This is a genomic window from Micromonospora sp. NPDC004704, from assembly GCF_053601675.1.
Genome location: NZ_JBSGCD010000004.1, coordinates 57,672 through 114,086, shown reverse-complemented (window position 1 = coordinate 114,086; position 56,415 = coordinate 57,672). Strand labels below are relative to the sequence as shown.

Sequence of the window (56,415 nt, the reverse complement as noted above, 5' to 3'; positions counted from 1 at the left end):
CCGGGGCCGGGAAACTCGCCGTGACCGGACTGCCGGCGGAGCGGATCGGCGCGCTCGCCCTGGACAACCGGATCCTGCTGCACGAACTGACCACCCGTACCGCCTCGCTGGAGGAAGCATTCATGGAACTCACCGCCGGAAGCGTCGAGTACCTGGCCGGGCAGGCCCGATGAGCGCGTACGCCGTCACGCCGGCCCCGGTCGTCGAACCGCCGGCCCGTTTCCGGGACCTGCTCGGCGCCGAGTGGATCAAAATGTGGTCGCTGCGGTCCACCGGATGGATGCTCGCCCTGGCCACGCTGTTCACCCTCGGGTCGGCGGCGCTGGCGGCACTTGGGGACTACCACAACTTCCCCCGCTATCCCCCGGAGGTGCAGCGGGAGCACATGTTCTCGCTGGGTGACGCCTACCCGCTGGACGGGTACCTGACCCTGATGCTGGTCGCCGCGAGCGTCGGCGCGATCACCATGGTCAGCGAGTACGGCAGCGGCCTGATCCGTACCACCACCGTGGCCGTACCCGCCCGTGGCTCGGTGGTCCTGGCCAAGGCGGTTGTCCTGACCGCCGTCTGGACCGTGGCCGGCGCGTTCATCGCCACCGGTACGTTCGTCGTCTCCCAGTCCATCCTCGACCTGCGCGGCGCCGCGATCTCGGTCACCGACCCGTCGGTGTTCCGGGCCATGGTGGTCTCGGCGCTGCTCGCGCCGGTCTGTACGCTGATCGGCCTGGGCTTCGGCGTCCTGATCCGGCACGGCGCCGCCACGATGATCACCAGCATCTTCGTCCTGTTGATGCTGCCGCTGTTCTTCGCCTCGACCAGCCGCTGGTCGGCCACCCTCGACCAGGCGATGCTGCTCACCGCCTGGCAGCGGCTGACCGTCGCCTGGGTCCCGACCGGGCCCGACGTACGGATCGCCACGATCACCGAGTCCTGGATCGTGTACGCGGTCTGGCCCCTGGTCGCGATCGTCCTGGCCCTGGTTGTCGTACGACGCCGCGACGTGTGAGCGGGGACTCCGGGGGCGCGTCGCAGCCCCCGGAGTCGGCGTCGCCGATCAGGCGCTGACCCGGCGAACCAGGGTCGAGGGGAAGACGGCGTCCGGGGCCATCCGTGATCCGGCGAGGACCGCGCTCGCCGCGGCGGCGACGATCTGGCCGACCGGGTGGCTCGCCGTGGTCAGGGGCGGGGCGCTCAGCTCGGCGAACGGGATGTCGTCGAATCCGGCCACCGCCACGTCGTCCGGCACCCGGCGGCCGGCCTCGCGCAGCGCGGCGATGGCGCCGAGGGCGGTGGCGTCGTTGATCGCGAAGACCGCGTCCGTGTCCGGCCAGCGCCGCAGCACCGTACGCATCCCCTGCTGGCCGGCGGCGGCGGAGAAGTCCCCGGCGACGAGGCGGACCGGGAGCCCGGTGGAGCGCATCAGGTTCTGGTAGGACCTGACCGAGCGCCAGGCGCAGGGCAGCCACGGCGGGCCGGTGACCATGGCGATGCGGCGCCGCCCGCTCGCGTACAGATGGTGCACGATCGCGCTGGCACCGCCGCCGTTGTCGACGTCGAAGGACGGAACCCGGCGGGAGCCGATGCCGATCGAGGCGACCCGTCGGTGCAGTGACGCCGGCACCGCCGCGAGGGCGGCCTCGGTCGTGTTGATCAGCACCACGCCCCGTACGCTGCGGTCCTCGGCCAGCCGGTCCAGCCGGGGAGCACCGCGCGGCACCCACTGCAGGGACACCCCGACGCCGTACGGGGCCGCGGTCTCGGCCGCCGCGGCGACCGCCCGGTCGACGTACGGGTCGTCGAGCACCCGGGATGTCGTACCGACAACCGCGATGACCAGCCGGAATCCCGTGCCGCTCACCAGTGATCTGGCCACCTGGTCGGGTTGGTAGCCGAGGTGGCGCGCCGCGGTCCGGACCCGGTCCCACACGGCCGGCGACGCCGGGCCGGTTCCGGAGATGACCCGGGAGGCGGTGGCGCGGGAGACACCGGCGGCCTTCGCCACGTCCTCGAGCGTCATCCGCCGGGTTGGCGGCATCGTCATGTCAACCTCCGCTCTGAGCCTTTCGGCCCGCCTCCACCTGCACCGGGGCCGACGCCGGGTGGCCCCGGTCCGGGTAACGGTGCAAGGTTACTCTTGCGGTGAGAGCGCTCTCAGGGGTGCGATCTTCTAGTGCGTCGGCCACCCCGACGCGGAAGGAGCCCACCCGTGAGTTCGACCCAGGCCGGTCCGGCCGCACCGATGCCCCCGGCTGCGGTACCGCCGGCACCGCAGGTCCTCGCCGCCCGTACCGCCGTCGCCTTTGTCTTCGCGCTCAACGGCCTGGCCGTCGCCTCGTGGTTCTCCCGGGTGCCCGCCGCCCGCGAGGGACTCGGGCTCACCGCCGGGCAACTGGGGCTGCTGCTGCTCGCGATGTCGCTGGGCGCGATCCTGGCGATGGTGACGGCCGGTGCGGTGGTGCACCGGGCCGGCTCCCCCCGTACCGCCGCCGGCGCCACCACCCTCCTCGCGGTCGGGCTCGTGGTCGTCGGCCTCGGCATCGGGGGGTGGGCCTCGGTTCCGGTGGTCGCCGTCGGTCTCGCCGCGATCGGGTACGGCTCCGGGCTGACCGACGTGGCGATGAACGTCGAGGCCGCGCTGGTCGAACGGCGGCTGCGGCGCACGATCATGCCCCGCTTCCACGCGGCCTGGAGCCTGGGCACCGTAACCGGAGCCGGGCTCGGTGCCGCCAGTGCCCACGCCGGCTTCCCGGTCCTCGCGCACCTGGCCCTGACCGCCGCCCTCGTCCTGTTCGGCACGCTGGTCGCGGTCCGCTCCTTCCTGACCGCCCGCCCGGACGGGTACGCCGACCAGGCCGACGACGCGTCGGCCACCGCCGGCCGCAGCCGCGACAGCGGCGTCCTACGCGCCTGGCGCGAACCCCGCACGCTGCTCGTCGGCCTGCTGGTGCTGGTCATGGCCTTCACCGAGGGAACCGCGAACGACTGGGTCGCGGTGGCCTTCATCGACGGTCACGGGGTCAGCGAGGCAGCCGGCGCCGCCGTGTTCGGGATCTTCGTCGCCGCGATGACGGTGGGCCGGACCACCGGCACCATCGCCCTCGACAGGTGGGGCCGGGTGCCGGTGCTCTTCGCCACGATCGGGCTGGCCGTCCTCGGCGTGGCGATCGCGGTCTTCGCCAACTCGACCCCGGTGGCACTCGCCGGGGTCGCGCTCTGGGGACTGGGCGCCTCCCTCGGCTTCCCGGTCGGGATGAGCGCCGCCGCCGACGACGAGAGCCGGGCCCCGGCGCGGGTCAGCGTCGTCGCCACCATCGGCTACACCGCGTTCCTGGCCGGGCCGCCGGTGGTCGGACTGCTCGGCGACCACGTCGGTACGTTGCAGGCGTTGCTGGTGGTGCCCATCCTGCTGGTGCCGGCGCTCGCCCTCGTACCGACGACGCGCAAGTCACCCGAGCCCACCGCACCCACCGACTCCTGACCGCCACGGGTGCGCCGGCCGATCCGGGGCGATCTTCTGTCGGACCCGGGGGCTACAGTCCGATCATGGTGTCCCAGCAGGAGATACGGCTGCGCGACGGCCGCCGGGTGCAGGCCTACGACAGCGGCGTCGAGAACGGCGCCGACGCGTTCACGGTGCTCTGGCACCACGGATCACCACAGACCGGCGCCCCGCTCGAACCGCTTCTGGCGGCGGCCCGTACGAGGGGAATTCGCCTGCTGTCGTACGGGCGGCCGGCATACGGCGGGTCGGATCCCAGTCCCGGCCGGGACGTGTCGTCCGCGGCGGCCGACGTCGCGCAGATCGCCGACGCGCTGGGCGTCGACCGGTTCGCGGTGATGGGCGCGTCCGGCGGCGGCCCGCACGCCCTCGCCTGTGCCGCCCTGCTGCCCGAGCGGGTGACCGGGGTGGTCTGCCTGGCCGGGATCGCGCCGTTCACCGAGACCTTCGACTGGTACGCCGGCATGGTCTCCCCCGGAGGTCTGCGTGCCGCCGCAGCCGGGCGCGAGGCGCGCGAGCGTTACGCGGCCACCGAAAAGTTCGACGAGAACAGCTTCACCCCGGCCGACTGGGCGGCGTTGGCCGGTACCTGGTCGTCGCTGGGTGCGGACGCCCAGCGGGCGGGCGGCGAAGGGCCGGACGGGTTGATCGCCGACGACCTGGCCTTCGCCGCGCCCTGGGGCTTCGACGTGACGCGGATCGACGCGCCCGCCCTCTTCGTCCAGGGCGGGCAGGACCGGGTCATCCCGCCCTCCCACGCCGACTGGCTGGTACGCAACTGCCCGTCGTCCGAACTCTGGCTGCGCCCCCGCGACGGCCACGTGTCGGTCCTCGACGCCGCCCCGGTGGCCATGGACTGGCTGCGCGCAGCGAGCTGACGGCGGCAGAGGCTCGCCGTCAGCCGCGGAGGAGGTCGGCGTGTGCGCCGCGCAGCCGGGCGAGCGCCGGGTCGCTGCCCGGGGTGGCCCGCCGGTCCAGCTCGGCCCAGGCTTCGGCGAGGGCGTCGGTGACCGCGCGCAGCTCGGCCGCGTGCCGGCGGACGCTCTGCTGGTGGAGTTCGTCGAGCCGGCGGGCCCAACCGGCCGAGACCGTGGCGACCCGTTCGGCGTCGGCGCGTGCCTGGGCCACGGACCGGGCCGCGGATGCCGGCACGATCGCGGCGACCGGGCGGGGGTCGCCGTCGCGGGTGACGACGGTGACGGTGTCGGTCAGCTCGGCCAGGGCGACGAGCTGGGTCAGTCGGGTGCGGACCTCGCGCAACGGCAGAACGCGCGACTGGTCGATGCTGTGAGCCAGGGCGGGGGCAGCCATGCGCACATGCTGCCCCCGGGGTACGACACTCCCGCTCGACCGACCACACCGACCGGCCACAGTGGCCTCTCCGGCCACCCGTCACGTGACCGGCGACGGATCACGGCACCAGATGGATGCGGATCTTCCTGGCGGTCACCACCGCGTCCTCGGGTACGGCCAGTCGCGGTTCGGGGGACTCGATCAGTCGCGGATGGCGCAACGGCACCAGCGGTGACAGCCGCCGGTCCGCCAGCACGGTGTCGATCATCGACCGGTCCCCGCCGCAGACCAGTGCCCGTACGGCGTCGTCGGGGTCGGCGGGCACGCCCGGCGCGTGGGGCAGCAGGACCCGGGCGGTGATGTCGGCGGCCCGCTGGGCGGCGGCCTGGGCCTGGTTCTCGCGGCGACGAGCGTAGCGGTGCTGTGACGTACCGCCGGCCGCGGTGCGACCCTGTACGTAGAAGCGCTCGACCTTGGACACGGTCACGCTCGTACCGTCCGCGACACCGGTGGCGACCGCTCCCTTGCGTACCAGCAGCAGGGCGATCCGGGGTGGTCGGACGACCTCGGCGAGCAGGGCGTCGACGTCCCCCACGGTGGCGAGCCCCGGTGGTGGATACAGGGTGGCGGTGTCGCCGTTGTTCACCCCGGTCAGCACGAGACCCTGCTCGGTGGCGCCGTCGTGCCGGCCGTAGAAGCCGTCGAGCCACCCCCGGATCCGCTCCGGCGAGATCTCCACCCAACGCCCGCCACCGGCGGCGGGCCGTGCCTGGTGCACCTGACCTCCACCCGTCCGGGACGGCAGACCCGCAGGCACAGCGTCGCTTGCCGCCCTGCCCTACCTTCCGGAACTGAAGTCTCGCAGACCACGGGGTAGGCAGGCATGCAGATCATCGAGCACAGTGTCATCGGTACCCGGTCGGCCGTACTGCGCCTTCGGCGCCACGACGCACAGTTGCAGTTCGTGCTGTTCCCGATGCTCCATGTGGCGAACCCGCAGTTCTACGTTGCGGTGGCCGACCGGCTGCGCGCCTGTGACCTGCTCGTCGTCGAGGGGGTCAGCGGCGGCCCGTCCGTGCTCACCTCCGCGATCACGCTCACCTACCGGGTGATGCCGGCCAACAAACGGTCCGGGCTGGTGGTCGACAACATCCCGTACGGGTCGCTCGGGGTGGAACTGATCAACCCGGACGTCACGACGAAGGAGTTCGCCCGGAGCTGGCGAGCCATGCCACTGCACTACCGGCTGATGGTGTGGTGCCTGATCCCGTTCATGACCGTGGCACATTTCTTCGGCGGCACCCGGCGGCTGCTCTCGCCCGAGATCGAGTTGAGCGACCTGCCCAGCGGCAAGGCGGAGCTCTACTCGGACCACGAGGGCACCGATCATCTCGAACGTACGCTCGGCGGTGAACGGGACGAGCGGTTGCTGGCCGCGCTCGCCGAACTCGTCCGTACCCGCTCGGCCGAGCGGATCGACGTGGCGGTCGTCTACGGCGCCGCTCACATGCCGGCGATCGTACGCGGACTCTCGGAACGGCACGGCTACCGTCCGCGTACGGGCGAGTGGCTGACGGTCATCGAGGCGTGATGACCGACGACGGTGGCCTGACGGGGCTGGACGTGGTGCCGTGGCGGGCACTGCACCACGCCTACGGCAGCGCGATCGACGTACCCGACCAGCTTCGGGGGCTTCGCTCACCCGAGCGGGACATTCGGCACGCCGCGCTGAACCAACTGTTCGGCAGCGTCTACCACCAGGGGACCCGCTGGCAGGCGAGCTGTCACACCGTACGGTTCCTGGTGGCGCTGGTCGACGACCCCGCCACTCCCGACCGGGCCTCGGTGCTCGGACTGCTGCGTGCGGTCGGAGTCGGTGACCGGCGCGACGATCATCTTCCGTTCCGCCCTGATCGGACCTTCGCCGATGCCGACGCGGTGGGCGACGAACAGCTCGCCGAGCTGTGCGGTGGCTCTACCACGGCGACGACCCGTACGCCGACGGCACGATGACGGACCTCGGCGACGCCGCCGCGCTGCGGTGGGACGCCGACTCCTTCCGGGCAGCCGCCGAACACACCGACCGTTATGTGCGTTGGCTGGACGACACCGACCCGGAGGTGGCGGCGAGGGCCGCCGAACTGCTGGCCTGGTTCACCCCCGAAAGAGGCCATGTCCGCCAACGGGGACATGACCTCTTCCGTGCCGGTGGGCGCCGTGCCACTTCGCCCCGAACGCCCGCCCCACCCCGGACGACTACGCGGCGTCGGTGGGCTTCGCCTCGGCCGGCTTGACCTCCGTCGGTTCGGCGTCCGCGGACTCAGCCTCTGCGGACTCAGTCACGGCAGGCTCGGTCGCGGCCGGCTCAGGTTCGGCGGGCTCGGTCGCGGCCGGCTCGGTTTCGCTGTCCGCCGTACCGTCCGCTTCGGTGGTGGCGCTCTCCTCGCTCCCCTCCTCGTCGTCCTCGCCGTCGGTCTCCGCCTCGTCCGAATCGTCCGCCGATCCGGCCACCTCGGGACCGGTCCAGGAGAACTCGATCTCGACCGAGATCTCCGTACCGCTCTCGCGCTCGATCTCCAGCTCGCACCGGACCTGGTCGGCGACCGTTACCGCGCCGGCGGCACCGTAGAAGATCTGTCCACCGGACTCCAACTGGCTGGCCAACTGGCGCAGCCACGCGGCCAGATCGGCCCGCGACACCGTACGGGCGTCCTCGTAGATTTGCATGCCCGACATGCTCGCATTCCACGATGGACCGTCAGCGGACGGGTCCGGTGCCCGGAAAGGCGTTCCGAGGTCGATGATCGTCGGCGAACACCCAGCTCGGCCTGGTCCGGAGCGGGTTACCGGGCCAGCAGGGAGCGCAGGGTCTTGACCACCTCGGCGGGGGCTTCCTCGGCCATGAAATGACCGCTGGAGACGGTGGCGTGGTCCAGGTCCGCCGCCCACGGCCGCCACAGGGCCGCCGCGTCGAAACCGAGCGCGTCGCCCCAGTCCTGCTGGCGGACGGCCACCGGCATGCGGAGCCGGTTCCCGGCCGCCCGGTCGGCCCGGTCGTGCTCGACGTCGATGCCGGCCGATGCCCGGTAGTCGGCGACGATCGACGGTACGGCTTCACGGGACGCCCTCAGGTACGCCTCCCGCACGTCGCCCGGGATGGCGTCGGGGTTGCGGGTCCAGATGTCGAGGAAGTAGCCGAAGAAGGCGTCGGCACTGGCGCTGATCATCTGCTCGGGCAGACCCGGCGGCTGGGCCATCAGGTAGAGATGGAAGCCGACCGCGGCGCTGGCCCCGTGCAGAACCTCCCACATGTCCAGGGTCGGCAGCACGTCGAGCGAGGCGAGTCGGGTGACCGCGTCGGGGTGGTCGAGACCGGCGCGAATGGCGACCAGGGCACCCCGGTCGTGCCCGGCCAGGGCGAAACGGTCATGGCCGAGGGCGCGGGCCAGCGCGACCATGTCGGCGGCCATGGTCCGCTTGGAGTACGTGCTCCCGTCGGTTTCGGCGGGTTTGTCGCTGGCGCCGTAGCCGCGCAGGTCGGGGCAGATCACGGTGTGGTCGGCGGCGAGGTCGGCCGCGACGTGCCGCCACATGAGGTGGGTCTGCGGGAAGCCGTGCAGCAGCACGATCGGGGTGCCCGCGCCGCCGACGGCGACGTTGAGTGCCACGTTCTCGGCAACGGTGACGCGCTGGTAGTCGAATCCGACGATCCTGGGTTCCACGGTGGGCCCTTTCCGGGGGACAGTGGTTGCTGTGTGCTCTTTCGTGCGGTATCGGCGTTTTTGCCGCCGTACCGCTTCCTGCCCGTCGAGCCTGCCGGGCGGTGATGAGCGGCGGGTCAGCAACGAATGAGTAGGCGGCCCGCACGGCCGGCGGATCCGGGGCAGCCGCATAGATTGGTGCCATGACCAGGCAGGCGACGGCACCGGAGGTGACCTTCGGCGTACTGGGTCCGGTCGGGGCCGGCAACGACCGTGGCCCGGTTCCGTTGAAGGGTGCCCGCCAGCGTGCGGTGCTCGCCCGACTGCTGATCGCCCGGGGCCGGGTCGTACCGGTCGACCGGCTCGTCGGGGACCTGTGGCAGGAGCCGGCGCCGGGCGCGGTGGCGGCGATCCGTACGTTCGTGTCCGATCTGCGGCGGGCCCTGGAACCGGACCGGCCACCCCGCCAGCCGGCCCGGCTGCTGGTCACCGCACCACCGGGGTACGCGCTGCGGGCCGCACCGGACGCGGTCGACGCCTGGCGGTTCGAGTCCCTGGTCGGCGAGTCGGCCACACTGCTCGCCGCCGGACGGGCCGCCGAGGCGCTGGCCGGTCTGGACGACGCGCTCGGCCTGTGGCGGGGACCCGCGTACGCCGAGTACGCCGAGCAGACCTGGGCACGGGCGGAGATCAACCGGCTGGACGAGGTCCGGATGCTGGCCGTGGAACGGCGGGCCGAAGCGCTGCTGGCGCTGGGCCGAGCCGCCGAGGCCGCCTTCGACCTGCGGGCAACCGCCGACGGTCATCCGCTGCGCGAGGACACCTGGCAGTTGCTGGCCACCGCGCTGTACCGGTCGGGTCGCCAGGGGGAGGCACTCGCCACCCTGCGCCGGGCGCGGCAGACCCTGGCCAGGGAACTCGGCGTCGACCCGGGCCCCCGGCTCCGGCAGTTGCAGGCCGACATCCTCGCCCACGCCCCGCACCTCGACCCGCCGATCACCCGGTCCGCGGCCGAGGTTGCCGTACCGCCGGGCAGCGCAGTGGCGGCACCGGGCGCGCGGGTCGGGGCGGTGGGCGTACCGGATGGGGGGCCCGCGCCGGACGGACCGCGCCCGTTCGTCGGCCGGGACGAGGAACTGGCCCGGCTGGAGCAGACGGCCGACGCGGTGACCCGGCACGGCCGGGCGACACTCGCCCTGGTCTCCGGGGACGCCGGCGCGGGCAAGACGGCCCTGGCCGAGGCGCTCACCGAACGGCTGGCGGCGCGCGGGTGGACCACGGCGTGGGGGCGGGTGCCGGAGTACGAGGGTGCGCCGGTCGACTGGCCGTGGGTGCAGATCACCGACGCGCTCACCGGGTCGAGGTCCGAACCGGACCGGCCGGTTCCGGGGTCGGGTGAGGACCCGGCGGTGGCCCGGTTCCGTCTGCGCCGGGCGGCGGTGGCCCGCCTCGCGGCGGTGACGAGCCGGGGACCGACCCTGATGGTCGTCGACGACCTGCACCGGGCCGACGAAGGCACCCTGGACCTGCTGGCCGCGCTGCTGGTCGAGCCGGAACCGGTCACCGGACCCGTGCTGGTCGTCGGCACCTACCGCGCCACCGAGATCACCCCGGAGCTGACCGGGGCCCTGGCCCGACTGGCCCGCACCGAGCCGGTACGGATCTACCTGGGCGGGCTGTCCGAGACCGCGTCCGGGCAGCTCGCCCGCACCGTCGCCGGGCAGGACCTGGATCACCCGACCGCGCTCCTGATCCACCGTCGCAGCGGCGGCAACCCGTTCTTCGTACGGGAACTCGCGCGACTGCTGGCCGCCGGGGGCGGTGCCGCGCTGCAGACCGTCCCGGCGGGCGTACGGGACGTCATCCGGCACCGGTTGGCGCGGCTGCCGGAACCGGCGCAGACCCTGTTGCGGCAGGCGGCGGTGATCGGCCGGGACATCGACCCGGAGGTGCTGACCGCCCTGGCCGGGGATGACGCGCCGATCCTCGACGCCCTGGACAGCGCCCTGGCGGCCGGGTTCCTCACCGAACGGGGCACCGACGGGCGGCCGGGTTTCACCCACATCCTGGTACGCGACACCCTCTACGGCGACCTGTCCGCGCTGCGCCGGGCCCGGTGGCACGCCGTGGTCGCCGAGGCGATCGAACGGTTGCACCCGGACGACGTGACGACACTCGCCCACCACTTCGACCGGGCCGGGAGCACCACCACCGCACACCGTGCCGCTCACTACTCCCGTGCCGCCGCCGAGCAGGCCGAACGGCGGTTCAACCCGCACGAGGCGGCCCGGTTGTGGCGGCAGGCGCTCGCCGCCCACGACCGCGCGGGCGGCGGTGACGTACGGGAGCGGCTGGCGGCGGTGATGGGGCTGGGCCGGACGGTCGCGGTGACCGGGCACCTGGACCGGGCCCGCCGGTACCGGGCCGAGGCGGTCACCACGGCGGTGCGCCTGGGTGATCCGGAGCTGACCGCGATGGTTGTCACCGCGTTCGACGTACCGGCGATCTGGACCCGCAACGACGACGAGGAACTGTCCCGGCTGATCGTCGATGCCGCCGAACAGACCCTGGCCGCGCTCGGCGCGGATCGGGCGGAGCAGCGCAGCCGGCTGCTGAGCACGATCGCCCTGGAGACGCGGGGCGACACCACGGACCGTGGTCGGCGGGCGGCGTACGAGGCGGAGGCCATCGCCCGGACGACGGGCGACCCGGCGCTGCTGGCGTTCGCCCTCAACGCCCGCTTCATGCACAGCTTCCACCGGGCGGGGATGGCCGGCGAGCGTGCCCGGATCGGCGCCGAACTGGTCGACCTCGGTGCCCGGCACGAGTTGGTGACCTTCGAGGTGCTCGGTCACCTGATCCTGCTCCAGTCCCGGTGCGCGGTCGCCGACCTGGTCGACGCCGACACGCACGCGCAGGCCGCCGACCGTCTCGCGCACCGGTACGACCTGCCGCTGGTCGGCGTCTTCACCCAGTGGTACGCCGCCCTGCGCCTGGCCCTCACCGGGCACCCGGCCGAAGCGGAGGCGGCGTACCGGGCCGCGTCCACCCGCCTGCGCGGCGGGAGCATGCCGGGTATGGAACCGGGGCTGCTCTCGCTCGCCCTGCTCTCGCTGGACCTCCGGGAGCCCTTGCCGGACGGGACCGGATGGCCCGACCGTGACTGGGGCCCGTACGAGCCGTGGATCCTGCCCGTGACCCTGCTCGCCGCCGGTCGCCGGGAGGAGGCCGCCGACGCGTTGTCGAGGGTCCCGGAGTCGCCGCACGACCTGTTGCGGGAGGCCCGGCTGGGCCTCGTCGCCCGTGCGGCCCTCGCCCTCGGTGACCGGACCGCGATGGAAACCGTCTACAGGGGACTGTTGCCGGCCGCGCACGAGCTGGCCGGGGCGAGCAGCGGCGTACTCGGCTTCGGGTCCGTGGCGGGGTATCTCGGTGACCTCGCCACCGCGCTGGGACTTCCCGCCGAGGCCGCCGGCCACTACGAGGCGGCCCGGGAAAGGCCCTGATGTCCCGACTGCTTCCGCGCCGTACCGCGATCGCCGTTTTCGCCCGTGCCTCCCGGGACCGGAGCCCGCCCACGGTCGCGCCCTGATTCCGACGTCCGGGACCGTGCGGAACGCGATGGGGAACAACGTCCGAATTCGCTATTCCGGACTGCCCGGCCGCGCTGTCGGGTGGGCATTAGGCTGGCCCTGAGCCTATGAATGTCGCCGTTTCTCTCGGCTGGAGGCGCACGTGACAGACGCTGTGCGTAGGCCGACTCCGGCCGACCCGATGCCGGGATTGGAGTCGGAATCCGGGCTGCCGAGCGCGGTCGTCCGCAACCTACCCCCCGAACTGGGCCCGGACGCGGTCGCGGTGGTCGAGGGTCGGACGTTCATGATCTCGGACGCGACCGGTGACATTCCCGAGGGCACCATCGGCGGGCTGGTCCACGACGACACCCGGTTCCTGAGCCGCTGGGTACTGCGCATCGGTGGCGCACCACTCCTGCTGCTGAGTTCCGGCACGGTCGAGGACTACTCGGCCGCCTTCTTTCTCACCAACGCCGGTATCGACGGCATCCAGGCGAACAGCATCGGCGTACGCCGGCAGCGCTTCATCGGCGACGGAATGCACGAACGCGTCACGCTGGAGTGTTTCGCCAACAAGGCCATCTCGTTCGATCTGCGACTGTCGGCGAGTGTCGACTTCGCCGATCTCTTCGAAATCAAGGACTCGATTCCGGACCGGTCGCAGACGATCGTCCGGTCGCACGGCTCGCACGGCACCCACCTCGACTTCTCCTACCGGAACGGAACCTTCCGGGCCAGCACCCGGGTCGAGGCGGAGCCGCCGGCCAGCCGTACCGAGGGAGACGACCTGGTCTGGCAGGTGACCCTCGAACCGGGCCAGCAATGGCAGTGCGAGCTGACCGTTCCGCTCCAGTTCGGCGCACTCCAGGTCACCCCGAAACACCGACACTTCGGTGAGGTTTTCGACGGCGTACGCGAGGACGCCGTGAGCGTCTGGAGCAACGAGTGCGCCGAGTTGCGGTTCGACTCCGAACTGCTGCGCGGTGTGCTCGACAAGACGAAGGCGGATCTGGCCGCGCTGCGGATCGAGAAGTCCGCCGGTGGGGTGCCGATCGTCCTGCCGGCCGCCGGGCTGCCCTGGTTCCTCACCATCTTCGGGCGGGACTCGCTGATCAGCGCCTACCAGACGATTGTCGCCGGACCGAGCCTGGCCAGGGGCACGCTGCTCGCGCTCGCGTCCGCCCAGGGGACCCAGTTCGACGACTTCCGGGACGAGGAGCCCGGCAAGATCCTGCACGAGATCCGCAGCGGCGAGCTGACCCAGTTGAACCAGAAGCCGCACAACCCGTACTACGGGACCGCCGACGCCACCCAGCTCTGGCTCATCCTGCTCTCCGAGTACTGGCGGTGGAGCGGCGACGACGACCTGGTCCACGGCCTGCGGGACAACATCGACGCCGCCGTACGCTGGATCGACGAGTACGGCGACCTGGACGGTGACGGCTACATCGAGTACGCCACCCGCTCGGCGCAGGGGCTGGGCAACCAGTGCTGGCGGGACTCCTGGGACGGGATCAAGTTCGCCGACGGGACGATCCCGGTGCTACCGATCGCCACCTGTGAGATCCAGGGCTACACCTACGACGCGCGGATCCGGCTGGCGGAGTTGGCCGACGGCCCGCTGGGTGACCCGGCCCTGGCGCACCGGCAACGCGCCCTGGCCGGGGAGCTGTACGACCGGTTCAACCGGGACTTCTGGATCGAGGCGCGGGGCGGGTACTACGCGGTCGGGCTGGACGGCGAGAAGCGCTGCATCGACTCGATGACGTCGAACATGGGACATCTGCTCTGGAGCGGGATCGTCCCGCCCGAGCGGGCTCGTATCGTGGCGAACCAGTTGATGTCGGAGGCGATGTTCTCCGGCTGGGGCGTACGGACCACGTCCACCGAGGACGAGGGGTACAACCCGATCGGCTACCACGCCGGTACGGTCTGGCCGCACGACAATTCGCTGATCGCGCACGGATTGGCCCGGTACGGCTTCCGCCAGGAGGCGAACCGCATCATCACCGCGATGTTGGACGCGGCCACGTACTCCAACTATCGGCTACCCGAGGCATTCTCCGGTTATGACCGTCCGTACGGGCGGTTGCCGGTGCCGTACCCGACCGCGTGCAGCCCGCAGGCGTGGTCGGCGGGTGCGCCGATGCTGTTCATCCGTACCCTGCTCGGTCTTGAGATCCGTGACGGCCGACTCGTCGCCGACCCACTCGTGCCGGTCGAGTTCGGGCGGGTGGCGATGGACGGTGTGCCCGCCCTGGGCACGCTGTGGAACGTCGAGGCCACCGGGGACACGGCGTCCGTACGCCTCGCGGACTGAACGCACCTCCGCGCACCGCACCGCCGGCAGGTCCAGTATGGAAACTCACTCCTTACCGGACCTGGCGACAATCGACGACAATTGCTAATGGCGAATCCTTTCAAAGGGTCTCGTCAGATCAGCTATATACACGTTAATGAATGCCGCTGTAGGATCTCCGCAATCATTCAGGTCCACCTTCCACGGCGTCACAACGCCCGTGGGAGCGGCCCGATCGAGGGAGGTTCGGACGTTGACGCTTCCACGCACGCTCCAGCGCAGAATGGCCGCCATCGGCACCGTGCTCGCCACCACCGTGGCCACGGTCCTGGTCGCCGGGCCGGTAACTGCGGCCCCCGCCACCGGTGACATCAGGTACCACGCCGGCACCACCGCCGTACCGGGCAGCTACATCGTGGTGCTCAAGGACAGCGCGGTCGGCGGCCGGGCCGGCACCCGCCAGGCCGAGGTCAAGAGCAGCGCGGGCAGCCTCGCCGCCCGCTACGGCGGCAGCACCGGCCACGTGTACGGCGACGCCCTCAACGGCTTCGAGGCCCGGCTGACCGAATCGGGCGCCAAGCGGCTGGCCGCCGACCCGGCGGTCGCGTACGTCGAGCAGAACTACACCGTCACCACCTCGGTGACCCAGACCAACCCGCCGTGGGGGCTGGACCGGATCGACCAACCGAACCTCCCGCTGAGTGCCACCTACAGTTACGTCCGCAGTGGCAGCGGCGTGATCGCGTACGTCATCGACACCGGTATCCGGATCACGCACAGCGAGTTCGGCGGCCGGGCGATCTACGGGTACGACGCGGTCGACGGCGCACTTCCCGCCGACGACTGCAACGGCCACGGCACCCACGTCGCCGGTACGGTCGGCGGTCGCACGTACGGCGTCGCCAAGAGCGTCCGACTGGTCGCCGTACGCGTCCTCAACTGCGCCGGCAGCGGCACCCTCGCCGGGGTGATCGCCGGGGTGAACTGGGTGACCAGCAACCACCAGACGGGTCAGCCCGCGGTGGCGAACATGAGCCTCGGTGGCGCCCTCAACGGCTCGATCAACACAGCCGTTCAGGGCTCCATCGTGGACGGTGTGACCTACGCGGTGGCGGCGGGCAACAACAACCTGCCCGCCTGCGGCTACTCCCCCGCGTCGGTCACCACCGCGCTCACCGTCGGCGCGACCCAGAGCAACGACGTCCGGGCGACCTTCTCCAACTACGGCACCTGCCTGGACCTCTTCGCACCCGGTGTCGGCATCCTCTCCGCCTGGTACACCAGTGACACCGCCACCGCCAGCCTCCAGGGCACCTCGATGGCCTCGCCGCACGTGGCGGGGGCGGCGGCCAGGGTGCTCCAGGCCAATCCGGGCTGGCTACCGGCCACCGTGTCGTCCTTCATCAACTCCACCGCCACGCCCGGCGTGGTGATCAACCCCGGTCCCGGCTCACCGAACCGGCTGCTCTACCTGCCTCCGTCGTACTGACCCGAAACGAACGACCGGCCCCGGGGCGACACTCGCCCCGGGGCCGCCTGCCCGGAGGGACCACACGATGAACACATCAGGTATCCGAGGCCGGCGCCTGCTCGCAGCCGGTCTGCTCGCGGTGCTCACCGTCGGCACCGCCACCCCGGCGTCCGCCGCACCGGGCGCCGGCCCGCCCGACGGGCGGATCCTGCACGCCGGCGGGGCCACCGCCGTACCCGACAGCTACCTGGTCGTCCTGCGCGACGCGGCCACCGCCGCCGGACCGGCCGCGGTCGCCGCCACCGCCGACCGGCTCGCCGTCGACCACGGCGGTACGGTCGTACGCGTCTACCACGCGGCCATCAACGGCTTCGAGGTACGCCTGCCGGAGCGGGCCGCCAAACGGCTGGCCGCCGACCCCTCGGTGGCGTACGTGGAACAGAACCATCTCGTCCCGCTGGCCGCCGGGGTGCAACCGAACCCGCCGTCCTGGGGACTGGACCGGATCGACCAGCACCAACTCCCACTCGACCAGCAGTACATCTACCCGAACACCGCGCCGAACGTCACCGCGTACGTGATCGACACCGGGATCCGCAAGACGCACGTCGACTTCACCGGTCAGGCGGTCGACGGGTTCGACGCGGTCGACGGGGTGCTCCCGGCGGACGACTGCAACGGACACGGCACCCACCTGGCCGGCATCATCGGCGGCCAACTGCACGGGGTGGCCAAGGACGTCCGGCTGGTCTCCGTACGCGTGCTCAACTGCACCGGGAGCGGCAGCTTCGCGCAGGTCATCGCCGGGATCGACTGGACCGTGCAGAACGCGGTCCGCCCGGCGGTGGTGAACATGGGCATCGGTGGCGGCGCCAGCACCGCACTCGACGCCGCGGTGATCAACACGATCAACCGGGGCATTCCGGTTGTCGTACCGGCCGGCAGCTCGGCGAGCAACGCCTGCAACTACTCGCCGGGCCGGGTCCCGCAGGCGCTCACCGTGGCCGGCACCACGATCACCGACGCCCGGATGGGTTCGGCGAGCTTCGGTAGCTGCGTGGACATCTTCGCGCCGGGCCAGGGCATCACGTCGACCTGGCACACCAGCAACACCGCGACCAACACGATCAGCAGCAGCTCGGTGGCGTCCGCGCACGTCGCCGGCTGCGTCGCCCTGCTGCTCCAGGACCACCCGACGTGGACTCCGGCGCAGGTGGCGAGCCACCTCGCTGCGGTGTCGACCGGCGGGGTGGTGTCGAACCCGGGTGCGGGCTCACCCAACCGCCTGCTCTACTGCGGTCCCTGACCGGTGGCCCCGGTCCCCCGCCCTCGGGCGCGGGACCGGGGCGGCCCGCAACGGCGCCGCACGGCACAGGGTCAGCCGAGGGTGTCGAGGAAGGCGAGCACCCGCGTGGTGAGCAGGGTGGCGGCAGACTCGTCGTACGAGGGCAGGCTGCTGTCGGCGAACAGGTGCCGGTTGCCGGGGTAGAGGAAGAGCTCGGCGTCCGGGGTGCTGTCGACCAGCGCGCGGGCGGCGTCGAGGTCGCCCTCTCCGGCGAAGAACGGGTCGGCGTCCATCCCGTGGATCTGCACCGGTACGCCCCGGGGCCACGCCCCGCCGAACTCGGCGGTCGGGACGCAGCCCTCCAGCAGCAGCGCACCGGCGGCACCGGCCCTGGTCTGGGCCAGCAGCTGCGCCGGCAGGACACCGAGGGAGAACCCGGCGTAGACGAGGTGGGCGGGCAGCGCCTCGGCGGCGGCCCGACCACGGTCGAGGATCGTGTCGAACCCGATCTTCTGGGCGTGGCCGACACCCTGTTCGAGGTTGTCGAAGACCTCCCCCTCGTAGAGGTCCGGCACGTGCACCGTGTGACCGGCCCGCCGGAGCCCCTCGGCGAACCCGCGCACCCCCGCCGTCAGTCCGTTCGCGTGGTGGAACAGCAACACCTCGGCCATACCGCGCCCCCTCACCTTCGCGGTGCCGGGCGGCTCCGCCGCGACGAGTATCGCCCCGCCCCCCGACACTTCCCGGACGGCGGCTCGGTCAGGACCCGGTACGGGCCTCGCGGCGGGCCTGCTCCCACCGCTCCACGAGCACCCCCATCTCGCCCTGGACGTAATGGAAGAAGTCCCGCATGTCGGCCAGCCGGCCACCGGGCAGCGAGGATTCGTCGCCGACCGCCAGCACGCCCTCCTGGACCACGTCGGCGACCCGCTGGTACACCCCGCCCCGGACGGTGGACGAGTACCAGGACGAACTCGGCGCCTTGTAGAGGTCCCGCCGCGAGCCCGGCGCCGGTTCGCGCACCGCCATGCCGACCTGCATGAGGTAACGGACCGCACCGGAGACCGCCGCCGGACTGACCCCGAGCCGCTCGCTGATCTCGCTCGCGGTGAGCCCGGGTTCCTCGGCGGCCATCAGCGCCGCGAACACCCGCGCCGCCATCCGGGGCATACCCATGTCGCTGAGCGTGAGAGCGAAGTGCTCGATGAAGCGACGGACCGCTTCCTCGTCGCGCCGGCCGTCAGGTTGCATCTTCCTATCTTTCACTATTCTGTGAAGATCACGGTGAGGTGGCCCGGTACGGCGTCACGGGGTGAGGTCGCGGCGCCGGAACAGGACCAGGCCGACCACGCCGAACGCCAACGCCACCGCGGAGAGCACCACCAGCGGCATCGCGGTGATCTCGGCCGAGGGCAGCGCCGGCACGTGACTGAACGGGGAGAGGTCCCGCACCGACGCCGGCAGGTTCAGCAGGCCGCCGAACTGCCCGAGGACAAGGCAGAGGGTGAACCCGAGCCAGGCCAGCCCGACGGCCATCCGGGGCACCAGCCCGAACACCGCGACGGCGAACCCGGCCAGGATCAACGCCGACGGCAACTGCACGTACGCCGCCCCGGTCAGCTCGGCCAGCTCGCCGCCGACGTCGCCCACGCTCAGCCCGTACGACAGGCCCATCGAGACCCCGGCGAGCCCGAGCAGGACCGCGGCACCGACCATCGCGACCACCAGGTGCCCACCCAGCCAGCGCAACCGGCCGGTGGCGGTGGCGAGCACGGCCTCGGCCCTCCCCGTGGACTCCTCGGCCCGCAGCCGCAGCAGCGCCTGGACCAGGTAGCCGGCCACCAGCGCCCCGACGAGCGCCATCATCGCCGCGAAGAAGGCGTCGACCAGTGCTCCCCCGCCACCACCACCGGCGAGGTTGTTGATGGTCCGGGCGGCGCCCTCGTTCCCGCCCAACCCCTCCTCGACCGCGCCACCGATCGAACCGATGCCCACCCCGGTCACCGCGAGGGCGACGGCCCAGCCCAGCAGCGTGCCGCGCTGCAACCTCCAGGCCAGGCCGAGCGGGCCGAGCAGCCCCGGAGCACCGCGAGCCGGACCAGGGCGGGCCGCGAGCAGACCCATCCCGACATCCCGGCGTACGGTCAGCGCGAACGCCAGCCCGACCGCGCCGACGAACAGGGCCAGCGGCAGTCCGAACACCCACCACCGCTCGTCGGCGAACGGACGCACCCGCAGCGCCCAGCCGATCGGGGAGAGCCAGGACGCCCACCCGCTGGTCATCGTGTAGCCGTTGGGCAGGACCTCGCCGAACGCGTCGCCGAGCCCACGGACCAGGTACGCCGCGCCGATCACGGCGGCGGAGATCCCGTTCGCCCCGCGCGAACTCCCCGCCACCTGGGCGGCGACGGCCGCGACCGCGGCGAAGGCGACACCGGCGGCGGCGACCGCCAGCCCCGCCGCGACCGAACCCACCGTCGGCTCGCCGCTGCCGGTCAGCACGAGCGTGACCAGCGCGCCCAGTACGGCGTTGGCGACGACCGTGACGATCAGTGCGGCGGTCAGGCTGGCGTGCCGGCCGACCACCGTCGCGCCGATCATCTCGGTCCGACCGGTCTCCTCGTTCTGCCGGGTGTGCCGTACGACGGCGAGGGTGCTCATGAACCCGGCGAGCACGGCGAGGAAGGCCAGGACCTGGAACATCGCCATCTCACCGGTGCTCGCCCCGGTGGGGGCGGCCCGGAGCATGAGCAGGGCCGGAGTCTGCACGGCCGTACGCAGCACGGTGATCCGGTCCGCCTCCGTCGGGTACTGCGCCTGGATCGCGGAGACCGAGACGGCGGCCATCAGCGCGGTGCTCAGGATCCAGATCGGCAACTGCACCCTGTCCCGGCGCAGGGCGAGCCGGGTGAGTCGGGCGGTGCCGGTGAACGCGCTCATCGCGTACCGGCCAGTTGGTTGTTCGTGGCGGCCAGTTCGCTGCTGTAGTGCCGCAGGAACAGCTCCTCCAGCGAGGGCGGGGCGCTGGCCAGCGAGCGGACCTCGAACCGGGTCAGGTGCCGCAGGACCTGGTCCAGTTGCGCGGTGTCGACGTCGAACCTGGCGCGGGTGGTGTCCGCGTCGAGGTCGTGCACCCCGGGCAGGTCCACTAGGCCGGTGATCGGACGCGCGGTCTCCACCGAGATCGAGGTACGGGTCAGGTGCCGCAACTGGGCCAGGGTCCCGGACTCCACCGTCTGCCCGTGCCGGATGATGCTCACCCGGTCGCACAGCGCCTCCACCTCGGAGAAGATGTGGCTGGAGAGCAGGACGGTACGACCCCGCGCCTTGACCTCCCGTACGCACTCCTGGAAGACCGCCTCCATCAGCGGGTCGAGCCCCGAGGTCGGCTCGTCGAGGATGTAGAGCTCGACGTCGGAGGCGAACGCGGCGATGACCGCGACCTTCTGCCGGTTGCCCTTGGAGTACGTCCTGGCCCGTTTGGACGGGTCGAGCTGGAAACGTTCGACCAGTTCGTCCCGGCGTCGCCGGTCCAGGCCCCCGCGCAGTGCCCCGAACAGGTCGATCGCCTCCCCGCCGGTCAGGTTCGGCCACAGGTTCACGTCGCCCGGCACGTACGCCAGGCGCCGGTGCAGTGCCACCGCGTCCCGCCAAGGATGCCCGCCCAGCAGGCTCACCTGGCCGGCGTCGGCGCGGAGGAGCCCCAGCAGGACCCGAATGGTGGTCGACTTGCCGGCGCCGTTCGGGCCCAGGAAGCCATGCACCTCACCGGTGTCGACGGACAGGTCGAGCCCGTCCAGTGCGCGGCTCCGGCCGAACAACTTCACCAGGCCGGAGACCGAGATAGCTGTTGTCATGCCATCCACGCTACACAGATTTCACGAAATCATGAAAGCTCAGAAATGTATGAAACACGTCAAGTTTTTTCGAACGCCACTTGAGATGTGTGGCCGCGCCCGGTAGAGACAACGGCATGCGGCCGGAACCCGGACAGGTCCTGCACTTCTCGTAGGATCCGACGATCAGGTGGTTCATCCCGCACGTCGCCGCCACCGCCCAACAGCCCGACGCGTACGTGTGGGGCGTCGACCATGGCCGGGCCCCCGACTACTGGTTCCGGGCAGAGGTTGGGCCACCGTGGCGGCGGTGAAACCCAGAGGTGGCGGGCGTGATGCCATCGCTGGCACCACGCCCGCCAAGTGCGGCAACTCGGTGTCGCTCATGGCGGGCACCGAGAAGTGAACGTGTGGGCGCTGGGGGTGTCGTAGATCCGGCAGACGGTCTCCGCGATTTCAGAGAGCACGACGTCGGTGATCGGGGTCCCATAGATCATCGCGCCATGCGCGACGCATCGGACGAGCAGGTCGTAGAGGTCGGAACCGAAGTCATGGCTGCCGGGGTCGAGAACTTCGGCTTTGTTCAGCAGCCGTTGCATCCGGTCCGGGGTCTTGCCCCAAGGGCTTCCGCCGTTCTTGTAGGTCAGGGGCGACAACAGTCCGAGCAGGTAACCATGGGCATGCCGTCGAGGCTCGGCCCACCCGAGCCGGTACGCGAACGGTCCCAGCAGGTCATCCAAACCCGACGACCAACCAGCGATCTCGTCGATCAACAGAAGCACAGAGCTTGACTGGTCCTCGACGAGAGGCGGCTACACCCGCCGCGCGGCAGTGCCACTCTTCGCAGGGAACATCGACGTGCATCCGGTGACCTTCTCGCCGGCCGGCGGGCTAAAACCGGTACTGAGCTGCGAGGATGCGCAATCGCCAGGCCAGACTGGAGTATTTGCCCAACCCACCGATGAGCCGCAACAACATGGCAACGGCATCCCTGCCCAGCCACCCAGAGCGTCGCCCCCGAACACACGCGGCACCGAAAAGCCTATCTGCCTGGAAGCGCCGTCGCCGACGCATCATTGCAAGCGATGGCACCAACTCGGCCTATAGCGTGCTGGCGTTGCTATCGACTAAGGTCGCAATCCTAGCCTAGTCTCGCGAGGGAATCTCTGGTCGTAGCAGCGGCACGCAAGGAGGAACTCAATGGTCCATACCTTATCCGCCGCAACCACCGACGACCTCATGCGTCGAGCGATCAAGCGCATCCTAAAGCATGGCACAGTAACGAGACCTTCGCGCGGCCAAATCACCGAGCTTTGCGGTGTTGCGCTAGAACTGACCAACCCGCGGTCGCGTGTTAGCCGTAGCGAAGGGCGCGGCCGGATCTTCAGCTGCCTGGGCGAGACGTGCTGGTATCTCTCAGGCTCAAACGCAGTCGAACCGATCAGCTACTACGTCCCCGCGTACCAGGAAGAAGCAGAAAACGGTCTGGTGTATGGCGGTTACGGTCCCCGCCTGCTCGGCTGGGACGGCAGGAGCCAAATTGAGGCTATTATCGAGACCTTGCGGGCCAAGCCTTCTTCACGCCGGGCCGTAATCCAACTCTTCGATCACGAGGACCTCCATCGGGAACACAAGGATGTTCCCTGTACCTGCACGCTGCAATTCCTCGTAAGGGGAGGCTCACTCCACGTAGTAACCTACATGCGATCTAACGACGTCTACTTGGGATTGCCGCACGATATTTTTGCCTTCACCATGCTGCAGGAACTGGTAGCTCGCGCAATTGGTGTGGATATTGGGATTTATACACACTTTGTGGGAAGTCTCCACTTGTATCAGCATAACGAGCAGAAAGCGCGACAATTTCTGAAGGAAGGCTGGCTGAGTTCAAAGACTACTATGCCGTCGATGCCAAAAGGCGACCAATGGGGCAATGTCAGGCGGGTTATTGAGCTAGAGGAAGCTATCCGCAACGGAACAAGTGTCGATCCGACGCGCCTGCCCACGGAGCCATATTGGGCTGATATTGTTCGACTCCTGCAAGTTTACGCTGTGAGCAGAGTGAGGGACCTTGATCGAATTGACGACTTGCGACGATCCATGTCGAGCACTGTTTACGACATCTACATACAAAGTCGGCTCGACCGGCAGTAGAGACGCGTTGCTGCGAACGATGGGGGCCTACGTGGATCTCCTGTGTCTAGATGACGTTGCGAACTGCAACGTCATTAGTTGGGGCTGCCCGGTACCATTCTTCGGGGACATGCGGAGTGCCATCGTTGGCACCGTCGGCATCAACCCGAGCAATAAAGAATTTGTCTCGCGGGACGGCGTGGAGCTGGACGGACCGCACCGCCGACTGCCAACCTTGCGATCCCTTGACATGGAATCTTGGAAGGAACTCTCTACGCCGCAGCTCAGACAGATATTTGACGCATGCTCGACATACTTCCAAGGAGTGCCCTACGATCGATGGTTTCAGGTTCTAGAACGCATTCTAGCGCCTTCCGATACATCACTATATCGACCAGGAGGCGGGGCCTGCCATCTCGACTTGGTTCCGTACGCCACCCAAGGGAAGTGGGGCAGCCTGTCGCTATCACACCGACGCACCCTCCTGAACGTCACTCGATTGCCATTCGCTCATCTTCTGCGTGACTCCAACCTTGAGGTTCTGGTCTTAAATGGTCGATCGGTACTCAACGAGTTTGAGCGGATTTCTGAAACCGTCCTGATGCAGACCGCGGTTCCCCGCTGGGACTTGCCTCGGGCGAACGGGGTAAATGTCAAAGGTCTGGCCTACACAGGCGAGCTCAAGCGGATAGCGGGCGTTGATTTGGGAAGGTCAATACTCGTTCTTGGATACAACCACAACCTACAGAGCAGCTACGGCGTCACCGCTGCAGTCATGTCAGCGATTGGCACCTGGTTAGCCGACCAAATCAGGGGGTGAAGATTTGCGACCTCGGGACCGCGAGGAAGCATCGCGTTTGGAGCGCCAACTCAATGCCTACGAGAAGGAGGTGACGCCCCTGCCGGGAATCAGCAGCGGATCCGCGAAGCATGCATTCCTCGAGCAACTCATAGAAAGTGAGCGACGGGGCCGATATGTCAAGTTGCTATTGACTAGGAATCTCGCTCAGGTTAGTGCGAACCCTGACACGGACTACTTCGACCCGTTAAGGGCTGCCATCATCAAGTCCCGCGAAGGTGCCCGGGATGAGGCATTCTGGATGGTCTTCTTATATGTGCACTTTGGGAAGCATCGACGAGGCGGCTGGCGATACGCGCGGGAAGTCTATGGCAGGCTACAACAAGGCGGCCTGTGGGACTGGCAAGCAGTAAGCGTCAACATAGACGAATTTAGGTCGTGGCTCGACGCGAATCTGACGCGAATAAAGCGCCCCGAGGATCCTGGGGGGTTTGGCAATCACCGCAAGTACGAAAGCTTGAGTGGCTGGAGCAAAAACGGCACGGGCGCAGTCGTTGCAAGCTACGTCCAGTGGATCAAGAGCGCGGGGAGTCACGACAGTTTGATCAGTGCTGCTGCGTCTGCGGGCGATGAGACTGCGGCTTTCGACACCCTGTTCCGCTCCATGACTGCGGTTCATCGATTCGGTCGAACGGCCAAGTTTGACTACTTGACGATGGTTGGCAAGCTGGAACTAGCGCCCATTGCCCCAGGACGAACGTATATGAGCGGTGCAACTGGACCTCGAACGGGCGCGCGTCTACTTTTCGGCGCACCGAAAGGCGTCAGTGCCGCTTGGCTGGAACAACGTCTCAGGAACCTAGAAGACTACCTAAGTGTCGGCTTTGATGCGCTTGAGGACGCACTGTGCAACTGGCAGAAAAGTCCTACCGTCTTCAAGCCTTTTCGAGGCTAGAGCCCACCCACCGGTAACGTCGCTTTAGTCGATTTAGAGTGTCAAAGCCAATAATACCCTGGTGCTGCAATTGGCCCACCAATACGCCTGGTCCGATCCCCAATTCCTGCGCCTTGCGAATCACGTCTCGATGACTCAGCCAGCGAGACGCTTTGATTCCGTGATCGTGGGGTACCAGCAAACGCTCTGCAAAGTCATTGGCCTCGACCTCGTCTGCCGAATCTGCCACTCCGCCGTCGAGCTGAAGATCGTCATCGAGATAGACATTTCCGGTGTCGTGAAGAATTAGATGCCCGGCTTCGTGAAAGAACGTAAACCAGAGTTGATCGTCGGACAGATGTCGTGCACTGAGAACGATCATTGGAGATGTTCCGTTGATGAACCGGGCCACGCCGCTTACGGGGCAGCCGTGGGGTGCGCGAACGATTGCAAACCTGACACCGCTCCCCATGCATAGTTCAGTGAGCACTGGAAGGAATTTAGACGGATCCTTTTCCCGCGTTAGGGCTCGCGCTTTTCTAAGCGCCCCATCAAATGCTTCTGGATCCCATCGAGCGACCTCCTGATCCGCTGTCGCTATCTCTCCTTGTCGCAGCCACGCGAGCACGGTGTTCGGGTCGGCTTCTGACGAGGCGGAGGAGCGAAAGTAGGAGCTTTGGATGATCGGGCGAGAAATGGTCGACCAATCACCCACGTTCACAAGTTGAAAGAACTGCATGCACGAGCGCAAACGCTCCTTCCAGTCCGATGGCTTAGGTATCCAGCTCATTGCTGCCATCTGTCGCACAGGAAGACCTTCAGCCCACTTGTCGGCTTCCGCTCGACGTAAGTCCTCTCGATACTGGGCCTCTCTGGCCAACCAAAAGTCGCTGGTTGCCCCAACGTTCTCTGCCAACTTGTCTGCCAAATCGACAGTGATGACTTGCTTCCCGTGTAGTAATTCCTCAACCGTTCTTCGTGGTAAATTCATGACGGTAGCGAGTTGCGCCACGGTGATACGCCGCTCTTCAAGAATGTCGCCAAGGGTGGCTCCAGGCGAGGATGCCCATCGAGGAGTGAAGACTTCTGAAATGATACTCATTTCCCAGCTTCCTTAATTGAGGTCACCCGTAGTCTTCGGACGGCTTGCCAGTCGATCTTGCCTTCATCGTCAAGTCTTGGCCTGCTGTGGTTGACTACGCAATTGAGGACATATCCCTCGGCCAGTTGGACCCGGATTCTCGGCGGCGTGCCATTGATCAACTGCGGCAAGCCGGCTAGTAACTCAACCGGCGATCTTGCGGACCTTAAATCGGCTAGACGATTCTTCAAATGTTCGATCACCTGAGGCTTTGCAGCTACGAAAGACTCGTCGGGGTCCTCGCACCACTTGCGTAGTTGAAGAGTTTCGAACGCCAGTTCCACGAGTTCGCCCTTAACCGGGAAGGGTGTTCGGCGCTGGCCGAACTGACTTGTAAGGCCGGTAGTGGCTTTTGTCGGCGAGGACCGCTCTCTTCCCATACATAAGATCATTTGCCGCCTTCCCCTCGGCGTACCGGTACCAGCAAAATACAGGAACTGTAGCGCGAAGGAAACGCTGAGTGGCTGAGACCCGCTTGGTGTCAAAGAACTTGCGGGCCTCCGAACTTTGAGGGCCGCTTTTCCGTTGCGCGCAGGAGGTGGACGGCCGGTGACGGATCTTGAGCCTGATCGGCGACCGGCCGCACGGCACCTGTGACGGTCTGGGTTCCCACTTCCGGTGGCTGCTGAGCACGACGCTGGACACCGCGGAGAGTGCGACTGAGCGCAAGAAATACGAGGCGGCGATCGGGCTGCTCGACTGGGAGGTGGTCAACAAACCTCATGGTCGACGACCGCCGTGGCCGGTCGAACCCGTCGAGCCGCTCGGCCCCGCGGAACCCGTGGGTGACCTGCTGCGGTGCCACGACGAGGCCGGCATCCAGCTACGCGTGCTGAACAACCTGTGGCCGTACTGGGAGGTGGTGACCGCCAGCACGGTCGGGTTCAGCGGGATCAGGCTGCGCAACGCCAGACCCCGCCCGTAACGCCGAGGTCCCGCTGCGCCGCACGTCTCCGGCGGGCGGCTGCCCTGCCTGGAGGAGAGCGTCGGTCAACCGCGTCCTATCGTTACCTAGCGGTGGCAGTTGCACGGGTGGTCGCGTGCGAAGCTTCACTGGCAGGATTCCGGCAAGGAAGAACGGGCGCATGACCTTCACCATCGCGACTGGCGGCAGTGACGACCCCTCCGTACTCCGCCTGGCCGGCGAGTTGGACCTGGCGACGGTTGTCCAGCTCAACGACCAGGTGGACCAACTCCTGGACACCGGTCACCACCGGATCCTGCTCGACCTGTCGGAGCTGTCGTTCTGCGACTCCACCGGCCTCGGCGGCTTCGTACGCGGAAACAACCTCTGCACCGACGCGGGTGGCTGGTTGCGGGTGACCGGGGCCACCGGTGTGGTCGCCCGGGTCCTCGCGGCCACCGGCCTCGACGTGTTCCTCGCACCCGAGCCACAGTCGACCGGGCTCACCGCTCACCGGGGCGACACCGCCAACGGGCAGTCCTGAGGAACCCGCCCGGTCCACGGCGAATCGGAGGTGACCGGTGGCACGGCAGCGAGTCGGGCAGCAGCCGCCCGCCGCACGGGCGGCGGCGATCGACACCTGGGCCGGGCTCACCACCCTGCTCCGGGATTCGCTCCCGTCCCGGCCCGCCGACCACCCGTAACCGCTCCGCCCCTGCCTGCTGTGAACCGTCAGCGGGCACCCGCTTCGTGCTGCAGCGTCAGGACGATTTTGCCGCGGGCGTGGCCGCTCTCGCTCAGTTGATGTGCGGCCCTGGCGTCCTCGATCGGGAACGTGGCCGCGACCGGCACGGTGAACCGACCCCGCTCGGCCAGCTCCGACGCCACCCGGAGACCGTCGAGTCCGTGCTTCGAGGGTGTGCCGGGGCCACCGGTGTGCGACAACTCGACCCCGTGTTCGTGGGCACGGAAGTCCGCGATGGACACCACCCTGTCCGGGCTCCCGGCGATGGCCACCAGGTCGGGCAGTGAGCCGGAGCCGGCGCAGTCGAGAACCGCGTCGACACCGGCCGGTGCCAGGGAGGCGACCCGTCCGGCGAGTCCCGGTCCGTAGGTGGTGGGTATCGCGCCGAGATCAGCGAGGAACGCGTGGTTGGGCTCCCGGGCCGTACCGATGACGGCCGCGCCGCGGGCGACGGCCAGTTGGATCGCGACCGTGCCGACGCCGCCTGCGGCCCCCTCGATGAGCAACGTCGTGCCGTGGCCGACGGCCAGCTTCTCCAGCGTCCGCCACGCGGTCTCGACGTTGGCAGCCGCACCTCCGGCCTGTTCCCAGCTCAACGCCGCCGGCTTACGCGCCCAGGCGACCAGCACCGCGTACTCGGCTGCCGCTCCGCCGAGTTGCGCGACGTCGACCACGCCGAAGACCTCGTCACCGGGCCGGACGTCCGTAACCCCCGGGCCGACCTCGTCGACGATGCCCGCGGCGTCGATACCGAGCAGGTGCGGGAGGGTGATCGGGACCATGTCCCGGAGCTGGCCGGAACGCAGGTACCAGTCACCCGGCGTGACACCGGCGGCCCGTACGGCGATGCGGATCCGTCCCGGGCCGGCGTGCGGTTCCTCGACCTCGGCGAGGGTGAGCACATCGGCGGATCCGTACTCGGAGAACTGGAGAGCGATCATGAGACGGACGCTAACGGAACACCCCGTCCACATGGCTAAAGTGAGAACGGTGCAGCACCGATTGCCTCAGTCCCTGCGCTCCGACGCCCGGGACAACCGCGACCGCATCCTCGACGTGTCCCGCGCGACGTTCGCCGCCGAGGGGCTCGCCGTGACGATGCGCGAGATCGCCCGACGGTCCGAGGTCGGCGTGGCGACGCTGTACCGCCGCTTCCCTACCAAGGAGTCCCTGGTCACCGAGGCGTTCACGGAGCAGATGGCCGCCTGCACGCTCATCGTCGACGAGGCCGTGCTCGATCCCTGGCGCGGCTTCTGCACCGTGATCGAGAAGGTGTCCGTCCTGCACGCCCTGGACCGGGGTTTCACGGCGGCATTCGTGTCCGCGTTCCCGGACGCCGTCGACTTCGCGCAGGCCCGCGAGCGTGCGCTGCGCAACTTCGCGCAACTCGTACGGCGAGCCAAGGAATCCGGTGAGCTACGGCCCGAGTTCGTCCTCGACGACCTGATCATGATGGTCATGGCCAACGGTGGTATCCGGACCACGTCACCGGTGGCCGCGGTGGCCGCCGCACGCCGCTTCGCCGCCCTGATGATCGAGTCCTTCCGCACCCGTCCGGGCAGTGCCCCGCTGCCCCCGGCCGTCCGTCTGCCCCTGGTGACAGCCCTCTAGGCGCCGAGAGCCGTCGACACCGAACCCATCGCCCGGTGCGGGTCGGCACCGGATCCCGCCGGTGCCGACCCCGGCCGTCAGCGCGCCGCCACCCAGTCGGCCACGGTCGTGACGTCCGCCTGGTCAGGAAAAACCTTCTCGGTGAGCACCCGGTGCACCTCCGGGTCCGCGTCGAGACATCCGTCGGCCAGGACGGTGAGGCCGAAGTCCAGGTCGGCCGCCTGACGCAGGGTGGACAACACGACGCCGCTGGTGGCGATGCCGGTGAGGACCAGGTGTTCGATGGCCCCGGCCCGGAGCACCACGTCGAGGTCACTGCCGGCGAAGGCGCTGACGCGTCGCTTGGTGACCAGGATGTCACCGGGCTCGGGTGCCACGTCGGGATGGACCTGCATGGCACGGTCGTCGCCGGCCGCTCCGGCGCTTCCCGCGAGCCCGCCGAACATCCTGTTGCGGGTGCTGATCTCCGGGTAGCCGGGGCGGAACCCGACAACCACGTAGATCACAGGGAGGCCGGCCGTGCGGGCCGCACCGATCGCCTCGCCCAGGCGCGACAGATAGTCGGGATCGGGGTAACGCTCGACCACGGCACGTTGCACGTCCATGACGAGAAGAGCCTGCTTGGCCACGGTCGCCTCTCCGTACCACGAAGTAAGTCATCAGTTGATTACTTCGGAACGTAGCCGCGCCGACAGGCATTGTCAACGTGTGATTACTTATGAGGTGGCGGGGCTATGCTGCCTCGACACGGACGTGGCTTCGGGCGGGACTGAGGGGAGGTCGACGGTGACGGCGAGCGGAACCGGCGGGTCCGTGGGCGACGCAGACGACGACGCGTCTACCACCGGACCGGCCGAAGGGGATCGGCGGCGGCGGGACGCGGCGGCGACCCGGCACGCGCTCCTACAGGCCGCGCGCAGCAGGTTCACCCGCCTCGGGTACGACCGCACGACACTGCGGGACGTGGCCGCGGATGTCGGCGTCAACCTCGCACTGATCAAGCGGTACTTCGACTCGAAGGAGGGCCTGTTCAAGGCCGCCCTGGCGGCCACTCCCCGGTTCCCGGGGCCGGAGGGCGAGTTCCCCCGGGACCATGCCGACCTCGCCGAGGCACTCGCCCACCAACTCTCCGCCACCGCCTGGCCGGAGTTCGGCGAGCACCCGGTGCTGCTGTTGCTGCGCGTCTCCGGCGACGAGCGGGTGGACAGCCTGCGCCGGCAGGCCCTACAGGACTTCAGCCGGCAAGTGCTCGAAGCCTCGGACGCTTCTCGGCCCGACGACGCCCCGTCGCGAGAACAGGACGACAGGGAGCGGCTGCTGCGGGCGGAACTGGTGGTCGCGCTGGGGGTCGGTGTTGCCGTCGTACGGTCCGCGGTTGGTCTGCAGCCACTGCGCGACGCGACCTCCGAGGAGTTGGTCGGCCCGTTGCGCGATGTCGTCGACGTCCTGCTCACTCCCAGGGACTGATGGGGTGGGGTGCGGCGTGGTCAGCGCGCCGTGAGGTCGTCCACCTCGGCCGCGAACAGTCGGGCGGGATCGAAGCCCATCCCGGTGAAGTGGCCGGCGAGTTCCAGGGACAGCATGCCGTGCAGCCGGGTCCAGGAGACCAGGCCGCGGTGCAGGGCCGCGGCCGAGGCAGGGTGCTCCGCCGCCCACTGCCGGTGGTCTTCGAGGTGCGCGTCGAACGGTGTCACGGGACGCCCCGGGGGCAGAGCCGCGCAGGTATCGAGCAGGATCGTCATGATCTCGGACGCGATCCGGGTGACGTCGTCGGGCGCGTGGTAGCCCGGGACGGGTGTGCCGTAGATGAGGAAGTACCGCTGCGGGTCTTCCAGCGCCCAGGCGCGTAGGACATGCGCCAGCCCGGCCAGGTCGGCGCCGGACCCGGCAGCGACCCGGAAGGTCTCGGCGAGGCTCCCGTACGCGTCTGTGATGAGCGCGGTGATCAGCTCGTCGCGGTTGGCGAAGTACCGGTAGAGCGCGGGTCCACTCATGCCCATCTGTTTGGCGATCGCGTTGAGCGAGAGCGCGGACGCCCCGGCCGTGGCGATCTGCCCCCACGCGTGTTCCTTGATCTCCGTACGCACCTGGGCGCGGTAGCGCTCACGCGGTGTCTCCGTGCCGGCTTCCGCCATGGCCCGCCGTCCTCCCTGCCGCCCGTAGCCACCCGACCAACGTGCCGCTAGATGCTCAAGATTTAGTTAGACGCTATCACGAAACTCCTTGACTCTCTCCCAAGCGAGCTGTTAGAACTTATAACGAACGCGAAGAGAGCTAACTAATGCGAACCACAGCGGAGGTCGTCATGGGTGTCGAGGAACTTGTCGAGGTTGTCCTGCCGGGTCCGGTGGAGCCGGAAGGGCTGGAGATCCGGCGCGGAACGGTCCCCTCCCCCGGTCCGGGCGAGGTCCTGATCAGGATGGAGGCGACCGGGGTCTCCTTCGCCGAGCAGCAGATGCGTCGTGGCCGTTACTACGACCAGCCGGCGTCCCCCTTCGTACCCGGCTACGACCTGGTCGGCACGGTCGTCACCACCGGCGAGGGTGTGAAGCCGGGCCTGACCGGCACCCGGGTGGCCGCACTGGTGAAGGTCGGCGGCTGGGCCAGCCACGTGCTCGTCAAGGCGGCCGACGTCGTGCCGGTGCCCGACGGGGTCGGCCCGGCAGAGGCGGAGACCATGGTGCTCAACGGCATCACCGCCTGGCAGATGCTGTACCGCAAGGCCCGGATCCGTGCCGGGCAGACCATCCTGGTGCACGGCGCCAACGGCGGCGTCGGCTCGGTCCTGGTGCAACTCGCCCGTACCACGGGCGTGACGGTGATCGGTACGGCATCCGCCCGTCATCACGACGCGCTACGTGAGCAGGGCGTCATCCCGGTCGACTACCGCACCGAGGACGTGGCAGCACGGGTACGCGTACTCGCTCCGGACGGGGTGGACGCCGTCTTCGACCACGTCGGTGGTCGCAGCATCCTCGACTCCTGGCAACTCCTCGCACCCGGCGGCACGCTCGTCTCGTACGGCACCGCCTCCACCCGCGACGACACGGGGTCGAAGCAGTGGCCCGTCTTCAAGCTGCTCGGCCGGGTGTGGCTGTGGAACGCGCTACCCAACCGCCGGCACGCCTACTTCTTCAACATCTGGGCAGGGCAGGCCCTGGCCAAGAGCCGGTTCCGGGCCCGGCTGCGCGCCGACCTCATCGAGGTGTTCGCGGCCCTGCAACGCGGTGACGTCACCGCCCGGATCGCCGCCCAACTGCCGCTCGCCCGCACCGCCGAGGCCCTGCGGCTGGCCGAGTCCGGCACCGTCGCCGGCAAGGTCGTCCTGAACCCGTAGCCCGTACCCCTCTCCCCTCACTCACGAAAGCGAGGAAACGCCATCGACGGACGCGAGCGGAACGGGTACGGGCCGCCGCACCGTTGTCGTCAGCTCGATCCGCCGACCTTCGGCAGCCGAACGGAGCAGGGCGGTCATCGTCTCGAGCACGTGCAGCGCGACCTCACCACCGGCACGCGGTTGACGCTGGCCGTCGGCTCCGACGAGGTCGAGCAGACCGACGCCCCGGGACGCGCCCACGTAACCCGCCCGTGGTTCGAGCACCCGCCACTCGTCGGCGCCGAGCGCGAAGAGGCGGACCTCGCCGTCGAAGCGGTTCGGGTCGGGTACGGCGAGCGCCCCGGCCTCCCCCTGCACCTCGATCGGGGCGGCGGTTGTCGCCACACCGTCGAAGCTCTGCGTGATGGTGGACAGGGCGCCGTTGGCGTGCTCCAGCACCCCGGACACGTGGGTGTCCACCTCCACCGGGATCCGCTGGCCGGTGCGCGGGCCCGAACCGATGACCCGCTCGGTGCGCAACCGGCTGGCGGCTCCGACCACCGCGCGTACCGGTCCGAGCAGGTGGACGAGGGCGGAGATGTAGTACGGCCCCATGTCCAGCAACGGGCCGCCGCCGGGGGTGTAGTAGAAGTCGGGGTGGGGATGCCAGCGTTCGTGCCCCGGGGTGACCATGACGGCCGACGCCGACAGCGGGCGCCCGATGAGGCCACTGTCGATCGCGGCGCGGGCGGTCTGCGTACCGGTGCCCAGAACGGTGTCGGGTGCGCAACCCACCCGGACGCCGGCCGACGCGGCCCGGTCCATGATCGAGCGGCCGTCCGCGAACGTGACCGCGAGCGGCTTCTCGACGTACACGTTCTTGCCCGCGTCGATCGCGGCGAGCGAGATCTCGGCGTGTGCCGCGGGGATCGTGAGGTTGAGTACCGTCTGCACGTCCGGGCGGTCGAGCAGCCGCTCGACGCTCATCGCCTCGGCACCGGGGAGCACGGCGGCGGTCGCGGCCGACCGGGACGCGTCGAGGTCGGCCACCGCGACGATGCTCACCGTGGGATGGTCCGCCAGCGTCTCCAGGTACGCCCGGGAGATGACCCCGAGACCCACGATGCCTACGCGGTGCGGGTCGCCCACAGCATCCCCCTCTCGATGACGGTACGGACGCTGGGATGCTGCAGCGCGTCCAGGTCGTGCCCCGGAGTTGTCACCACAACCCGTCCCGCCCCCCAGTGACGGGTCCAGATCGCCGGCGAGGTGACCGGCCGCTGCCACGGGTGCCATTCCCGGGTCGGGTGGACGGTCGTGGCCAGTACGTCGATCAGGTCGTCGTGCAGCACCCAGTACTGCTCGGTGACCAGGTCGAAGTCCTCGATCCCGGCGGTGATCGGATGCTCCCGGCCGAGGTCGGTGACACGCACGGTGTACGGCAGGAAGTTGTCCTCGGCGCCACCGTGCCGCTCGCACGGCTCCTTGCCCGGATGGGTCGCGAACTGGCCGCCCACCAGATGCAGGTAATCCGATGACGCGCGGAACGAGTCCACTATGCCGCCGTGCCAGCCGGTGAAGCCCGTACCGGCGACGACCGCCACACTGAGCCCGGCCACCTGCTCCGCAGTGATCTGCGACATCGTCACGCACTGCACGACGAGGTCGGTGCCGGCCAGCTCCTCGGCGTCGGCGTAGATCTCGGTCGACCCCTCGACCCGTACGGCGTAACCACTGCGTTCGAGGAACGGGATGAACAACTCCGTCGCCTCGACCGGCCGGTGACCTTCCCAACCGCCTCGAACCACCAGTGCCCTCGGCTGCGCCACACCCGCTCCCTCCCACGGTCCCTCGCCGCCGGGCCGGCCGCTCCCGCCCCGACAACCTGTCACCGACGCTCATGCCTGTCGATCACCGAAACCGTACTCGGGGTTCCCGACAAAGTCGGTACGCGCCGGCCTCCCGTCCCCGCCCCACCCTGTTCTGAGGTTGAGGACCGGGGCACGTTCAGCGAGCGGTGGTGACCGTCCTGAGGCGGTCGAGCGCGTCGCGCATGGTCTGCGACAGGTCTGCGCCGTGCGGCTCGCTGATCCAGCGCTCGAACGCGACGCGGAGCACGACGATCCCCGCCTCGGCCGCCAGGCTCGCGTCCGGCTCCGGGACATCGCGGCGGCGCAGGCCGTCGGCGAGCGCGGCGGAGAGTGACGCCAACTTGATCAGTTCACGTTCCCGCAGCTCCGCGTGGGCGTTGATGACGGACTGGCGCTTGCGGGAGTGTTCGGGGTGTTGCCCCAGTGCCGTGGCGGCGGCGTCGAGGGCGGCCGAGATGGCCTGCATCGGCGAGGCGGACCCGGGGGCTGCCTCAAGCGCGAGCACGAGCTGTTTCTGCAGGTCGGCCGAGCCGGCGAAGAGCACCTCGCGTTTGTCGGCGAAGTGGCGGAAGAACGTCCTCGCGGTGAGCCCGGCCCGCTTGGCGATGTCGGCCACGGTCGTCTGCTCGAAGCCGCGCTCGACGTAGAGCTGCATCGCTGCCTCGCGCAGCCGGCCACTCGCGTCCGCTTCCCATCGCACCACGGAGCCAGTCTAGTCATGTCACTTGATGACATCATCTGGTACTGTGATGTCATCAAGTGACATCGCTGGCCCGTGCCGGCGATCCTGCCCCTGGAGGTTCTCGTGCGCATCTTCGTCACCGGCGCGAGCGGATGGATCGGCTCCGCCGTCATCCCCGAACTGCTCGACGCCGGACATCGGGTTCTCGGCCTCGCGCGTACGGACACCGCCGCCGCGTCGGTCACCGCTCTCGGCGCCGAGGTCCAGCGCGGCAACCTCGACGATCTCGACAGCCTGCGCGCCGGTGCGGCCGCGTCCGACGGTGTGATCCATCTCGGCTACAACCACGACTTCTCCCGGATGGAGGCGGCGGCGCGCACCGACCTGGCGGTGATCAACGCGATCGGCGCCGAGCTGGAGGGCACCGACCGGCCGTTCGTGGTCGCCTCGGGACTGCTCGGCCTCGTGTCCGGCCGTGCCGCCACCGAGCTGGACCTGCCCGATCCGGGCGCCCACCCACGGATCGCCGGCGTCCAGGCGGCCATGTCGTTCGTCCCGCACGGGGTGCGCTCCTCGTCGGTACGGTTCGCGCCCACCGTCCACGGGCCCGGCGATCACGGCTTCATCGCCGTCCTGGTCGGCGTCGCCCGCGAGAAGGGTGTCTCGGGCTACATCGACGACGGCACCAACCGGTGGCCGGCGGTGCATCGACTCGACGCCGCGAACCTCGTCCGACTCGCGGTCGAAAACGCCCCGGCCGGCTCCGCACTGCACGCGACCGCCGAAGAGGGTGTGCCCACCCGCGCCATCGCCGAGGCGATCGGTCGCGGCCTCGACCTACCCGTGGTCTCCGTTCCCGCCGACAAGGCCGGCGACCACTTCGGCTGGATCGGACGCTTCTTCGGCACCGACGCCCCGGCGTCGAACTCGGCGACCCGGCGCTTGCTCGGGTGGAACCCCGCACAGGCCGGGCTGATCGCGGACCTCGACGCCGGCCACTACTTCGAAAACCGGACCGAGGTACGGGATGGCACGATCTCCTGATGGACACCGTTCTGCCGCTGGGCGCCGCCGAGCTGCTCGGCCGGGCGCGTCGGGTTGTCGTCTTCACCGGGGCCGGGATCTCGGCCGAGAGCGGGGTACCGACCTTCCGTGACGACCTCACCGGGCTCTGGGCGCGGTTCGACGCCGAACAACTCGCCACCCCGGAGGCGTTCTTCGCCGATCCGGAACTGGTCTGGGGCTGGTACGAGTGGCGGCGGGCGCGGGTGCGCCGGGCCCAGCCCAATGCCGGGCACCTGGCCGTGGCCGCGATCGAGGACCTGATCCCGGGCACCGTCGTCATCACCCAGAACGTCGACGACCTGCACGAACGTGCCGGGTCGCGAGCGCCGGTCCACCTGCACGGCAGCCTGTTCGCACCCTGCTGCGTGACCGAGTCCGCCCACCCGGCCGACTTTCCAACCACCACGGAGGAGAAGGTCGCCGACGGCGAGGGAGGCCGGATCGCGCCGCCCCGGTGCGTACGCTGCGGAGCGCTCGTCCGTCCCGGCGTGGTGTGGTTCGGGGAGGCGCTGCCCGGAGCGGCGCTCACCGCCGCCGTCGAAGCCGCGTCCGCCTGCGACGTGCTGCTGACGATCGGCACCTCCGGCCTGGTGTACCCGGCCGCCGAGATCCCCCACATCGCCGCCCACTCCGGCGCCACCGTCATGCAGATCAACCCGCAGCCGACGCCGCTGGACGAGATCAGCGCCGTCAACCTGCGCGGGTCCGCGGCCCAGATCCTCCCGACCCTGGTACGGGCCGCCTGGGAGTTCGCCGGGAAGCCATAGCGGCACGGCGGCCCGTCCGGATGAGCGGTTCGCCGCCCGCAGCCGGTGATCCCTTTCCCACCCATCGAATCGGGCCTATATTCCTCCCGAGACTGTCCACAGTCGACATAGGAGGAACGTGCACGGAGACGTACACGACGCTCCGGGGCGACGCCCCCACCCCGTACGACGATGGCCCGCCCCGGTCGCGGCCCTCGCCCTGGGAATCGTCGGCCCTGCCCCGCCCGGTCCTCCCCACGCCCCCTCGTCCGATCTTCCCCTAGGCGCCGTCGGTTCTGCCCGCTCCGCGCTGAGCGTCCGGACCCCCCACCCGCCCGGCCGGCGTCCACGGCGTGTCACCACGCACCCGTGTCCGCCGGCCGGACTGGTACGCGTCCGGCCGGTCGTGGCAGAGTGCGGTGTCCGGTAGGTTTCGGCGGCGGGGGTGCTGTGTTCGAGGTTCCCGATGCGGTACTGGCGCGGTTGGCCGGGACCGTCGCCACGGCGCTGCCGCTGGTCATCGCCCGCATTCCGCCCACACCGGCGGCCGAGCTCGGCCGGCTGGGGGCAACCGCCGACGGCAACCTCCGATCCATCCGGGCCTCGGCCCCCGGGCACCGGGCCGTGGCTCCGTCCCGCTCCGGCGGCCGACCCGGTTCGGGTGATTCGCCCGTACGGGACGCGCTCGGGTCGCTGCCGCCGTTGCTGGTCGAACGCCTGCTCGGCGCGCTGGAACTGACCGTGCTGGTGCTGGACCTGGCCGACGCACCGGACCTGACCGACTTCCTGCCGGAACCGTTCTCCGGCAACATCGCCGTGTCGAGCATGGGCGGGATGAGCGAGGCGGTCACCGGGGCTTCCGTGCTGGATGGGATCCGGCCCGGCGCGGTGCCGCTGGTCGCCACGCTGGCCCGTCGGCTGGCCGCCCACCCACGGGTGGCTGGCTTCCTGACGGTGCCGCCGGAGCTCGCGGACGAACAGGGTGTCGCCGCCGCGCACGGCCGGGCACAGCTCGCGCTGGCCGTGGCCACCGCCGCCGCAGTCCTGCACCGGGTGGGCCTGCAACCCTGGGCGACCGAACCACCGGCGGTGATCGGCGTGGCGATCGGCACGGCGGTCCTGCTGCTCCGCGAGGCCCCGATGCCCGCCGGCTACGCCGCCGCCCTGCTCGCCCGCGCCCGGGCGGAGTACCTGCTGCCCCGCCATTCCTACACGTCGGCGCCGGTGTCGGGGCACCGGTTCGCACTGGTGGAGGGGACCGACGTCCCGGAGGTCGACTTCGGTGCCAACGGGCTGGTCGCGGTCGTCGCGGGCGGTGCGGTCATCCGTACGGGCGTCGAGGCCGGACACGTCCGGATCATGTTGAACATCCTGGACGGGCCACCGTCGCAGGTCGCGCCCGGCTGGGAGGAGATCGTCGAGATCAGCTGGCGGGCGTCCGTCGGCGGCGCCAGCGTGCTCGATCCCCACTCGACCGACCCGCGCGAGATCACCCCGCCCTGGCCGGGCGACTACCGGCTGCGCGTACACGCCCGGGGTCGGGACAACACCGACGAACGCGACTCCGAGTACTACGAACTGACGGTGTGGCAGGCGCCTGCCGGCCCGGAGACCGTGTACGCCCGTACCGACCGGCTCGGCCACCGGTTGCGCGGTGAGCCGGAGCCGGTACGGCCCGACCTGCCCGAAGCCGCGTACCGGTGGCTGCGTCACAGCGCCCTGTCCGAGGCGGCAACGGTCATGGTGGCCGCGGGGATGGACGTGGCGGACGTGCTGCGGGCGTTCGGCGCGGACCCGGCCCGACCGGAGTCGATGCGGGCGATCGGCGAGCACCTGATGCGCCAACGGTCGATCGATCCGTGGGTCGCGGTGCTGGACGTCGGCGGCGCCGTGCTCGCCGTCGAATACAACGGCTGGCACGGCTCGGCCGGGCCGGTGCTGACCCGGGCCTCCGCCGGTGGGCGGGCCGCCAGCATGTTCTGGAACGTCAACGCGGTGACCCGCCTGTCGTTCGCCGAGGACGGCGAGGTGCTGCTGTCGGTGGAACCGTTCGGCGACCTCGACGCGCCGCCACAGGTCGCCGCGACGCTCGCCGACCTCGACTTCGCCGACCACCACCGCCGCAAGCCGCTGATGGGCCTGGTCGCGGTGCAGCGATTCACCGGGCACGGCATCACCGCCGAGGACCTGGCCCGAATCGAGGCCGCCGACATCGGTTTCCGGATCGTGCCGGACCTGCCCACGCTGTATCCACGCCGACAGCCGCTCGGCCCGACGTCGGGTCTAGGCCGGCGGCTGTCGAGTGTCCCGATCGAGCCGCCGACCGAGGCGGTGGCGCTGGACGGGCTTCCCGATCCGGAGCTGCGTGAGCTGGCCTGGTGGGCCGCCACGGAGGCGGCCCGTTACGCGGGGCTCGGCGAGGATCCGGACATCGTCGCCAGCGTGGCCGCCCGTACGCTGCTCCCGGACGCGCACCTGCGCGCTCGCCGGTCCCAACTCCACGACGGCGAGCACCGGTGGGTCTGGCTCGCGCTGCACCGTGCCACCAACCCGGACCCGGTCGCCGCAGCCTCGGAGGCCCTCGAAGCGGCCCGCCACGCCGCCGGCACGCACGCGGCGGACCTGGTCGCCGACGCCCGTTCCCGGATTGCCAGGTCCGCTCCAGAGTGAGAACCCGGATACTGAATCAGCTCGCGGAGCCGTCCGTGTTCCGGATCATCTGCCGGAGGACCTTCAGGGCCGTCACGTAGTCGGCGTCGCCGATGCCCTGGTGGATCCGGTCGCGGATCGCCGGAGCGTGTTTTCCGAGGTCGGTACGGGCCTCCTCGCCCACCTCGGTGATCCACAACCTCCCCTGGCCGTCACGGGTGAGCCAACCCCGCCCCACCAGAACCTCCGCCTCGGCTTCCAGATCATCCTCCGGCCTGAGGTAGGTGCGCATCCCGAACCGAAGCTCGGCGATCGTCATGCCGTGACCATCGGGCGAGATGTCGTTCTTCGACAGGTTGCGCAGCAGCCAGAACTGGGGCTGGGTGAAGCCGAACTCGGCCTGCCGTGCCCGGGTGAAGGCGATGAGGGCCTGGTAGGCCACACCGGTCCAGTACGCGGCCGGCTGAGCCGCGAGTTCGGTGTCGGAGAGGTGTTGCGCCGCCATGAGTGCCTCCAACAGACATTGCCGGTAGAGGCGAATCTAGAACCTCAACTTTGGTTGAGGTCAAGAAAGGCCGGGTTGGCGATCCTGGTGGATCGGCGACAACCGGTACCCGACCCACCTCCCGAAGGCCGATCCTGAAAAGTTTCGGTCTCAGATCACGGCTGTCCAGCCTCGACCATCCTCATCGAGCAGTGGCAACGCCTCATGATCGGACTCCAATCAGGACGGTCAAGCTTCCAGTGCAGGTCGAAGCAATGGACATCCATTGACTTCAATCGATGTTTCCCTTACCGTCTCGGAAAAGGTACCGAAAGTTTACCGGAAATTATTGCCTTCGACCGCTACCCGCAGTTCGTCACCAGGCACGGACGGCACGGGCCGGCCCGGCAGCGATTCGGGAGGAACGTACAAGATGTCGCAGCTCGTCCTGTTCGCGATTGACATCTGCGCGGTGGTGCTGCTCGTCTTCGGGCTCTACTTCCCGCGCCATCGCCGTCGCGACCTCGTCGTCGCCTACCTGGGGGTCAACGTCGGTGTCCTCGCGGTCGCGAGCGCGTTGAGCGCCAGCAACGTCGGCGCCGGACTCGGGCTGGGGCTGGCCCTGTTCGGCGTACTGTCCATCATCCGGCTGCGTTCGACCGAACTCGACCAGCACGAGGTGGCGTACTACTTCTCCGCCCTCGCCCTGGGCATCCTCGGCGCGCTCAGCACCACCTCGGTCTGGCTCAGCGGTGGCCTGATGGCGCTGATCGTCGCGACCATGTTCCTGGGCGACCATCGGCGGCTGCTCCGGCACTACCGACACCAGATCATGGTGCTCGACTCGGCCGTCACCGACCACGTCGCGCTCGTCGCCCAACTGGAACAACTGCTCAACGCCCGGGTGCACGTCGCCACCGTCCAGCGGGTCGACCTGGTCAACGAGACCACCGTGGTCGACGTCCGGTACTCGCTTGCCGGTCGCAGCCCGGCGGTCGGCACCGGCGCCCCGGTTGCGGCCGGAGCACGCCGATGAACCCGCTGCCCATCGCGTCGTCGCTGGCGGAGCTGACCCCCATCGGGCTGGCCGAACTGATCGACCGGGCCGCGTTGCAGACCCGGGTGGACCGCAAGTACCTCGTACCGGTGGACGAACTGCCGTACCTGCTGGACCGGCTCGCCCCGTACGCCCGGGTGCTCGACATCGACGGCGAGCGCGCCTTCCGCTACGAGTCGGTCTACTTCGACACCCCGTGGCTGGACAGCTACCACTGCGCGGCGTACCGCCGGCGACGGCGGTTCAAGGTACGGACCCGCACCTACCTCGACTCCGACCAGTGCTGGCTGGAGGTCAAGATCAGTGGAGCGCGGGGAAGCATCACCAAACACCGGCTGCCGTACCGCCCGGAGGACCGGGGCACGGTGGACCCCGGGCGCGGCTTCGTCGACGAGACGCTGACCCGCGAGTCGATCTGCCCCACCGCGCCTGCCGTCCTCGAACCGATGCTGGTCAGCACCTACCACCGGACCACCCTGCTGCTGCCGGAAAGCGCGAGCCGGGTCACCATCGACACCGGAATCCGCTGGCACGACGGCCGCGCCACGCTGCAACTGCCCGACCTCGCGGTGGTCGAGACCAAAACCAGATCGGCCGCCTCACCGGTTGACCGTCTGCTGTGGCAGCGCGGGACGAGGCCCGCGCGCATCTCGAAGTACGCCACCGGCCTGGCCGCCCTCCGACTGGACCTGCCGAGCGTGCCGTGGCGACGAACGATGCGCCGCCACTTCCACAGCGCCGCATCGTCGACGAGCCCGACCCCGACCCTCATCCACCATCTCGATCAGGAGGCATCGTGCGTTTGACATCCCGTGGCACCGGCGCCACGGCGGGGACCTTCCGCGTCGCAGGAGTCGCGACAGCCGCCATGCTCGTCGCCGGGCTCCTCGTCTCGTACCCGTCGCCGGCCGACGCCGGACCGGATGCCGGCACCGGCTCCACTGCCGGCAGCCCGTCCCTCGCCCGCGCCGGAGCCGCCGACAACGCCGACACCTCGGCCGCCGACGTGGCAGCGGCCGAAGCAGCGGACGACCTGGTCGGCGACATCACCTTCTCCGTGCCCAGTGGCACCTTCCAGGGGGAGTTGACGGTGTCACTGGGCACCACGGTCAGCGGCGCGCAGATCCGCTACACCACCAACGGACAGTTACCCACCGCCGCGTCACCGCTCTACCCCGGCACTCCCCTGCGACTCACCCGTTCCACCCAGGTACGGGCACAGGCCTTCGTCGGCCAGACCGCGTCGGGTGCTCCCGGCACCGCCGTGTACGCCGCCCGCGCCTCCGCGACCGCGCACGACCTGCCGGTGGTGCTGATCGACTCGTACGGTGCCGGGCGGCCCGATCGGCAGTACTTCGACGCCGCCACCATGATCTTCCAGCCGGGCACCGGTGGCACCACGTCGCTGGCTGCTGCTCCGGCGGTCGCCACCCGGGCCGGATTCCACCTGCGTGGCCAGTCGTCGGCAACGCTCGAGAAGACGCCGTACCGGATCGAGTTCTGGGACAACGACAGTGACGACGCCGACTACCCGGTGCTCGGCATGCCCGCCGACTCCGACTGGGTACTGCGCGGACCGTTCCCCGACAAGGCGCTGGTACGGGAGGCCCTCGTCTACGACCTCGGCCGGGAGATGGGACTGCACGCCCCCCGGTACGCGTTCGCGGAGTTCTACCTCAACACGGATGCCGGCCCGGTGGGGGCCGACGACTACATGGGCGTCTACATGATCGTCGAGACGATCAAGAACTCCAAGGACCGCCTCGACCTCAAGCAGTTGGACGAGGACGACCTGACTCTGCCGAAAATCAGCGGCGGATACATCTGGAAGTTCGAGTGGCTGGCCGCCGAGGAACCGACCCTGCCGTGCACCGGACCGACGACGACCTGCTGGAACTACCTCGAAGTGGCGGACCCGTCGCCGCTTCAACCCGAGCAGCGGGACTGGTTGCGCAACTACCTCCAGGAGTTCCACAACGTGCTCCGGTCACCGAACTTCGCCGATCCGAACGCCGGGTACCGGGCGTACATCGACGTCAACTCGTTCGTCGACCACCTGATCATCAACGAGTTCAGCCGGAACATGGACGCGTACTACCGCAGCGCACACTTCTACAAGGACCGGGATTCCAAGATCTTCGCCGGTCCGCTCTGGGACTTCGACCTGACGTTCGGGGTGGGCGGATACCTGAACAACAACCAGGTCTCGGGCTGGCAGTACCAGCAGACCCGGCAGCCGCAGGCCAACGACTGGTTCCCCCAGTTGCTGCGGGATCCCGCCTTCGTCAACCAGGTCAAGGCGCGCTGGCAGGCGCTGCGCCGAGGACCGCTCTCCGACGCCGCCCTGCAGACCCGGATCAACGCCCTCACCGCACCGCTCACCAACGGCGCGCAGCGCAACTTCCAGCGCTGGCCGAACCTGACGACGTCGATGATCGGCCCCTTCTTCACCCCGACGTCTCCCACCTGGCAGGGGCAGGTCCAGACGATGCGGGACTGGATGCAACGTCGCGCCGCCTGGCTCGACTCCACTGCGGGCTGGGGCGGCCCGGTCAGCACCCCCACGCCCACTCCGACCACACCGACACCCACTCCGACAACGCCAACCCCGACGCCGACAACGCCGCCGCCGGGTGCGGCCGGTTGTGCCGCCACGTACACGGTGGTGAGCCAGTGGTCCGGCGGGTTCCAGGGCGAGGTACGGGTCACCGCCGGCACCTCGGCGATCAGGGGCTGGACCGTCACCTGGACATTCGCCGGCGGTCAGACGATCACCCAGGCGTGGAACGCGACCGTCACGAGCCAGGGGTCGGCGGTCACCGCCAGGAACGTCGACTACAACGGCGCGCTCGCACCCGGCGCAGGCACCACATTCGGGTTCCTCGGGTCGTCCACCGGCACCCCCGGCACCCCCGTTCTGACCTGTACGGCGAGCTGACCACAGGCAGGCGCACCATCCGGTCGTACCCACTCACCCGGCACCAGGCCTCGCCCGCCCGGTGCCGGGTTCCCGGTTCGCCCGTCGGCGACGGGCTCGGCGGGGTCGTGGACTACATGCGCCCGGACCAGGGCCAGTTGCTCCAGTGTGTGTTCGGTGGGGCGGTCGGCCGGTAGTGGGAGGGGTCGCCGGTGGCGAGCACAAGGGCGATCTGCCGATAGGTCTCCACATCGCTCGGCCGGGTCTCGAACGGCACCCGGTCCTCGGGCCGCCCGTGCCGAACGAGGTTCTCGTGTTGGCGACGGTGCCGTTCCCGGTCCGGACCGGGCGGCTTGATTCGCAGGGTGACGTGGTGCCAGTCATCCAGGCCCAACACCTGCGGCAGGTCCGCCGGGACGAGTCGGCGAAGCTCGGCCTCGTCGCCGAGCAGCAGGTCTCGGTGTTCCGTTTCGAGCAGCCGGAACAGATCCTCCTGAGGGATCGTCGCGGCGGCGTCCACGTGCAACTCGCGACCCCGGACGATGATCGGCACCTGCCGGTACCGCGGCGGCTCCAGCCCCTCGTCGACCGGGTCCCCGAAATCGAACAGGTCCAGGAAGTTCTCGACCCGGCGGAGGTACAGCGCCTCCCAGCTCTCGGTCGTGCCGACCAGGCAGTTTCCCAGTGCGTCCATGATGTCCACGACATTGGCCGCTCGGGCGTCGTGCCCCACGGCCTCGATGACCAGCGCCCAGCGTACGGAGTCGCTGAAGGCGCGCAGCCTGGTCGCGATCTGGTAGCTGCGCGGATTTCCCGGCTCCCGGAACCGGCCCCGCTCGGCGGCCCGGTCGAACACGGCGAGAATCTCTTCGGCCCGCAACACTCCGCGCATGGTACTCGACACCACAGGAAGCCCTCGCGTGCCTGCCGTCCGTCAGAACAGGGACGAATGGCGGCGACGGATTGGGGGGTGCGGTGATGATCGAAGAGCTGGGTGGGGCCGAGCTGCTGGAGTACCGGGAGCTGCTGCCCGCCGGTGCGCGCGGCGAGCCGGACGCGGGTCCGGTCGGCGGGGTGCGGTGTGGTCGACCGCTGTTGTACCCGATTCCGCTGGCTGCCCTGCCCGGACCGCTGCGGCACCGGGCCGAGTCGGGTGGCGACCGCTACCAGGGCGCGCTGTTCGCGTTCGACCTCGATCCGTTGCCGCGCGGGCGCCGGTACGTCTCGGCCCGGTTCGAGGTGACCCTCGCCGATCCGGAGTCGATCGCGGTACGGGTCGACGCCGACGGGGACGCGCTGGGTGTGACGTACGAGGGGGATCCTGCGGCGACTGCCGCCGCGTACACGATCGACGCGGCCCGGCAGCGGCCCGGCTGGCTGCGCCGCCTGACGGGCCGGGAGCGGGCACCGCGCGCGTGGGTGACGGGCGTGCAGAGTACGAGGTTCGGCTGGATCTACGACGATCCGGACGGCGACCTGCTGCTGCCCCGCAACTACGGCATGCACGCCGTACTCGCGGTACCGGAGGGCGCTACCCGGGTGGCCGGCACGATCGGCGTACAGGTCGAGGTTGCCGCCGGCCGCAGACGGACGATCAGCCTGCGGGAGGACCTCGGGTTCGCCGAGCCGGTGAGCCCGACCGTCCCGAGCGGCAGGGCCGCCGTCCGGTTGTGCGTGGCCGCGGATGTGGCCGGCTACAGCCGACGCGGCAACGCGGCCGCCGAGCGCGTCCAGCAGGAGATCGTCGCACTGCTGTCGCGGGTACGGCGGGCCGCCGGCATCCCGGACGGGGCGGTACGTCCCCAGCCGCAGGGCGACGGCCAGTTCACGGTGCTGCCGGTCGGCATAGACGAGTCCGTGGTCATCCCCCGGATGCTCGGTGAGCTGTACCGGGCGTTGCGCGAGCTGAACAGCGCCAACGGCGATCGGCTGCGGATGCGGGTGGCCCTGCATCGTGGGCTGCTCCTGGAGGGGGCGAACGGCTGGGTGGGCACGGCGTCGATCGCGGTGCACCGGATCCTGGACAGCCCGCCGATGCGCGCGGCGCTGACCGCGCATCCGCAGGCCGACTTCGTGCTGGGGGTGCCCGACGTGCTCTACCGCGACGTTGTCGTACCCGCGGCCGAGCCGCCCCTGCCGGACCAGTTCACCGCGATGACGGTGGATCTGCCGGACAAGGGCTTCGTCGAGCACGCCTGGCTCTACGTCGGCTAGTCGGGCCTGCCCGGCTCGGGTCGGCGCACTCGGTGACCCCGTCGGCGGGTCCGTCAGAACGAGGAGGGACCGGTGGAAGGTGGGAGATGCTCGGCAGTCTCGCGGCCGCCCGACGGCTTTGCCACACGCCCGCTACCAGGGCACAATCCCATGATGACGATCACCGAACGCGCAGGTGAGAAGCCTGTGAGCCTCTCGCCGGAGCAGCGTGAGCGGCTGCGGCGGCTGCTGGTCGACGAGCTGCGCGCCGCGATCGTCGACGGCCCTCCCGCGGTGGCACCCGGCACCGATCTGGACGAGCGCCGCCGCGCCCTGGACGGGCTGCGTCAGGGCGACGACGATCCAGCCTGCGGAGACCACGGCCCGCTCGGCGTCTCCGACGATCCGCTCGATGGTGACAACGTCGGCCCGTAGCGCGACCGACCGCCTGGTTGTCGCCGGGCGGCCTCCGCTGTCGGTCGGGTTCGCCCGGAGGGGTCACCGGTGCCCGATGATGTCCAGGACGGTGGCCACGATGCGGTCGATCGTGGCGGTGTCGGTCATCGCACCCGACAGGTCGCCCACCGGATCGGCCGTTCCGTGCGGGGCGTGGTCGAGACCGGCGATCGCCACCGACCGGCCGAAGACCGCCTGGATGACGTCGACCACGACCGCCTCCGCCGCCTCGCCGCCGGCCAGCCGGTGGTCGATGACGCGTACGGCCTCGGCGGCGAGCCGCAGCAGCTCGGCGTCGACCTGCTCGTGCGGGTTGGTGAGGAACAACTCGCGGGCCGGTTCACCGGTCCACACCGGTGCGTGCTTGTGGCCGAGCGGGCGCTCCACATAGGAGTCGTACCAGGTGGGTCGCCGGCGCATCGCGGCGAGCACGACCTCGACGTCGCGGCCGACCCGCGACGGATCGCTGAGCTGCCAGTCGCCGGTGACCGTGGCCCGCTGCTGGGCCCACGCGTCCAGCGGCCACAGGCCACTGCCGGCGGAGGTCCGTACGCCCACCCACACCAGGATCTCCACGGCGAGGGTGGTCAGCCACCGGTCGTGATCCAGCGCGACGGCCAGCCAACCGGGTACCCGTGGCCGTTGCAGTGCCCCACGCTGGCCACGCTGCCGCCGGTGGCCATCCACAGTGGCGGCGTTCAGCCGGCTGGCGATCCAGCCCTCCAGGTCCCGGACCGGTTTACGGGCGTGCGCGAGCAGGTCGTGGACAACCGCCTCGACGTCGTCGTGGAACCGGTCCAGGCACTCGTCGGCCAGCCGGTTCACCCCGAGCGCACAGACGTTGTGGCCCCGGCGCTGCTCGAACCGGCGGGTCAGCCGGGCGAAGACGACCGGCCAGGCGACCTCGTACGCCGCCGCGGTGAGCGCGGCCCGCTCGGCGTCGGCGGCGGTGGCGGCGACCTCGGCGAGACGACCCTCCTTGGTCAGCTTGCGGAGCCGGTCCGCACTCGGTGATCGTCTGGCCGACGTGACCGGCAGACCGACGGTGCTGTTGGACAGGTAGGGGTTGGCTTGTGCGCGGGCGGGGTGGCGCGCGGTGCGGAACCGGTTGGCGGCCAGGTTTCGCGACGACTCGGCGGAAACACCCACGGATGACTCCCTTCCGAGGTCCCGTGTGGAGACGGCCCGTAATGAGCGCCAGTCGATCATGCGATAGGTCCGGCGTTCAGATCTCGTCAAAAGACGGGATTCCGACCCTTCATCCGAGAACGTCAACACGATCGTCGATCTCGTGAGCCGACGGACGCGGACCGCGACAATCCGATCGGGTGAGGGCGGAGCCGCAACACACACCTTCCCACCGGTTCCTGACGGACGGCGGCCCGTCCGTCAGCGTCCCGTCCGTCAGAACACGGTGGGACACCACCGCAGGAGGGAAGGCCATGACGCGCCGAGCACTGTTGATCGGGGCCCAGACGTTCGGGCTCGCGGGGGTCGAGCACGACATCGCGGCGATGGACGAGGCGCTGAGCAGGCGGGGCATGACCGTCGAGCGCTGTGTGGGTCCGGACGCCACCCGCGACGGCATCGTCGCCGCGTACGAGAGGTTGATCGCGGACACCGGTCCCGCGGACGCGGCCCTGGTCTACTACTCCGGACACGGCGGGTACGCGTGGCCGCTGGAGGGCGAGTCGACGAAGGTCGCCCGCAACGATCGGCAGTTCATCGTGCCGACCGACTTCCGCGCCCCGACCGCCGACGACTTCCGTGGCATCACTGCCCTGGAACTGTCCGTCCTGCTCGCCCGCCTCACCGAGCGGACGAGCAACGCCACGGTCATCCTCGACTGCTGTCACTCGGGGCTGATGTCACGCAATCTCGGTGCGGCACACGTCCGGCAGATGCCGGGAGTTGTCCGGGCCGATCTCGACGCGCACCACGAACGCCGGATCCGGGCCGGGCTGCCCGTCCACCTGGTCGACCCGACGGGCAACAAGAACGCCGTACGCCTGGTCGCCTGCGCCACCGACCAGTTCGCGCACGAACTGCCCCGATCCGACGGCCCCGGCCGGTACGGGCTGCTCACCCGCTCGCTGATCCAGGCCCTGGACGAAGCGGACGGGCTCAGGGTGAGCTGGTCCCGGCTCATCATCCGGGTACGGCACCTCGTCCAACTCCACGTACCGCACCAGCGGCCGGACGTCGAGGGACCGTTCGAGCGGGTGTTGTTCGAGACCGAGAACGACGACTCGGCCGGCTGGCTGTTCGTCACCGACACCGGCGACGGGCGGGCGAGCATCGCCGGGGCGGCGCTGCTGGGGGTGCAGACCGGCGACGAGTTCGCGATCATGCCGGGGTCGGCCGCCGGGCCAGCGACCGAAGGGCGCATCGCCTTCGTACGCGTCGACGACGTCGGGCTGACGGCGGCGACCGGACGGCTGGTGTTCGACGTGCCCGGCACCACCCTGCCGGCGGACGCCCGTGCCTACCGGGTCACGGCGGTCGCGCCCCGCGTTCCGGTCCGGGTCCCCTCTGCCCTGGTGCCCGCAGTCGAGAACAGCGCGTTCGTCCGGGTCGCCGGGCCGGGCGAGGACGTACCGGTCCGGGTGGTGGAGTCGCCGGACGGTGCGCTGGTCGTGCACGACGGGATCGGGCCGCTGCACGAGCCGCGCCAGCCCGGACCCAGGACCGTCGCCCGGGTCCGGGCGGACCTCAACCGGATCGCCCGAGCCACCGTGCTGCGCGGCATCCGGGAGGAGTCGCGCAGCACCTTCAACCCGCCCGTCACCCTGGAGTGGGGACACGTGCGCGCCGGCATGCTGTACCCCTTGCCACCGGCGGGAGCCACCGTCCACGTCGGCGAGCGGGTCTACTTCCGAATCCGCAACAACGCCCGACGGCAGTTGTACGTGTCCCTGATCGAGATCGGTATGGCGTACGCCGTCTCCGTACTCAACGACCTGGATCCGGGCGGAATCCGGCTACCCGGCGGCGAGGAGTACGTCTCCGGCGGCGACGAGTGGGAGGATCAGCCCATCGGGTGGAAGGTGGACTGGCCGAAGAACCTCGACCGCGGCTCGCCGCGTCCCGAGACGGTCCTCATGCTGATCACCGCCGAGCCGCAGAACGTGAGCCCACTGCACCAGGAGGGCGTATGGGCAACCAATCGGACGGCGACGGCGCTGACCAATCTGCTCGCCCACTTCTCCGGCGGCGCCGACCGGGACCTCACCCGGCCGACGCTGTTCTGCGTACGCTCGCTCGAGCTCACCGTCGATCCGGCCGCTCGTCAGCACGAGCGATGAGAGAGGCGACCAGTTCCCGGCAGGGGCCCAGCCGACTCACCCCCGCTTGGCGTCCAGGAAGAGTCCGAGGGCCTCGACGACGAGGCGGTGGTCGTCGAGTTGGGGCAGGCCCGAGACGGTGACCGTGCCGACCGGGCCGGTGCCCCTGAGGATGATCGGGAAGCACCCGCCGTGCGCGGCGTACCGGGCCGGTTCGAGGTGGGACTGCTCCTCGAAGGTGGTGCCACGGTCACGGTAGGTCTGACCGACGAGGTACGAGCTGTGCCCGAACCGTCGTACGACCCGAATCTTGCGTTCGATCCAGTCGTCGTTGTCGGCGCAGGTGCCGGGCAGCGCGTAGTGGAAGAGCTGCTGGTCACCCAGACGGATGTCGACGGTGATGGAGTGGCCCCGCTCCCTGGCCAGCCCGACCAGGCGAGTTCCCAGGTCCCAGGCGTCGTCATGGTCAAAGCGGTCGAACTGGAGACGTTCTTCCTGCTCCTGAAGCTCCGGCGTCACGGCGTACCGCTCCCTTCCTCGACTGCCCCGCCTCACCCGCCTTGGCTCGACGCTGCCGCCACGCGGCCCCCGTCTGGCGAGAAAGGGCATTTTCAGAGAAGGATCCAGCATCGATCAGTGTCATTGTCAACGGGCCGACTCGTGACACACCGATCGAGGGGACACGCGGATGGGCACGGTGGGTGGGCACGCGGTGGTTCTCGGCGCGAGTATCGGCGGCCTGCTGGCCGCGCGTACGCTCGCCGACTTCTACGAGCACGTGACCGTGGTGGAGCGGGACGAGCTGCCGGCCGACGCCCGCGACCGTCAGGGCATCCCGCAGGGCCGGCACATGCACACGCTGCTCGAACGGGGGGCCAGGACCTTCGAGGACATGTTCCCCGGTCTGGTCGAGGAACTCGCCGCCGCCGGCGCACCCCGGGCACACCTGCTGCGCGAGGTCCGCCTGGTGCTGTCCGGACACGAACTGGCCAGGGCGGACACCGGCGCCGCCGCGATCCAGATGACCCGGCCACTGCTGGAAACCACGGTACGCACCCGGGTCGCGGCCCTGACCAACGTCAAGATCGTCGACAACCACGACGTGGTGGGTGTGCAGGCCGTCGACGGGCGGGTCGTCGGGGCGCGGATCCGGAACCGGGCCACGGACGGCGTCGAGGAGACCGTCCGGGCGGACCTCGTCGTCGACGCGATGGGCCGGGCGGGTCGGGCCGCGACCTGGCTGGCCGACCTCGGGTACGAGCCGCCCACCCAGGACCGGATCAAGATTGACATGGCCTACGTCAGCCGTTTCCTGCGGATGCCGCCCGGTGCCCTCGCCCCGGACAGGCAACTGCTCGTCGGGCCGCTGCCCGGCCGCCCGCGCGGCTTCGGTCTGGCCGAACAGGAGGGTGGCCGATGGCTGTTCACCCTGGTCGGAATGGCCGGCGACGTGCCACCGCACCTGGACGAGGAGGCGTACTTCGCCTTCGCCGAGTCGGTGTCACAGCCGGACGTGTACGCGGCGCTGCGTGCCGCCGAGCCGGTCACCGAGTTCGCCACCTTCCGGTTCCCGACCAGCATCCGTCGCCGCTACGAGCGACTTCGCCGGTTCCCGCCGGGACTGCTCGTCTTCGGCGACGCCATCTGCAGCTTCAACCCGGTGTACGGGCAGGGCATGACCGTGGCGGCACTCGAAGCGACGGCGTTGCGGGAGTGTCTGCAACACGGTGACGACGACCTGGCCCGCCGGTTCTTCCGGTCCGTCGCCAAAGTGATCGACCCGGTCTGGCAGCTCAATGCCGGCGGCGACCTGGCCCTGCCGGAGATCGAGGGTCACCGCCCGCTGGCCACCCGGCTGATCAACCGGTACGTCGCCCGGCTGCACCGGGTCGCGGTGCACGACAAGCGGGTGGCGGCCACGTTCTCCCGGGTCGCCGGACTGCTGGATCCACCGGGGGCGATCCTGGCACCCGGCATTTTGCTGCGGGTGTTCCTGGGCGGACGAAAATCGCGTTCCAGCGGTTGACGCCGCAACGTCGAAGATGCTTCCGCCACCCTCGGTTGTGACGATGTGACGGGGACTCGGCTCCCCCGCAAAAGAATCGGAGACCTCGCCCACAAGCGCGGAAAGAAGTGTGCTCCCATGACGATTGTTTCGCAGGCAAATCGCCGGATGGGTTCCTCCATCACGGGGTTCGTACTGGACCAGGCGACCGAGGCGGACTTCGCCGAGCTGGGCCGGGCCATTTACCGGGACAAGATTCTGGTGCTGAAGGACCAGCACCTGACGTCGGCCGAGTTCATCGAATTCGGCCGGGCGCTGGGCACCGTCGAGACCTATTACGAGCCGATGTACCACCACCCGGAGTACCCCGAGATTTTCGTCTCCGCCACCAAACCACCGGAGGGTCCGCAGGTCGGCGTGCCGAAGACGGGACAGTTCTGGCACGCGGACTACTCGTTCATGCCCACGCCCTTCGGCATCACGATGATCTATCCGCAACTGGTGCCGAAGAAGAACCGGGGAACGTACTTCATCGACATGGGTCGGGCGTTCCAGGAACTGCCCGACGACCTCAAGGAGGCGGCCCGCCGTACCCGGGTGGTGCACAGCCCACGGCGCTACTTCAAGATCCGGCCGAGCGACGTCTACCGTCCGATCTCCGAGTTGCAGGACGAGATCGAGCGGAAGACCCCGCCGGCCACCCATCCCACCGTCTTCATCCACCCGGTGACCGGCGAGGAGGTGCTCTACCTCAGCCAGGGCCTCGCCTGTGAACTGCTCGACGAGGACGGTCGCCGGGTCGAGGACGGGCTGCTCGATCGGCTGCTTGCGGCCAGCGGTCAGCTCGACACCACGTTCACCCACCCGAACATCCACACCCAGACCTTCTCCGAGGGTGACCTGCTCATCTGGGACAACCGCAGCCTGGTGCACCGGGCACTGCACACCACGGCACCGGAACCCGCCGTCTCGCACCGGGTCACCGTGCACGACGCGTACCCGTTCTACTCGGACCTGGCCCGGTGACCGCGGAGGCCGGGACGACCACCAGCGCTGCCAACGGCACCGCGACGGTGGGTTTCCCCGACGACCCGGCGGTCCGGGAACGGGTGCTGCGCCCCTACCGCCCGCACGCGCAGTACCTCAGGTCGGCCCGGGTACGCACCGACGGCGACCGGGTGACGGCCCTGTGCGAGTTCGGCGTCGCGGAGTCCTGGTACATCGACAGCACCGGGCACTTCAACTCGGTCGAGTTCAACATCTGCTACAACCAGGTCGCCTACTACCTCCTGGCCATGTCCGTACGGGAACACCTGCTGCCGGTGTTCGACACCTGGACCATGGCCGACTACTGGCAGCGGCAACTACCCAACGTGCTGATCACCGAACTGCGCAGCAGGTTCCGGCGTGCGATCGATCCGACCCGGTTCACCGGCGAACTCGCGTTCACCAACGCCCAGCTACGGGCCGGGCGCGAGGGCCGGACCCCGTTGCTGATCATCGACACGGAGTGCCGGTTCTGGGACGACCGGGGCGGGCGTTGCGACGGTGAGGTCAGGCTGGTGCTGACCGACCCACCCACGGGTGCGGTCGACGCATGACCACGGCGGAACCCCCCGGGTCACCACCGCCGCTGACCGGGGGCACCGCACGGACGCCCACGGACGCGACACCGGAGCGGACCGACCCACCGCCGGCCGGGACGACGGCCCCGGCGCCGGTCGACGTCGCCGGGATGCCACGGGCGCAGCGGCGGCGTGCGGTCGAGGAACTGCTGCTCGCCGAACTCCGGGAGGTCCTGCTCCTGCCCGGGGACGCGGAGGTACCGCGCCAGGTCGCCTTCTTCGATCTCGGCATGACCTCGCTGCGCGTCACCGAACTGCGCCAACGGCTGGTCCGGGGGCTCGGTCGCCGGCTGGACCTCGAAACGCTGTTCGAGCACACCACGTTCGACCGCCTGCTCGACCATCTCGCCACCGTCGCCGGTGCCACCGCCGATGCCGGCACGGGTGACACCGCCGGTGACCGGGCCTCGACCGACGTCCCGCCGCCGATGCTGGACGCCGTGTTGAAGCAGCTCTACCGCTGAAGGAGTCCCATGCCGGCCCCGTCCTCCCCGGAGCAGCCGCCGAGCGGCGACGACCTGCTCACCAGGTTGTTGCTGGAGAAGTACGAGCCGATCGCCATCGTCGGGATCGGGCTCCGGATGCCGGGCGGGAACGACACCCGGGAGTCCTTCGCGGACTTCCTCCGGGCCGGTTCCGACGGGATCGGTCCGATCCCACCCGACCGCTGGGACGTGGACGCCTACGCCACCACCGAACCGACCGCACGGGGCAAGATCCGTACTGCCGGTGGTGGCTTCCTGGACGGGGTGGACCAGTTCGACCCGGCATTCTTCGGGATCTCCCCCAAGGAGGCCGGCTACGTCGACCCGCAGCAACGGTTGGTGCTGGAGACCGCGTGGGCGGCGATCGAGGACGCCGGGCTGGACGCGGACGCGCTGCGGGGCGCCAACGGCGGGGTGTACGTGGGCATCAGCTCGGCCGACTACATGGTGGCCGCCGGTGCCCTGCCCGACGAGGCGATCGACGGCTACCTCGGTGCCGGTACGTCACACAGCGCCGCGGCCGGTCGGCTCTCGTACTTCCTCGGCTGGCAGGGTCCGTGCGCCAGCGTCGACACCGCCTGCTCCTCGTCGCTGGTCGCCCTCGACATGGCCGTACGGGACCTGCGTCAACGGCAGTGCGACATCGCGCTGGCCGGCGGGGTCAACCTGGCCATCCACCCCCAGGCGCACATCGTGACCACGCAGGCCAACATGCTGGCGCCGGACGGCCGGTGCAAGACCTTCGACGACAGCGCGGACGGGTACGCACGCAGCGAGGGCAGCGGAATGCTGGCGCTCAAGCGGCTCTCCGACGCCCGCCGGGACGGGGACCGGGTGCTGGCGCTGGTCCGGGGCTGCGCGATCCGGCAGGACGGGGAGAGCGGTGGGCTGACCGTACCGAACGGGGGCGCCCAGCAACGGGTGATGCGTGCCGCGCTGGCCAACTCCGCGCTGACCCCCGGCGACATCCAGTACGTCGAGGCGCACGGCACCGGTACGGCGGTCGGTGACCCGATCGAGGTGGCCGCCATCGCCTCCGTCTTCGCCGACTCGCACACCCGGCAGGCGCCGCTGCTGGTGGCCTCGGTCAAGACCAACATCGGCCACAGTGAACCGGCGGCCGGGGTCAGCGGTGTGATCAAGACGGTCCTCCAACTCGGCGAGGGTCGCGTCTACCCGCACCTGAACCTGCGTACCCCGTCGACCCGGATCGCCTGGGACGAGATCCCGGTGGCGGTGCCCACCCGGGCGGAACGATGGCCGGCGGCCGGCGTACGACGGGCCATGGTCAACTCCTTCGGCTTCGCCGGCACGATCGGGTCCACCGTGCTGGAGCAGGCACCCGAGTTCGCCGACGTCCGGACCGGGGACGAACCGCCCGGCACCGGCGATCCCGTCGACCCGGACGTGCACGTGTTCACGCTGTCGGCCAAGACCCGCCGGGCGCTCGGCCTCCAGGTCGAGCGGTACCAGCACCTCCTCGACCAGCGTCCGGACCTCGACCCGGCGCGGTTGTGCCACGCCGCCAACGTCAGCCGCACCCACCTGCCGGTACGGCTGGCCGGGGCGGTGTCCACCCGCGCCGACGTGACGAACCTGCTCGCCCGGCCGGCCGCCGAGCCCCGGCACCTGCGCCAGGTGGCGTTCCTGTTCAGCGGCCAGGGCAGCCAGTACCCCGGCATGGGCCGGGAACTGTACCGGCGGCACCGGAGTTTCGCCGCGACGGTCGACGAGTGCGACGGGCTCTTCGCGCCCTACCTGGACGGGCGCAGCGTCGCCGCGCTGATGTTCGGCATCGATCCGGACGCCGCAGACCTGCTCGACCAGACCCGGTACACCCAGCCTGCGCTGTTCACCCTGGAGTACGCCCTGGCCGCGATGTGGGCCTCCTGGGGCATCCGACCGGACGTGGTGCTCGGCCACAGCATCGGCGAGGTGGCCGCCGGCGCGGTCGCCGGGATCTTCGCCCTCCCGGACGCGGTACGGCTGGTCGCCACCCGGGCCCGGCTCATGCAGTCGGTCCGTACGCCGGGCGGGATGGTGGCGGTCCGCGCGCAGGCCGAGGAACTCGGCGCCCTGCTCGCCGGGCGGGTCGACCTGTCGCTGGCCGCCCGGAACGGTCCCGACCAGTGTGTCGTCTCCGGTGCGCTGGATGCCCTCGACGGGTTCGGCGCGCAGCTCGCCGACCGTGGGCTGCGGGTCAAGCGGCTGCCGGTCTCGCACGCGTTCCACTCGCCACTGATGGACGAGGTGCTCGACGAGTTCCGTACCGCCCTGGACGGGATGCGGTTCGCCGAACCGGAGATCACCCTCATCTCCAACCTCACCGGGGAGGTGGCCACCCCGGAGGCCGT

The 56,415-nt window shown here is 69.9% G+C and carries 55 protein-coding genes (2 of these 55 running past the window's edge); 34 read left to right on the top strand and 21 right to left on the bottom strand.

The genetic code is table 11. The features are described 5' to 3' along the window. On the top strand, window positions 1–173 hold the end of the coding sequence (locus ACWEFB_RS06825) for an ABC transporter ATP-binding protein (RefSeq protein ID WP_452283448.1). Its footprint begins 757 nt before the window's first position; 173 of the gene's 930 nt are visible here — the last part of the coding sequence; its start codon lies beyond the left edge, outside the window; its stop codon occupies window positions 171–173. Beyond that, entirely contained in the window at window positions 170–1,006 is an 837-nt protein-coding gene (locus tag ACWEFB_RS06820; protein WP_452282975.1) for a hypothetical protein, read from the top strand. Before ACWEFB_RS06825 ends, ACWEFB_RS06820 begins: the two co-directional genes overlap by 4 nt. 48 nt (window positions 1,007–1,054) lie before the next feature. On the opposite strand, the gene ACWEFB_RS06815 is transcribed toward ACWEFB_RS06820, so the two are convergent. Then, window positions 1,055–2,041 carry a LacI family DNA-binding transcriptional regulator gene (locus tag ACWEFB_RS06815; protein ID WP_452282973.1) on the bottom strand — a complete coding sequence of 329 codons (987 nt, stop codon included), beginning with the start codon at window positions 2,039–2,041 and terminating at the stop codon, window positions 1,055–1,057. 198 nt (window positions 2,042–2,239) lie between these two features. Here ACWEFB_RS06815 and ACWEFB_RS06810 point away from each other — a divergent pair, with 198 nt between their 5' ends. Then, window positions 2,240–3,478 (top strand): MFS transporter, encoded by a 1,239-nt coding sequence (locus ACWEFB_RS06810; RefSeq protein WP_452283446.1) that lies wholly within the window; start codon window positions 2,240–2,242, stop codon window positions 3,476–3,478. A gap of 65 nt (window positions 3,479–3,543) precedes the next feature. Beyond that, window positions 3,544–4,377: an alpha/beta fold hydrolase gene (locus ACWEFB_RS06805; RefSeq protein ID WP_452282971.1), complete on the top strand. Its 834-nt coding sequence runs from the start codon at window positions 3,544–3,546 to the stop codon at window positions 4,375–4,377. A gap of 19 nt (window positions 4,378–4,396) precedes the next feature. Here ACWEFB_RS06805 and ACWEFB_RS06800 read toward each other — a convergent pair whose 3' ends face one another. Together ACWEFB_RS06800 and ACWEFB_RS06795 are read right to left on the bottom strand one after the other, a co-directional pair. Further along, window positions 4,397–4,810, bottom strand: a complete 414-nt coding sequence (locus tag ACWEFB_RS06800) for a type II toxin-antitoxin system Phd/YefM family antitoxin (protein WP_452282969.1) — start codon at window positions 4,808–4,810, stop codon at window positions 4,397–4,399. A 100-nt stretch (window positions 4,811–4,910) separates the two neighbouring features. Continuing rightward, window positions 4,911–5,570 carry an acVLRF1 family peptidyl-tRNA hydrolase gene (locus ACWEFB_RS06795; protein WP_452282967.1) on the bottom strand — a complete coding sequence of 220 codons (660 nt, stop codon included), beginning with the start codon at window positions 5,568–5,570 and terminating at the stop codon, window positions 4,911–4,913. Between the two features lie 105 nt (window positions 5,571–5,675). On the opposite strand from ACWEFB_RS06795, the gene ACWEFB_RS06790 reads away from it, so the two are divergent. After that, window positions 5,676–6,383, top strand: a complete 708-nt coding sequence (locus tag ACWEFB_RS06790) for a hypothetical protein (RefSeq protein WP_452282965.1) — start codon at window positions 5,676–5,678, stop codon at window positions 6,381–6,383. After that, window positions 6,383–6,805: a hypothetical protein gene (locus ACWEFB_RS06785; RefSeq protein ID WP_452282963.1), complete on the top strand. Its 423-nt coding sequence runs from the start codon at window positions 6,383–6,385 to the stop codon at window positions 6,803–6,805. The genes ACWEFB_RS06790 and ACWEFB_RS06785 overlap by 1 nt, the downstream gene beginning before the upstream one ends. Before the next feature lie 243 nt (window positions 6,806–7,048). Here the strand turns inward: ACWEFB_RS06785 and ACWEFB_RS06780 are convergent, their stop codons facing one another. Continuing rightward, window positions 7,049–7,519 (bottom strand): amphi-Trp domain-containing protein, encoded by a 471-nt coding sequence (locus tag ACWEFB_RS06780; protein ID WP_452282961.1) that lies wholly within the window; start codon window positions 7,517–7,519, stop codon window positions 7,049–7,051. Between the two features lie 116 nt (window positions 7,520–7,635). Beyond that, window positions 7,636–8,514 carry an alpha/beta fold hydrolase gene (locus ACWEFB_RS06775; protein WP_452282959.1) on the bottom strand — a complete coding sequence of 293 codons (879 nt, stop codon included), beginning with the start codon at window positions 8,512–8,514 and terminating at the stop codon, window positions 7,636–7,638. Window positions 8,515–8,696: 182 nt separating this feature from the next. Between ACWEFB_RS06775 and ACWEFB_RS06770 the strand changes: the two genes are divergently transcribed. The 4 genes from ACWEFB_RS06770 to ACWEFB_RS06755 all read left to right on the top strand — a co-directional run bounded on the left by ACWEFB_RS06770 (window position 8,697) and on the right by ACWEFB_RS06755 (window position 17,144). Then, window positions 8,697–11,999, top strand: coding sequence for a BTAD domain-containing putative transcriptional regulator (locus tag ACWEFB_RS06770; RefSeq protein ID WP_452282957.1), 3,303 nt, complete (start codon window positions 8,697–8,699; stop codon window positions 11,997–11,999). Window positions 12,000–12,228: 229 nt separating this feature from the next. After that, window positions 12,229–14,388, top strand: a complete 2,160-nt coding sequence (locus ACWEFB_RS06765; protein ID WP_452282955.1) for an amylo-alpha-1,6-glucosidase — start codon at window positions 12,229–12,231, stop codon at window positions 14,386–14,388. Window positions 14,389–14,620: 232 nt separating this feature from the next. Then, window positions 14,621–15,856, top strand: coding sequence for a S8 family peptidase (locus tag ACWEFB_RS06760; protein ID WP_452282953.1), 1,236 nt, complete (start codon window positions 14,621–14,623; stop codon window positions 15,854–15,856). Window positions 15,857–15,923: 67 nt separating this feature from the next. After that, window positions 15,924–17,144, top strand: a complete 1,221-nt coding sequence (locus tag ACWEFB_RS06755) for a S8 family peptidase (RefSeq protein WP_452282951.1) — start codon at window positions 15,924–15,926, stop codon at window positions 17,142–17,144. A 71-nt stretch (window positions 17,145–17,215) separates the two neighbouring features. On the opposite strand, the gene ACWEFB_RS06750 is transcribed toward ACWEFB_RS06755, so the two are convergent. The 4 genes from ACWEFB_RS06750 to ACWEFB_RS06735 form a co-directional block, all read right to left on the bottom strand. After that, window positions 17,216–17,794, bottom strand: a complete 579-nt coding sequence (locus ACWEFB_RS06750; protein WP_452282949.1) for a dienelactone hydrolase family protein — start codon at window positions 17,792–17,794, stop codon at window positions 17,216–17,218. Between the two features lie 88 nt (window positions 17,795–17,882). After that, window positions 17,883–18,374, bottom strand: a complete 492-nt coding sequence (locus ACWEFB_RS06745) for a GbsR/MarR family transcriptional regulator (protein ID WP_326559949.1) — start codon at window positions 18,372–18,374, stop codon at window positions 17,883–17,885. 54 nt (window positions 18,375–18,428) lie between these two features. Beyond that, window positions 18,429–20,063 carry an ABC transporter permease gene (locus ACWEFB_RS06740; protein WP_452282947.1) on the bottom strand — a complete coding sequence of 545 codons (1,635 nt, stop codon included), beginning with the start codon at window positions 20,061–20,063 and terminating at the stop codon, window positions 18,429–18,431. Next, complete coding sequence (locus tag ACWEFB_RS06735; protein WP_452282945.1) at window positions 20,060–20,980, bottom strand: ABC transporter ATP-binding protein; 921 nt, start codon at window positions 20,978–20,980, stop codon at window positions 20,060–20,062. Before ACWEFB_RS06735 ends, ACWEFB_RS06740 begins: the two co-directional genes overlap by 4 nt. A gap of 164 nt (window positions 20,981–21,144) precedes the next feature. On the opposite strand from ACWEFB_RS06735, the gene ACWEFB_RS06730 reads away from it, so the two are divergent. Further along, window positions 21,145–21,273: a DUF6886 family protein gene (locus tag ACWEFB_RS06730; protein ID WP_452283444.1), complete on the top strand. Its 129-nt coding sequence runs from the start codon at window positions 21,145–21,147 to the stop codon at window positions 21,271–21,273. 69 nt (window positions 21,274–21,342) lie between these two features. On the opposite strand, the gene ACWEFB_RS06725 is transcribed toward ACWEFB_RS06730, so the two are convergent. Next, window positions 21,343–21,732 (bottom strand): hypothetical protein, encoded by a 390-nt coding sequence (locus tag ACWEFB_RS06725; RefSeq protein WP_452282943.1) that lies wholly within the window; start codon window positions 21,730–21,732, stop codon window positions 21,343–21,345. A gap of 427 nt (window positions 21,733–22,159) precedes the next feature. Here ACWEFB_RS06725 and ACWEFB_RS06720 point away from each other — a divergent pair, with 427 nt between their 5' ends. From ACWEFB_RS06720 to ACWEFB_RS06710, 3 genes are all read left to right on the top strand, one after another. Continuing rightward, window positions 22,160–23,113 carry a thymidylate synthase gene (locus ACWEFB_RS06720; RefSeq protein WP_452282941.1) on the top strand — a complete coding sequence of 318 codons (954 nt, stop codon included), beginning with the start codon at window positions 22,160–22,162 and terminating at the stop codon, window positions 23,111–23,113. A 109-nt stretch (window positions 23,114–23,222) separates the two neighbouring features. Further along, complete coding sequence (locus ACWEFB_RS06715) at window positions 23,223–23,912, top strand: hypothetical protein (protein WP_452282939.1); 690 nt, start codon at window positions 23,223–23,225, stop codon at window positions 23,910–23,912. Window positions 23,913–23,949: 37 nt separating this feature from the next. Then, window positions 23,950–24,846 (top strand): alpha-glutamyl/putrescinyl thymine pyrophosphorylase clade 3 protein, encoded by an 897-nt coding sequence (locus ACWEFB_RS06710; protein WP_452282937.1) that lies wholly within the window; start codon window positions 23,950–23,952, stop codon window positions 24,844–24,846. Here the strand turns inward: ACWEFB_RS06710 and ACWEFB_RS06705 are convergent. Continuing rightward, window positions 24,827–25,927 carry an ImmA/IrrE family metallo-endopeptidase gene (locus ACWEFB_RS06705; protein WP_452282935.1) on the bottom strand — a complete coding sequence of 367 codons (1,101 nt, stop codon included), beginning with the start codon at window positions 25,925–25,927 and terminating at the stop codon, window positions 24,827–24,829. The genes ACWEFB_RS06710 and ACWEFB_RS06705 overlap by 20 nt on opposite strands. Window positions 25,928–26,525: 598 nt before the next feature. Here ACWEFB_RS06705 and ACWEFB_RS06700 point away from each other — a divergent pair. The 3 genes from ACWEFB_RS06700 (at window position 26,526) to ACWEFB_RS06690 (ending at window position 27,574) form a co-directional block, all read left to right on the top strand. Next, complete coding sequence (locus ACWEFB_RS06700; RefSeq protein ID WP_452282933.1) at window positions 26,526–26,891, top strand: DUF6886 family protein; 366 nt, start codon at window positions 26,526–26,528, stop codon at window positions 26,889–26,891. A gap of 160 nt (window positions 26,892–27,051) precedes the next feature. Next, entirely contained in the window at window positions 27,052–27,414 is a 363-nt protein-coding gene (locus ACWEFB_RS06695) for an STAS domain-containing protein (protein ID WP_326559952.1), read from the top strand. Window positions 27,415–27,451: 37 nt separating this feature from the next. Continuing rightward, window positions 27,452–27,574 (top strand): hypothetical protein, encoded by a 123-nt coding sequence (locus tag ACWEFB_RS06690; RefSeq protein WP_452282931.1) that lies wholly within the window; start codon window positions 27,452–27,454, stop codon window positions 27,572–27,574. A 28-nt stretch (window positions 27,575–27,602) separates the two neighbouring features. Here ACWEFB_RS06690 and ACWEFB_RS06685 read toward each other — a convergent pair whose 3' ends face one another. Beyond that, on the bottom strand, window positions 27,603–28,556 hold the full coding sequence (locus ACWEFB_RS06685; protein WP_452282929.1) for an NADP-dependent oxidoreductase: 954 nt from the start codon (window positions 28,554–28,556) through the stop codon (window positions 27,603–27,605). A 49-nt stretch (window positions 28,557–28,605) separates the two neighbouring features. Here ACWEFB_RS06685 and ACWEFB_RS06680 point away from each other — a divergent pair, with 49 nt between their 5' ends. Next, window positions 28,606–29,226, top strand: a complete 621-nt coding sequence (locus ACWEFB_RS06680) for a TetR/AcrR family transcriptional regulator (RefSeq protein ID WP_452282927.1) — start codon at window positions 28,606–28,608, stop codon at window positions 29,224–29,226. A gap of 77 nt (window positions 29,227–29,303) precedes the next feature. Here the strand turns inward: ACWEFB_RS06680 and ACWEFB_RS06675 are convergent, their stop codons facing one another. Then, window positions 29,304–29,855, bottom strand: coding sequence for a cysteine hydrolase family protein (locus tag ACWEFB_RS06675; RefSeq protein WP_452282925.1), 552 nt, complete (start codon window positions 29,853–29,855; stop codon window positions 29,304–29,306). A 157-nt stretch (window positions 29,856–30,012) separates the two neighbouring features. On the opposite strand from ACWEFB_RS06675, the gene ACWEFB_RS06670 reads away from it, so the two are divergent. Continuing rightward, on the top strand, window positions 30,013–30,693 hold the full coding sequence (locus tag ACWEFB_RS06670; RefSeq protein ID WP_452282923.1) for a TetR/AcrR family transcriptional regulator: 681 nt from the start codon (window positions 30,013–30,015) through the stop codon (window positions 30,691–30,693). A 20-nt stretch (window positions 30,694–30,713) separates the two neighbouring features. Here ACWEFB_RS06670 and ACWEFB_RS06665 read toward each other — a convergent pair whose 3' ends face one another. After that, window positions 30,714–31,361: a TetR/AcrR family transcriptional regulator gene (locus ACWEFB_RS06665; protein WP_452282921.1), complete on the bottom strand. Its 648-nt coding sequence runs from the start codon at window positions 31,359–31,361 to the stop codon at window positions 30,714–30,716. Between the two features lie 146 nt (window positions 31,362–31,507). Between ACWEFB_RS06665 and ACWEFB_RS06660 the strand changes: the two genes are divergently transcribed. Beyond that, window positions 31,508–32,563, top strand: coding sequence for a medium chain dehydrogenase/reductase family protein (locus ACWEFB_RS06660; protein WP_452282919.1), 1,056 nt, complete (start codon window positions 31,508–31,510; stop codon window positions 32,561–32,563). 21 nt (window positions 32,564–32,584) lie between these two features. Here the strand turns inward: ACWEFB_RS06660 and ACWEFB_RS06655 are convergent, their stop codons facing one another. From ACWEFB_RS06655 to ACWEFB_RS06645, 3 genes are all read right to left on the bottom strand, one after another. Next, window positions 32,585–33,664, bottom strand: coding sequence for a Gfo/Idh/MocA family protein (locus tag ACWEFB_RS06655; protein WP_452282917.1), 1,080 nt, complete (start codon window positions 33,662–33,664; stop codon window positions 32,585–32,587). A gap of 5 nt (window positions 33,665–33,669) precedes the next feature. After that, a complete protein-coding gene (locus ACWEFB_RS06650; protein ID WP_452282915.1) occupies window positions 33,670–34,371 on the bottom strand; it encodes a ThuA domain-containing protein in 702 nt (233 codons plus the stop codon). A 178-nt stretch (window positions 34,372–34,549) separates the two neighbouring features. Further along, window positions 34,550–35,116 carry a TetR family transcriptional regulator gene (locus tag ACWEFB_RS06645; RefSeq protein WP_452282913.1) on the bottom strand — a complete coding sequence of 189 codons (567 nt, stop codon included), beginning with the start codon at window positions 35,114–35,116 and terminating at the stop codon, window positions 34,550–34,552. 102 nt (window positions 35,117–35,218) lie between these two features. Here ACWEFB_RS06645 and ACWEFB_RS06640 point away from each other — a divergent pair, with 102 nt between their 5' ends. The 3 genes from ACWEFB_RS06640 (at window position 35,219) to ACWEFB_RS06630 (ending at window position 39,576) form a co-directional block, all read left to right on the top strand. Beyond that, window positions 35,219–36,139: an SDR family oxidoreductase gene (locus tag ACWEFB_RS06640; protein WP_452282911.1), complete on the top strand. Its 921-nt coding sequence runs from the start codon at window positions 35,219–35,221 to the stop codon at window positions 36,137–36,139. Then, window positions 36,139–36,927, top strand: coding sequence for an SIR2 family NAD-dependent protein deacylase (locus tag ACWEFB_RS06635; protein WP_452282909.1), 789 nt, complete (start codon window positions 36,139–36,141; stop codon window positions 36,925–36,927). Before ACWEFB_RS06640 ends, ACWEFB_RS06635 begins: the two co-directional genes overlap by 1 nt. Window positions 36,928–37,356: 429 nt before the next feature. Continuing rightward, window positions 37,357–39,576 carry a DUF6461 domain-containing protein gene (locus tag ACWEFB_RS06630; RefSeq protein ID WP_452282907.1) on the top strand — a complete coding sequence of 740 codons (2,220 nt, stop codon included), beginning with the start codon at window positions 37,357–37,359 and terminating at the stop codon, window positions 39,574–39,576. 16 nt (window positions 39,577–39,592) lie between these two features. On the opposite strand, the gene ACWEFB_RS06625 is transcribed toward ACWEFB_RS06630, so the two are convergent. Beyond that, a complete protein-coding gene (locus ACWEFB_RS06625) occupies window positions 39,593–40,060 on the bottom strand; it encodes a MarR family transcriptional regulator (RefSeq protein ID WP_452282905.1) in 468 nt (155 codons plus the stop codon). 412 nt (window positions 40,061–40,472) lie between these two features. Between ACWEFB_RS06625 and ACWEFB_RS06620 the strand changes: the two genes are divergently transcribed. The 3 genes from ACWEFB_RS06620 to ACWEFB_RS06610 are packed head-to-tail and all read left to right on the top strand — an operon-like array spanning window position 40,473 to window position 44,034. Then, the gene (locus tag ACWEFB_RS06620; protein ID WP_452282903.1) at window positions 40,473–41,075 is read left to right on the top strand and encodes a DUF4956 domain-containing protein; all 603 of its coding nucleotides are present in this window, start codon (window positions 40,473–40,475) and stop codon (window positions 41,073–41,075) included. Next, window positions 41,072–41,902, top strand: a complete 831-nt coding sequence (locus tag ACWEFB_RS06615) for a polyphosphate polymerase domain-containing protein (RefSeq protein ID WP_452282901.1) — start codon at window positions 41,072–41,074, stop codon at window positions 41,900–41,902. The genes ACWEFB_RS06620 and ACWEFB_RS06615 overlap by 4 nt, the downstream gene beginning before the upstream one ends. After that, on the top strand, window positions 41,893–44,034 hold the full coding sequence (locus ACWEFB_RS06610; RefSeq protein WP_452282899.1) for a CotH kinase family protein: 2,142 nt from the start codon (window positions 41,893–41,895) through the stop codon (window positions 44,032–44,034). The genes ACWEFB_RS06615 and ACWEFB_RS06610 overlap by 10 nt, the downstream gene beginning before the upstream one ends. Window positions 44,035–44,146: 112 nt before the next feature. On the opposite strand, the gene ACWEFB_RS06605 is transcribed toward ACWEFB_RS06610, so the two are convergent. After that, a complete protein-coding gene (locus tag ACWEFB_RS06605; RefSeq protein WP_452282897.1) occupies window positions 44,147–44,896 on the bottom strand; it encodes a DUF7003 family protein in 750 nt (249 codons plus the stop codon). Between the two features lie 95 nt (window positions 44,897–44,991). Here ACWEFB_RS06605 and ACWEFB_RS06600 point away from each other — a divergent pair, with 95 nt between their 5' ends. Beyond that, window positions 44,992–46,227 carry a hypothetical protein gene (locus tag ACWEFB_RS06600; protein ID WP_452282895.1) on the top strand — a complete coding sequence of 412 codons (1,236 nt, stop codon included), beginning with the start codon at window positions 44,992–44,994 and terminating at the stop codon, window positions 46,225–46,227. Window positions 46,228–46,380: 153 nt separating this feature from the next. Continuing rightward, window positions 46,381–46,641, top strand: coding sequence for a hypothetical protein (locus tag ACWEFB_RS06595; RefSeq protein WP_452282893.1), 261 nt, complete (start codon window positions 46,381–46,383; stop codon window positions 46,639–46,641). Between the two features lie 63 nt (window positions 46,642–46,704). Here ACWEFB_RS06595 and ACWEFB_RS06590 read toward each other — a convergent pair whose 3' ends face one another. Then, on the bottom strand, window positions 46,705–47,811 hold the full coding sequence (locus tag ACWEFB_RS06590) for a hypothetical protein (protein WP_326559974.1): 1,107 nt from the start codon (window positions 47,809–47,811) through the stop codon (window positions 46,705–46,707). A gap of 293 nt (window positions 47,812–48,104) precedes the next feature. Between ACWEFB_RS06590 and ACWEFB_RS06585 the strand changes: the two genes are divergently transcribed. Then, complete coding sequence (locus ACWEFB_RS06585; protein WP_452282892.1) at window positions 48,105–49,967, top strand: caspase family protein; 1,863 nt, start codon at window positions 48,105–48,107, stop codon at window positions 49,965–49,967. Between the two features lie 36 nt (window positions 49,968–50,003). On the opposite strand, the gene ACWEFB_RS06580 is transcribed toward ACWEFB_RS06585, so the two are convergent. Then, window positions 50,004–50,465, bottom strand: coding sequence for a heme-degrading domain-containing protein (locus ACWEFB_RS06580; RefSeq protein WP_452282891.1), 462 nt, complete (start codon window positions 50,463–50,465; stop codon window positions 50,004–50,006). A gap of 169 nt (window positions 50,466–50,634) precedes the next feature. Between ACWEFB_RS06580 and ACWEFB_RS06575 the strand changes: the two genes are divergently transcribed. From ACWEFB_RS06575 to ACWEFB_RS06555, 5 genes are all read left to right on the top strand, one after another. Further along, a complete protein-coding gene (locus ACWEFB_RS06575) occupies window positions 50,635–51,972 on the top strand; it encodes an FAD-dependent oxidoreductase (protein ID WP_452282889.1) in 1,338 nt (445 codons plus the stop codon). Between the two features lie 117 nt (window positions 51,973–52,089). After that, entirely contained in the window at window positions 52,090–52,977 is an 888-nt protein-coding gene (gene scoE / locus ACWEFB_RS06570) for a (3R)-3-[(carboxymethyl)amino]fatty acid oxygenase/decarboxylase (RefSeq protein ID WP_452282887.1), read from the top strand. Then, window positions 52,974–53,552, top strand: a complete 579-nt coding sequence (locus ACWEFB_RS06565; RefSeq protein WP_452282885.1) for an FcoT family thioesterase — start codon at window positions 52,974–52,976, stop codon at window positions 53,550–53,552. Before scoE ends, ACWEFB_RS06565 begins: the two co-directional genes overlap by 4 nt. After that, complete coding sequence (locus ACWEFB_RS06560) at window positions 53,549–54,040, top strand: acyl carrier protein (protein ID WP_452282883.1); 492 nt, start codon at window positions 53,549–53,551, stop codon at window positions 54,038–54,040. The genes ACWEFB_RS06565 and ACWEFB_RS06560 overlap by 4 nt, the downstream gene beginning before the upstream one ends. 9 nt (window positions 54,041–54,049) lie before the next feature. Further along, on the top strand, window positions 54,050–56,415 hold the 5' portion of the coding sequence (locus tag ACWEFB_RS06555) for a type I polyketide synthase (RefSeq protein WP_452282881.1). The gene runs 3,046 nt beyond the window's last position; only the first 2,366 of its 5,412 coding nucleotides appear in the window; it begins with the start codon at window positions 54,050–54,052; the stop codon falls past the right edge of the window.

What these genes read in the sequence shown, in the direction of transcription:
- ACWEFB_RS06815 (WP_452282973.1), bottom strand. Translation starts at nt 2,041, where the DNA reads ATGACGATGCCGCCAACCCGGCGGATGACGCTCGAGGACGTGGCGAAG.
- ACWEFB_RS06745 (WP_326559949.1), bottom strand. Translation starts at nt 18,374, where the DNA reads ATGCAACCTGACGGCCGGCGCGACGAGGAAGCGGTCCGTCGCTTCATC.
- ACWEFB_RS06720 (WP_452282941.1), top strand. Translation starts at nt 22,160, where the DNA reads ATGGTCCATACCTTATCCGCCGCAACCACCGACGACCTCATGCGTCGA.
- ACWEFB_RS06615 (WP_452282901.1), top strand. Translation starts at nt 41,072, where the DNA reads ATGAACCCGCTGCCCATCGCGTCGTCGCTGGCGGAGCTGACCCCCATC.
- ACWEFB_RS06600 (WP_452282895.1), top strand. Translation starts at nt 44,992, where the DNA reads ATGATCGAAGAGCTGGGTGGGGCCGAGCTGCTGGAGTACCGGGAGCTG.
- ACWEFB_RS06750 (WP_452282949.1), bottom strand. Translation starts at nt 17,794, where the DNA reads ATGGCCGAGGTGTTGCTGTTCCACCACGCGAACGGACTGACGGCGGGG.
- ACWEFB_RS06790 (WP_452282965.1), top strand. Translation starts at nt 5,676, where the DNA reads ATGCAGATCATCGAGCACAGTGTCATCGGTACCCGGTCGGCCGTACTG.
- ACWEFB_RS06770 (WP_452282957.1), top strand. Translation starts at nt 8,697, where the DNA reads ATGACCAGGCAGGCGACGGCACCGGAGGTGACCTTCGGCGTACTGGGT.
- ACWEFB_RS06660 (WP_452282919.1), top strand. Translation starts at nt 31,508, where the DNA reads ATGCGAACCACAGCGGAGGTCGTCATGGGTGTCGAGGAACTTGTCGAG.
- ACWEFB_RS06755 (WP_452282951.1), top strand. Translation starts at nt 15,924, where the DNA reads ATGAACACATCAGGTATCCGAGGCCGGCGCCTGCTCGCAGCCGGTCTG.
- ACWEFB_RS06735 (WP_452282945.1), bottom strand. Translation starts at nt 20,980, where the DNA reads ATGACAACAGCTATCTCGGTCTCCGGCCTGGTGAAGTTGTTCGGCCGG.
- ACWEFB_RS06780 (WP_452282961.1), bottom strand. Translation starts at nt 7,519, where the DNA reads ATGCAAATCTACGAGGACGCCCGTACGGTGTCGCGGGCCGATCTGGCC.
- ACWEFB_RS06805 (WP_452282971.1), top strand. Translation starts at nt 3,544, where the DNA reads ATGGTGTCCCAGCAGGAGATACGGCTGCGCGACGGCCGCCGGGTGCAG.
- ACWEFB_RS06585 (WP_452282892.1), top strand. Translation starts at nt 48,105, where the DNA reads ATGACGCGCCGAGCACTGTTGATCGGGGCCCAGACGTTCGGGCTCGCG.
- ACWEFB_RS06620 (WP_452282903.1), top strand. Translation starts at nt 40,473, where the DNA reads ATGTCGCAGCTCGTCCTGTTCGCGATTGACATCTGCGCGGTGGTGCTG.
- ACWEFB_RS06785 (WP_452282963.1), top strand. Translation starts at nt 6,383, where the DNA reads ATGACCGACGACGGTGGCCTGACGGGGCTGGACGTGGTGCCGTGGCGG.
- ACWEFB_RS06740 (WP_452282947.1), bottom strand. Translation starts at nt 20,063, where the DNA reads ATGAGCGCGTTCACCGGCACCGCCCGACTCACCCGGCTCGCCCTGCGC.
- ACWEFB_RS06575 (WP_452282889.1), top strand. Translation starts at nt 50,635, where the DNA reads ATGGGCACGGTGGGTGGGCACGCGGTGGTTCTCGGCGCGAGTATCGGC.
- ACWEFB_RS06560 (WP_452282883.1), top strand. Translation starts at nt 53,549, where the DNA reads ATGACCACGGCGGAACCCCCCGGGTCACCACCGCCGCTGACCGGGGGC.
- ACWEFB_RS06715 (WP_452282939.1), top strand. Translation starts at nt 23,223, where the DNA reads ATGCGGAGTGCCATCGTTGGCACCGTCGGCATCAACCCGAGCAATAAA.
- ACWEFB_RS06595 (WP_452282893.1), top strand. Translation starts at nt 46,381, where the DNA reads ATGACGATCACCGAACGCGCAGGTGAGAAGCCTGTGAGCCTCTCGCCG.
- ACWEFB_RS06705 (WP_452282935.1), bottom strand. Translation starts at nt 25,927, where the DNA reads ATGAGTATCATTTCAGAAGTCTTCACTCCTCGATGGGCATCCTCGCCT.
- ACWEFB_RS06685 (WP_452282929.1), bottom strand. Translation starts at nt 28,556, where the DNA reads ATGATCGCTCTCCAGTTCTCCGAGTACGGATCCGCCGATGTGCTCACC.
- ACWEFB_RS06820 (WP_452282975.1), top strand. Translation starts at nt 170, where the DNA reads ATGAGCGCGTACGCCGTCACGCCGGCCCCGGTCGTCGAACCGCCGGCC.
- ACWEFB_RS06695 (WP_326559952.1), top strand. Translation starts at nt 27,052, where the DNA reads ATGACCTTCACCATCGCGACTGGCGGCAGTGACGACCCCTCCGTACTC.
- ACWEFB_RS06625 (WP_452282905.1), bottom strand. Translation starts at nt 40,060, where the DNA reads ATGGCGGCGCAACACCTCTCCGACACCGAACTCGCGGCTCAGCCGGCC.
- ACWEFB_RS06800 (WP_452282969.1), bottom strand. Translation starts at nt 4,810, where the DNA reads ATGGCTGCCCCCGCCCTGGCTCACAGCATCGACCAGTCGCGCGTTCTG.
- ACWEFB_RS06810 (WP_452283446.1), top strand. Translation starts at nt 2,240, where the DNA reads ATGCCCCCGGCTGCGGTACCGCCGGCACCGCAGGTCCTCGCCGCCCGT.
- ACWEFB_RS06635 (WP_452282909.1), top strand. Translation starts at nt 36,139, where the DNA reads ATGGACACCGTTCTGCCGCTGGGCGCCGCCGAGCTGCTCGGCCGGGCG.
- scoE (WP_452282887.1), top strand. Translation starts at nt 52,090, where the DNA reads ATGACGATTGTTTCGCAGGCAAATCGCCGGATGGGTTCCTCCATCACG.
- ACWEFB_RS06665 (WP_452282921.1), bottom strand. Translation starts at nt 31,361, where the DNA reads ATGGCGGAAGCCGGCACGGAGACACCGCGTGAGCGCTACCGCGCCCAG.